Source organism: Winogradskyella sp. (assembly GCF_028289625.1).
Taxonomy (GTDB): domain Bacteria; phylum Bacteroidota; class Bacteroidia; order Flavobacteriales; family Flavobacteriaceae; genus Winogradskyella.
This window is the reverse complement of record NZ_JANQOM010000009.1, coordinates 1-48359: the sequence shown is the minus strand read 5'-3', so window position 1 is coordinate 48359 and position 48359 is coordinate 1. Positions and strand designations below refer to the sequence as shown.

At 35.5% G+C, this 48359-nt stretch carries 48 protein-coding genes and 3 tRNA genes; 20 read left to right on the top strand and 31 right to left on the bottom strand.

Annotated features, from left to right (window positions below; translation table 11 throughout):
- From Q0992_RS01410 to Q0992_RS01390, 5 genes are all read left to right on the top strand, one after another.
- On the top strand, positions 1-628 hold a 628-nt coding region (locus tag Q0992_RS01410), incomplete at its 5' end, for a metal-dependent transcriptional regulator (RefSeq protein WP_299519600.1).
- Between the two features lie 4 nt (positions 629-632).
- Entirely contained in the window at positions 633-1454 is an 822-nt protein-coding gene (locus tag Q0992_RS01405) for a ZIP family metal transporter (RefSeq protein ID WP_299519597.1), read from the top strand.
- Between the two features lie 75 nt (positions 1455-1529).
- Entirely contained in the window at positions 1530-3383 is a 1854-nt protein-coding gene (locus Q0992_RS01400) for a tetratricopeptide repeat protein (RefSeq protein WP_299519594.1), read from the top strand.
- Positions 3384-3389: 6 nt separating this feature from the next.
- Positions 3390-4124, top strand: coding sequence for a LytTR family DNA-binding domain-containing protein (locus Q0992_RS01395; protein WP_299519592.1), 735 nt, complete (start codon positions 3390-3392; stop codon positions 4122-4124).
- A 116-nt stretch (positions 4125-4240) separates the two neighbouring features.
- Entirely contained in the window at positions 4241-5398 is a 1158-nt protein-coding gene (locus Q0992_RS01390; RefSeq protein WP_299519589.1) for a T9SS type A sorting domain-containing protein, read from the top strand.
- Positions 5399-5495: 97 nt separating this feature from the next.
- Here the strand turns inward: Q0992_RS01390 and Q0992_RS01385 are convergent, their stop codons facing one another.
- The 6 genes from Q0992_RS01385 to Q0992_RS01355 form a co-directional block, all read right to left on the bottom strand.
- Positions 5496-6614, bottom strand: a complete 1119-nt coding sequence (locus tag Q0992_RS01385; protein WP_299519587.1) for an efflux RND transporter periplasmic adaptor subunit — start codon at positions 6612-6614, stop codon at positions 5496-5498.
- Positions 6615-6632: 18 nt separating this feature from the next.
- The gene (locus tag Q0992_RS01380; protein ID WP_299519584.1) at positions 6633-10961 is read right to left on the bottom strand and encodes a CusA/CzcA family heavy metal efflux RND transporter; all 4329 of its coding nucleotides are present in this window, start codon (positions 10959-10961) and stop codon (positions 6633-6635) included.
- A gap of 69 nt (positions 10962-11030) precedes the next feature.
- The gene (locus Q0992_RS01375; protein WP_299519582.1) at positions 11031-11429 is read right to left on the bottom strand and encodes a hypothetical protein; all 399 of its coding nucleotides are present in this window, start codon (positions 11427-11429) and stop codon (positions 11031-11033) included.
- A 211-nt stretch (positions 11430-11640) separates the two neighbouring features.
- Positions 11641-13755: a ferrous iron transport protein B gene (feoB, locus tag Q0992_RS01365; RefSeq protein WP_299519580.1), complete on the bottom strand. Its 2115-nt coding sequence runs from the start codon at positions 13753-13755 to the stop codon at positions 11641-11643.
- Complete coding sequence (locus Q0992_RS01360) at positions 13748-13975, bottom strand: FeoA family protein (RefSeq protein ID WP_299519577.1); 228 nt, start codon at positions 13973-13975, stop codon at positions 13748-13750. Before Q0992_RS01360 ends, feoB begins: the two co-directional genes overlap by 8 nt.
- Before the next feature lie 78 nt (positions 13976-14053).
- Positions 14054-14728, bottom strand: coding sequence for an SCO family protein (locus Q0992_RS01355; RefSeq protein ID WP_299519574.1), 675 nt, complete (start codon positions 14726-14728; stop codon positions 14054-14056).
- Between the two features lie 193 nt (positions 14729-14921).
- Here Q0992_RS01355 and rseP point away from each other — a divergent pair, with 193 nt between their 5' ends.
- The 4 genes from rseP (at position 14922) to Q0992_RS01335 (ending at position 18316) form a co-directional block, all read left to right on the top strand.
- Positions 14922-16262 (top strand): RIP metalloprotease RseP, encoded by a 1341-nt coding sequence (gene rseP / locus Q0992_RS01350; RefSeq protein ID WP_299519572.1) that lies wholly within the window; start codon positions 14922-14924, stop codon positions 16260-16262.
- 72 nt (positions 16263-16334) lie between these two features.
- A tRNA-Asn gene (locus tag Q0992_RS01345) sits at positions 16335-16408 on the top strand.
- Between the two features lie 80 nt (positions 16409-16488).
- Positions 16489-16560 (top strand) — tRNA-Arg (locus Q0992_RS01340).
- A 463-nt stretch (positions 16561-17023) separates the two neighbouring features.
- Positions 17024-18316, top strand: coding sequence for a hypothetical protein (locus tag Q0992_RS01335; protein ID WP_299519570.1), 1293 nt, complete (start codon positions 17024-17026; stop codon positions 18314-18316).
- 64 nt (positions 18317-18380) lie between these two features.
- On the opposite strand, the gene Q0992_RS01330 is transcribed toward Q0992_RS01335, so the two are convergent.
- Positions 18381-19334, bottom strand: a complete 954-nt coding sequence (locus Q0992_RS01330; protein WP_299519567.1) for an NAD-dependent epimerase/dehydratase family protein — start codon at positions 19332-19334, stop codon at positions 18381-18383.
- A gap of 170 nt (positions 19335-19504) precedes the next feature.
- On the opposite strand from Q0992_RS01330, the gene Q0992_RS01325 reads away from it, so the two are divergent.
- The gene (locus Q0992_RS01325) at positions 19505-20032 is read left to right on the top strand and encodes a hypothetical protein (protein WP_299519565.1); all 528 of its coding nucleotides are present in this window, start codon (positions 19505-19507) and stop codon (positions 20030-20032) included.
- Positions 20033-20130: 98 nt separating this feature from the next.
- A complete protein-coding gene (locus Q0992_RS01320) occupies positions 20131-22197 on the top strand; it encodes a M13 family metallopeptidase (RefSeq protein WP_299519562.1) in 2067 nt (688 codons plus the stop codon).
- A 69-nt stretch (positions 22198-22266) separates the two neighbouring features.
- Here the strand turns inward: Q0992_RS01320 and Q0992_RS01315 are convergent, their stop codons facing one another.
- On the bottom strand, positions 22267-22983 hold the full coding sequence (locus tag Q0992_RS01315) for a hypothetical protein (RefSeq protein WP_299519559.1): 717 nt from the start codon (positions 22981-22983) through the stop codon (positions 22267-22269).
- Positions 22984-23052: 69 nt separating this feature from the next.
- Entirely contained in the window at positions 23053-23862 is an 810-nt protein-coding gene (locus tag Q0992_RS01310) for an NAD(P)H-binding protein (RefSeq protein WP_299519557.1), read from the bottom strand.
- Positions 23863-23976: 114 nt separating this feature from the next.
- Between Q0992_RS01310 and Q0992_RS01305 the strand changes: the two genes are divergently transcribed.
- Complete coding sequence (locus tag Q0992_RS01305; protein ID WP_299519555.1) at positions 23977-24459, top strand: CBS domain-containing protein; 483 nt, start codon at positions 23977-23979, stop codon at positions 24457-24459.
- Here Q0992_RS01305 and Q0992_RS01300 read toward each other — a convergent pair.
- From Q0992_RS01300 to Q0992_RS01280, 5 genes are all read right to left on the bottom strand, one after another.
- Positions 24456-24806, bottom strand: a complete 351-nt coding sequence (locus Q0992_RS01300) for a hypothetical protein (RefSeq protein ID WP_299519552.1) — start codon at positions 24804-24806, stop codon at positions 24456-24458. The two genes, Q0992_RS01305 and Q0992_RS01300, sit on opposite strands and share 4 nt — an antisense overlap.
- Before the next feature lie 2 nt (positions 24807-24808).
- Positions 24809-25333: a DinB family protein gene (locus Q0992_RS01295; protein ID WP_299519550.1), complete on the bottom strand. Its 525-nt coding sequence runs from the start codon at positions 25331-25333 to the stop codon at positions 24809-24811.
- Positions 25334-25368: 35 nt separating this feature from the next.
- Positions 25369-26019, bottom strand: coding sequence for a spermidine synthase (locus Q0992_RS01290; RefSeq protein ID WP_299519547.1), 651 nt, complete (start codon positions 26017-26019; stop codon positions 25369-25371).
- A gap of 325 nt (positions 26020-26344) precedes the next feature.
- Entirely contained in the window at positions 26345-26950 is a 606-nt protein-coding gene (locus tag Q0992_RS01285; protein WP_299519545.1) for a sugar transferase, read from the bottom strand.
- A 158-nt stretch (positions 26951-27108) separates the two neighbouring features.
- Complete coding sequence (locus Q0992_RS01280; RefSeq protein WP_299519543.1) at positions 27109-27612, bottom strand: hypothetical protein; 504 nt, start codon at positions 27610-27612, stop codon at positions 27109-27111.
- A 370-nt stretch (positions 27613-27982) separates the two neighbouring features.
- On the opposite strand from Q0992_RS01280, the gene Q0992_RS01275 reads away from it, so the two are divergent.
- Complete coding sequence (locus Q0992_RS01275) at positions 27983-28834, top strand: aldo/keto reductase (RefSeq protein WP_299519540.1); 852 nt, start codon at positions 27983-27985, stop codon at positions 28832-28834.
- A 216-nt stretch (positions 28835-29050) separates the two neighbouring features.
- On the opposite strand, the gene Q0992_RS01270 is transcribed toward Q0992_RS01275, so the two are convergent.
- Entirely contained in the window at positions 29051-29449 is a 399-nt protein-coding gene (locus Q0992_RS01270) for a hypothetical protein (protein WP_299519538.1), read from the bottom strand.
- 144 nt (positions 29450-29593) lie between these two features.
- Here Q0992_RS01270 and Q0992_RS01265 point away from each other — a divergent pair, with 144 nt between their 5' ends.
- A complete protein-coding gene (locus tag Q0992_RS01265; protein WP_299519535.1) occupies positions 29594-29740 on the top strand; it encodes a hypothetical protein in 147 nt (48 codons plus the stop codon).
- A 100-nt stretch (positions 29741-29840) separates the two neighbouring features.
- Here the strand turns inward: Q0992_RS01265 and Q0992_RS01260 are convergent, their stop codons facing one another.
- The 3 genes from Q0992_RS01260 to Q0992_RS01250 all read right to left on the bottom strand — a co-directional run bounded on the left by Q0992_RS01260 (position 29841) and on the right by Q0992_RS01250 (position 31198).
- Complete coding sequence (locus tag Q0992_RS01260) at positions 29841-30071, bottom strand: hypothetical protein (RefSeq protein ID WP_299519534.1); 231 nt, start codon at positions 30069-30071, stop codon at positions 29841-29843.
- Between the two features lie 509 nt (positions 30072-30580).
- A tRNA-Arg gene (locus tag Q0992_RS01255) sits at positions 30581-30653 on the bottom strand.
- 26 nt (positions 30654-30679) lie between these two features.
- The gene (locus Q0992_RS01250) at positions 30680-31198 is read right to left on the bottom strand and encodes a hypothetical protein (RefSeq protein ID WP_299519532.1); all 519 of its coding nucleotides are present in this window, start codon (positions 31196-31198) and stop codon (positions 30680-30682) included.
- A 543-nt stretch (positions 31199-31741) separates the two neighbouring features.
- On the opposite strand from Q0992_RS01250, the gene Q0992_RS01245 reads away from it, so the two are divergent.
- Positions 31742-32674, top strand: a complete 933-nt coding sequence (locus tag Q0992_RS01245) for an IS1595 family transposase (RefSeq protein WP_299519529.1) — start codon at positions 31742-31744, stop codon at positions 32672-32674.
- Here the strand turns inward: Q0992_RS01245 and Q0992_RS01240 are convergent.
- Together Q0992_RS01240 and Q0992_RS01235 are read right to left on the bottom strand one after the other, a co-directional pair.
- On the bottom strand, positions 32671-33105 hold the full coding sequence (locus Q0992_RS01240; protein WP_299519527.1) for a hypothetical protein: 435 nt from the start codon (positions 33103-33105) through the stop codon (positions 32671-32673). The two genes, Q0992_RS01245 and Q0992_RS01240, sit on opposite strands and share 4 nt — an antisense overlap.
- Entirely contained in the window at positions 33102-33293 is a 192-nt protein-coding gene (locus Q0992_RS01235; RefSeq protein ID WP_299519524.1) for a hypothetical protein, read from the bottom strand. The genes Q0992_RS01240 and Q0992_RS01235 overlap by 4 nt, the downstream gene beginning before the upstream one ends.
- A 252-nt stretch (positions 33294-33545) precedes the next feature.
- Here Q0992_RS01235 and Q0992_RS01230 point away from each other — a divergent pair, with 252 nt between their 5' ends.
- From Q0992_RS01230 to Q0992_RS01220, 3 genes are all read left to right on the top strand, one after another.
- A complete protein-coding gene (locus tag Q0992_RS01230; RefSeq protein ID WP_299519521.1) occupies positions 33546-33668 on the top strand; it encodes a hypothetical protein in 123 nt (40 codons plus the stop codon).
- Positions 33661-33846, top strand: coding sequence for a hypothetical protein (locus tag Q0992_RS01225; RefSeq protein WP_299519519.1), 186 nt, complete (start codon positions 33661-33663; stop codon positions 33844-33846). Before Q0992_RS01230 ends, Q0992_RS01225 begins: the two co-directional genes overlap by 8 nt.
- Before the next feature lie 485 nt (positions 33847-34331).
- A complete protein-coding gene (locus tag Q0992_RS01220; RefSeq protein ID WP_299519517.1) occupies positions 34332-34664 on the top strand; it encodes a single-stranded DNA-binding protein in 333 nt (110 codons plus the stop codon).
- 68 nt (positions 34665-34732) lie between these two features.
- Here Q0992_RS01220 and Q0992_RS01215 read toward each other — a convergent pair whose 3' ends face one another.
- The 6 genes from Q0992_RS01215 to Q0992_RS01190 form a co-directional block, all read right to left on the bottom strand.
- Positions 34733-35125 carry a cupredoxin domain-containing protein gene (locus Q0992_RS01215; RefSeq protein ID WP_299519515.1) on the bottom strand — a complete coding sequence of 131 codons (393 nt, stop codon included), beginning with the start codon at positions 35123-35125 and terminating at the stop codon, positions 34733-34735.
- A gap of 175 nt (positions 35126-35300) precedes the next feature.
- Positions 35301-35849: a carboxymuconolactone decarboxylase family protein gene (locus Q0992_RS01210; protein WP_299519513.1), complete on the bottom strand. Its 549-nt coding sequence runs from the start codon at positions 35847-35849 to the stop codon at positions 35301-35303.
- A 378-nt stretch (positions 35850-36227) separates the two neighbouring features.
- Positions 36228-37070 carry an AraC family transcriptional regulator gene (locus Q0992_RS01205; RefSeq protein WP_299519510.1) on the bottom strand — a complete coding sequence of 281 codons (843 nt, stop codon included), beginning with the start codon at positions 37068-37070 and terminating at the stop codon, positions 36228-36230.
- Between the two features lie 98 nt (positions 37071-37168).
- Positions 37169-38500, bottom strand: coding sequence for a T9SS type A sorting domain-containing protein (locus Q0992_RS01200; RefSeq protein WP_299519508.1), 1332 nt, complete (start codon positions 38498-38500; stop codon positions 37169-37171).
- 136 nt (positions 38501-38636) lie between these two features.
- On the bottom strand, positions 38637-38810 hold the full coding sequence (locus Q0992_RS01195; protein WP_299519505.1) for a hypothetical protein: 174 nt from the start codon (positions 38808-38810) through the stop codon (positions 38637-38639).
- Positions 38811-38946: 136 nt separating this feature from the next.
- Positions 38947-39465, bottom strand: a complete 519-nt coding sequence (locus Q0992_RS01190) for a ferritin (protein WP_299519503.1) — start codon at positions 39463-39465, stop codon at positions 38947-38949.
- A gap of 893 nt (positions 39466-40358) precedes the next feature.
- On the opposite strand from Q0992_RS01190, the gene Q0992_RS01185 reads away from it, so the two are divergent.
- The gene (locus tag Q0992_RS01185; protein ID WP_299519501.1) at positions 40359-40979 is read left to right on the top strand and encodes a tetratricopeptide repeat protein; all 621 of its coding nucleotides are present in this window, start codon (positions 40359-40361) and stop codon (positions 40977-40979) included.
- 2085 nt (positions 40980-43064) lie between these two features.
- The gene (locus Q0992_RS01180; RefSeq protein ID WP_299519499.1) at positions 43065-44162 is read left to right on the top strand and encodes a slipin family protein; all 1098 of its coding nucleotides are present in this window, start codon (positions 43065-43067) and stop codon (positions 44160-44162) included.
- Between the two features lie 44 nt (positions 44163-44206).
- On the opposite strand, the gene Q0992_RS01175 is transcribed toward Q0992_RS01180, so the two are convergent.
- From Q0992_RS01175 to Q0992_RS01155, 5 genes are all read right to left on the bottom strand, one after another.
- Positions 44207-45109, bottom strand: a complete 903-nt coding sequence (locus Q0992_RS01175; RefSeq protein WP_299519497.1) for a histone deacetylase — start codon at positions 45107-45109, stop codon at positions 44207-44209.
- A gap of 86 nt (positions 45110-45195) precedes the next feature.
- Positions 45196-45903 (bottom strand): OmpA family protein, encoded by a 708-nt coding sequence (locus tag Q0992_RS01170; protein ID WP_299519494.1) that lies wholly within the window; start codon positions 45901-45903, stop codon positions 45196-45198.
- Positions 45904-45990: 87 nt separating this feature from the next.
- Positions 45991-46467 carry a lipocalin family protein gene (locus Q0992_RS01165; protein ID WP_299519492.1) on the bottom strand — a complete coding sequence of 159 codons (477 nt, stop codon included), beginning with the start codon at positions 46465-46467 and terminating at the stop codon, positions 45991-45993.
- Positions 46468-46754: 287 nt separating this feature from the next.
- Entirely contained in the window at positions 46755-47060 is a 306-nt protein-coding gene (locus Q0992_RS01160; protein WP_299519490.1) for a hypothetical protein, read from the bottom strand.
- A 119-nt stretch (positions 47061-47179) separates the two neighbouring features.
- Positions 47180-48359 (bottom strand): hypothetical protein (locus tag Q0992_RS01155; RefSeq protein WP_299519487.1); only part of this gene is annotated, 1180 nt, incomplete at its 5' end.

The following is a 48359-nucleotide window of genomic DNA, read 5'->3' as shown; positions in this document are numbered from 1 at the left end:
AAAGGCTGTATATCATTTGGAGAGTAAGTTTAAAGATGGCGTACCAACCAATGCGCTAGCTGAAAAAATAAAAACTAAAGCGTCTTCCGTTACTGATATGGTTAAGAAACTATCTGAGAAGGATTTGCTTTTATATAAACCTTACCAAGGGGCTTTTCTTTCTGAAAAAGGACGCACCCACGCTATTAAAGTGATACGAAGGCATCGTTTGTGGGAACAGTTTTTGGTTGAAAAGTTAAACTTTAATTGGGATGAGGTTCATGATTTGGCCGAGCAATTGGAGCACATTAAGTCTGAAAAACTAATCAACGAGTTAGATGCATTTTTAGATTTCCCAACCCATGATCCACACGGTGACCCCATACCAGACAAAAATGGGCAAATACAACGAACCAATAAGATTATGCTTTCTAAAGCAGTTGTAGGTGAGACTTATGCCTGCGTTGGTGTGATTGATTCCTCATCTGATTTTTTAAAATATTTAGACAAGCATAAAATAGGTCTTGGTACAGAAATCCATGTAGAAGACCAAGAAGACTTTGATCAATCGATGAGCTTGAAAATAAATAACAAAACTATGGTAATGTCTAAATCGATAACTAATAACCTGTATGTAAAAAAACTATAGTTCTATGGACAGCATTATACAGTATTTTGAAACTATCGACCCAGTATTGGGTGCGCTATATGCGTCTTTATTTACTTGGGTCTTAACTGCAGTTGGGGCTTCTTTGGTTTTCTTTTTTAGAGGTATGAATCGTGCCGTATTAGATGGAATGCTTGGCTTTACGGGAGGCGTTATGGTCGCTGCAAGTTTTTGGAGCTTGTTGGCTCCAGGTATCGAAATGAGTGAGGGAGAAGGTTTTGTAAAAGTCATACCAGCAGTCGTTGGGTTTTCTCTAGGCGCACTATTTATATTTGGCCTCGATAAAGTGTTACCACATTTACATATTAACTTTAGGGAAGACGAAAAAGAAGGCGTTAAAACGCCGTGGAGACGTACCACGCTTTTGGTATTGGCTATTACTTTGCATAATATACCCGAAGGATTGGCCGTAGGCGTATTGTTTGGAGGTGTCGCAGCCGGTGTGCCAGAAGCCACTATTGGTGGTGCTGTAGCACTGGCTTTGGGAATTGGTATTCAAAACTTTCCCGAAGGGCTGGCTGTATCAATGCCATTGCGACGCCATGGTGTTAGTAAGTTTAAAAGCTTTTGGTATGGACAGATGTCTGCTATTGTAGAACCTATAGCGGCTGTTGTAGGAGCATTAGCAGTCACCTTTTTTCAACCTATTTTGCCTTATGCCTTAGCCTTTGCCGCTGGTGCCATGATTTTTGTAGTCGTGGAAGAAGTAATTCCGGAAACACAGCGCGATAAATACACGGATATAGCCACGCTTGGGTTTATTGGAGGCTTTATAATTATGATGACTTTAGATGTAGGATTAGGATAGATTTTTAGATGCTGCACATGGAGTTCTCAACCCAGCTATTTTTTTTAGTATCTTTAAAAGGCTATTAATTATGTAATGCTAGATCGTATCCTTTTTTTGATGCTCTCACTGTCTTCAGGGATTATGTTTGCTCAAGATGTCGAGCAGGATATCTTGGATTCTGATAAAAGAGATCATATAGAAAGTTTGTTAAAACACGCAGATGAGTTTTATAAAACTAACTTAGATAGTGCGCTTTTTTATATCAACAAGGCAAAGAATAATATTGGGACTTATTCGGATACTGAATTAAAAGCAAAAATATTATTATACCAATCAAAATATCTTCTGTACAAAAGAGAGTACGATGGCATCATTCCTTTATTGCAGCCCAATATTCAAAATCGTAAGTTATTAAATGATGAAACTCTAGGAAGAACTTATAAGGATATAGGTCATGCTTATAAACAAGAGTGGATTCCAGATAGTGCTTTAGTAAATTACATAAAAGCCTTAAAGTGTTTTGAAAAAACACAGAATAAAAGAGATATTTCTCTTACCTATTTGGCATTGGCATTAGTCTACGGAAAAATTGGTAATACAGAACTTGCTGAGTCTTTTGCTAATAAATCTATGAATTATTCAACAAATTCTAAGATTCTAGAAATGCATGAAAAGCAAATAAAGGATCTTAAACGCCACAGTGAGTATGATAAATCTTTGGATTTTTCTCTAGATATTGCAAAAATAGCTAAGGAAAGAAATGACCTACGTTTATTGGTTGTAGCCTATTCGGACATAAGGAATGATTATTTTAGATTACAAAATTATGAGAAAGCATTAGAATATGGAGAGAAGGAATTAGCACTTAGAAAGCAAACAAAGTTTAACTCGCTTATCGCTAATAATCTCTATTTTGTTGGTAATGTTCATTTGTATAAGGGCAATTATAAAAAAGCGTCTGATTATTTTGATGAAGCACTTTTAAAAGCGCCTAGTGATAGCTTAAAGCTGAGTATCTACAAGGGATTAAAAACCGCCTATGTTAATACAGGTAATACATCCAAGGCGCTGAATTTTATGGAGCAATATGATGCACTTAAAGACTCCATAAATATTTCCAGAACAAAGACTTCCATAGCAGAAATTACGTCTAAATTCAATGATGAACAGCAGAAGCAAGAGATAAAAACACTCAGCCTAGAAAATGAGGCAAGAGCAGAAGAAATTGCCAATCAGCGTTTAACCCTTTTTGGTGGTCTAGCGGTGAGTGGTTTATTACTGGTATTGGGCTTACTTATGTATAGAAATTACAGGGCTAAACAACAATTAAGTTATTCCCAACTTAATTTTAAATTATTACAAACCCAACTCAATCCTCATTTTATGTTTAATGCATTAAATGAAATAAATCTTAATTTGAATTCAGAAAATAAGGAGGAAACTTCAAACCATTTAATAGCATACAGTAAATTGATGCGTTTAATATTAGAAGGCTCAGACCAAGATTTTATAGCGGTCGAAGATGATATTACATTAATCTCTAAGTTTTTACACCTTCAAAAATTGGTGCATGATAACAGCTTTGAGTTTGAGACTATAGTTGACAAAGATTTGGATATCGAAATGACCCAAATCCCTCCCATGCTTATACAACCTTTTGTGGAGAATGCTATTTTACATGGTGTTAATGGAGTCGTAGATGGTAAAGTAGAAATCCATTATACTAAAAACGGTGACGACTTACATATTCTTATAAAGGATAACGGAAAAGGCTTTAATCGTATGGATTCAAAGTCTGGAGAACAATTACACCAATCCATGGGAACAAATATTATCGAACAACGTATTAAGAATTATAAGAAATTATACAATTACATTATCAAAATTGAAACGGTTTCTAACGAAGGTGAAGGAACTGAAGTGCGCATTGCACTACCTATTAAGTAAGCTACTATGCCGTATACATGTATCATCATAGAAGATAACGAAAAGCAAAATAATGCTAATAAAGTGATATTAGAGGACTATGTCTCTCATATTGATCAGGCATTTAGTTTACACGAAGCCAAATCGAAATTACAAGAAAGCAATTATGATTTAATTATTGCGGATGTTCAGCTAGGTGATGGGATTGTGTTTGAGGCATTAATAAAACCAAATATTAAAGAAGCCAAAGTTATTTTTACAACATCACATAGTAAATATGCTGTTGAAGCTTTTAAATTTAGTGCATTAAGCTATCTTCTTAAACCCTATACTGATGAGGATTTGAGACAAGAGGTCGTCAAAACTTTAAACCTTATTCAACAGCATAACTACCATAAGCAGCTCGAAGTATTTTTTCATAATCTTAAATCACAACAAGAAACTAAGCGTATTGTATTAAAAAATCACGATTTAATTCATGTGGTCAACTTAAAGGATATTTATTATGCTCAAGCCGATAATAATTACACGCACTTTTTCTGTGAAGGAAGAAAAAAAATTCTGGTTTCTAAATCCTTAAAAACATTTGAAGTGCAATTAAACAAGGATAATTTTTTTCGGTGTCATCATTCTTATCTTATCAACTTAAACAAAATTAAGGCACTCCATAAGTCTGCAGATGCTGTTATACTGAGTGATGATTCCACAATTCCAGTAGCCACTAGAAAGAAAAACCGCTTACAATATCTACTAAAGATGTAGCAATTACCATTAAACTTCATGCACTTACTAGCAGATGTTACGCATCTAGTAACTTTCTCATTTTTAAGCCCCTAATAAGGATATCTTTAAGAGGTAACTTTTTAAAATATAGGGTCATGAAAACAAAAATTACATTTCTGTTTTTTTATTTAGTAATTCAATATAGTGCAAAATCACAAGTTGAAGTCATTGAGCATTGCGTAACTCAAAGTTCATTACTGTCATCTGGTACCGTATCTGTAATAGATGATTCTGTTCTTAATGGTAATTCTAATAGGACTGTTGTACTCCAAAAAATACGATTAGAAGAGAACGGAGATGAGGTAAATAATCCAGGAAATATTTCTTTAGATTATGATAGCGCTTTGGGACGTTGGGTAATTTTGGATGAAGATGGTTCACAACTTGTCTCAGGTGCATGTTATAATTTGGCTATTGTTGGTGAGGGAGAAGACTTTGCGTTCGATGTGAAATGTGATGCTGGCTCAATAGACCCTTCATTTACAAATACCTGCATCATTGACAATCCAGAAATTAATGATGATTTCGGAGCCAGATGTATGTATTCTTCAGTAAGAGATTCAGATAACATTATAAATGATTTGGATTACGATTTGTATTATAATTATGCTTCCCCTGGAAGCTGGATTTTGTGGACTTTGATTGGGCAATTATTTCCGGTAGATGCGAGATTTAATCTCATATGCAATCCAGTAGGAATGACCTATTTTGAGCATCTTAGTGATTTTGGTAATATTGATCGCATCATTGTTTCTGTTCAGCTTTTTTCACTTTGGACCGTATTAACACATCCGCTTTTAGATAACAATCCTGGGGCTAAAATTTTTGTGTCTCATAGAAGGGAACCTTCTACGGATTTCTTCGCAGATTCACATTCTGTTAAGTACAATACGTTAACAGGAAAATGGCAAATTCATTGGGAACTAGAGACGCTGACTTCTGGGGACTTAACGTTTCCTACCAATAGGTTTTGGGATGTTTTTATCTTAGATAATCCCTTAAATATAAATGATCGTAATACGTCAATAGTAAAAGCTCACCCTAACCCTACGAAAGATGTATTCCACATAGAGTGCCAGAAGCAAATCTCGGAAGTGATTCTATATAACAATCTGGGGCAACAACTTGAAACCATTAACGGGAATGACACTCAACAATTAGAGATAAACATTTCAAAATATGCTCAAGGAACTTACTTTGCTAAGGTTATAGCTGAAGATCAGGTAGAAACTATACAGCTTATTAAGAATTAAATTATGGCATAAGTTAAGAACATCCGCAACCATTATTACGCAAGTTTTGATGGTTGTTGTTTTATTATGACTTTTTGGTTTAGGATAAGAATAAATCTTAAATCCCAATGAGACCAAAGGCACCGTCATTAAGAATTTTGTCTTCTCCTTTCAAATTTGAGTTCTCTTTAAGTGAGGTGTACCCACTATTAGCACTTTCTGTAAAGACTTGAGTTTTGATGAAATAATAGTCTGTTTCTGTCTCTTCATTCAAAATCAAAACAAAGTGCTCACCATCTTCTTCAACAACTGCATTATTCGGAAGGGCGTCTGCCGAAGAAACATCCGTAATTATTTCAGCATTAACAAACATGCCTGGTAAAAGTTTAACTGAATTGTCTAAAAGATGTCCGTGGACTTTTATAGTTCTATTGTCCTCGATTATGGTTCCAACAAGATGAACTTCAGCTTCATAGGTTTGCTTGGAAGTTTCAGGAATAGAGAAGGTAATTTTTTGTCCTTTTTTAATCTTCAATATATCTTTTTCAAACACAGATAATTCGAGGTGGATATGGCTATTATCAACTATTTCTAATATGGGTGTCGCTGGCGAAACATAACTCCCTTTGTTCACATTTACTTTTGTTATACTCCCTCTTAAAGGTGAATACATATTTACTGTTGAGGTAATTTTTCCGCTTTCTACAGAATTGATCGATATATTAAGTAGTCGCAATTGTGTTTTAAGTCCGTTGTATTTTGCCTTAATGGAATTATAATCGCTTTCTGCTTTGATATAGCTTTTTTCAGAAATCACATTCTCATCTTTCATAATCTTATGCCTTTCAAATTCCGCCTTTAGGTAACTCAGCTGCGCTTTGGTTTCCATATAGTTTTGCTGAAGCGTTACATACTCAGGGTTTTCAAGGGTAACTAAAAATGTACCTTTTTTAACGATGTCACCTTCAATTAACGGTGCCTTTCTAACATATCCTCCCATAGGAGAACTTATATCAGCTTTATTTTCAGGCGGTACATGAATCATGCCGTTGACCTTAACTTTTATTGGGAAATCTTTCATTTCCATTTGTGTTAAGGACATTTTGTTTTCTTCAAATTGAATTTTTGAAATCTTTATACGGTTATCGGTTTCCATGATTTCGGCAGCTTTATCTTCTTTTTTTCCACATCCTATGGATAAAAGAGCAATTAAGCCTAAGATTATTTTATGTTGCATACATTTCATAACGTTAGTTTATAAGGTTAAAAAATTGAGATTGATTACAGTTTGGTTGTAATTATTGAGGTGTTCTAGATGCTTTAATTGAATGTCATAAGCATTTTCTACACTAATGATATATTGATAAAAATCAATTTCTCCGTTTTTGAAACCCACATTGGCAGTTTTTAGAATTTCATCCGCGAGATGGTTGCCCTCCTTTTCGTAGTACTCGAGGGCTTTTTCATTCTGAATTAATTGCGACTGCAAGGTTTCAAATTTGGTGTTGAGTTGTATTTTATAATCTTGAGCTTCTTCATTAGATATATCCAAAGCCATTTTTGAAGCTTTAATTTTAGAGTTTTGAGCACCAAATAATAACGGAATTTTCAAACCAAATTGGTAACCATGAAGGGTTTGGTTCAACGTTGAATTTGATCCTTGAAAATAATTAAGACTAAGATCGGGCAATAGTTTTTGTTTTTCCAACTTTAACCTTGCCTTAAGCAAGTCCTGTTGTTTGCTGAAGTAAATAACTTCGGGACTCGTATTAAGGTCGAGCATATGAATGGCGACCTTCTTGATTTTAGCCTCTTGAATAATTAAACTGTCCTTATACTGAACAACTTTCCTTAAATTTTCAAATGCAATCTTCAGCTCTTGTTGGGCTTGCTCTAAATTTACATGCACTTGTCTTTGTTTAGATTGTGCTGTAATTTTTTCTAAATAATTGGTTTCTCCTAACTCAAAACGTCTTTTGGCAATTCTCGCAAAATTAAAATACAGACTATCCAGTTGCCTATAGATAGTCACTTTTTCTTTGACATATAAGTACTTGTAATAACTCGAAACAACGTTTTGCTTAATCGACTTTTCATCAATAGTCAGATGAGTGCTTTGTAAGTTTACAAGTGCTTTATTTACCTTTTTCTTGGCGGCATAAATGGTCGGGAATTCAAAATCTTGTTGTATACCAAAAACACCAATTGGGCGATCGTTAATAGCTAGATTATTCTCATCATATTGATAATAGATTTCCGTTTTATCAAAATCAAAGGCACTTTTCACCAATAATTCTGATTGGCTTACCTTTAAACGACTAGCATTAAGCCCTGAATTATTTTCTAGGGCTATAGTAATTAATTCATCTAAGGATTTAGGGTTATTTTGTCCATATGAATTGAAAGAAAATAAGCCTAGCAAGATGATCGAAACCAATACTTTCGAGGTATTCGATATTTTTAATTGACCGGGTTTATTAAAAAATGCATACAGTACAGGAAGTACCACCAGCGTTAATAATGTAGCAGTTATTAGACCTCCAATAACCACAGTAGCTAGAGGTCTTTGAACCTCGGCTCCAGCACTTGTAGATACAGCCATGGGCAAAAATCCTAAAGCCGCAGCCGCAGCCGTTAATAATACGGCACGAAGACGATCTTTAGTGCCTTGTTTTATAAGCGTTTCCATATCGTTAAATCCTTGTTTTTTTAGTTCTTTGAAGTGTTCTATGAGTACAATTCCGTTGAGGACAGCGATTCCAAAAAGTGCAATAAACCCGACGCCAGCAGAAATACTAAAAGGCATATCCCTTAACCAAAGGAATAGTACACCGCCTACCGCAGCTAACGGAATGGCAGAGTAAATTAGCAGTGCTTCTTTAATGGATTTAAAGGCAAAGTAAAGCAGTATAAAGATGAGTAATAGTGCTATGGGTACTGCGACTAAAAGTCTTGATTTTGCACTTTGTAAATTTTCAAATTGACCACCATAAGAAATGCTATATCCGACAGGGAGGCTGAGGTTTCGGTCTAGAATTTCCTTTACGTCGTCAACAACAGACTGTAGGTCTCTATTTCTAACGTTGATGCCAACAACCATTCGCCGTTTGGTATCATCTCTAGAAATTTTGGCTGCCCCTTTTCTATAGGATATCTCCGCTAGTTCGCTTAGTGGAATTTTGCTGCCATTAGGTGTGTCGATGTATAAGTTCTTTATGTTTTCAATGTCTTCTCGATTTGTTTTTTCTAGTCTTACGACCAGATCAAATCGCTTTTCGCCTTCAAAGACACTTCCAACGGATTTTCCTGCAAAACCCATAGAAAGCATGGTGTTTAAATCGTCAGTATTAAGTCCATATCTAGCGATTTTAGCTCTATCGTAGTTCACACTCATTTGTGGCAGACCGTCAATTTTTTCAACGGTTATGTCTGCAGCACCATCCACATTTTCAATGAGTTGTTTTATTTCATCACCCTTTTTGGAAAGCACATCCAAATCTTCACCAAATACTTTAATAGCTATGTCTGCTCTAACACCAGTGATAAGCTCATTAAAACGCATTTCGATAGGTTGTGTAAATTCAACTTCCATTTCTGGTATTATTGAGAGTGCTTCTTTAAACTTATCAGCCAATTCGTCTTTGGATTTTGCAGACGTCCATTGGTTCTTCGGATTTAATACTATAATAATATCGGTTTCTTCCATAGACATTGGGTCAGTGGGCACTTCGGCTGCGCCAATACGCGTAACCACCTGTTTTACTTCTGGGAAATTGTCTAATAGAATGTTTTCAATCTGCGTTGTAATTTCAATGGTTTTACCCAATGAAGTACCAGTTTTTAATACAGGTTGAATGACGAAATCACCTTCGTCTAACGTTGGGACAAATTCTCCACCAATCGTTGAGAATAGGTAGGACGCAGCAATTAATAATGCTATAGCAATACTTAATACGATGCGTTTACGCTTTAAGGACCAACTAATGATTGGGTCATAGATGGAATTAAGCCATCGGATGAATCGAACCGAAATGTTTTTGTCTGATGGTTTTATGGGTTTAAGAAACAACGACCCAATAACTGGTACGTAGGTGAAGCAAAAAAGCATAGCTCCAACAAGCGCAAAACTAAAGGTCAGTGCCATAGGTCTAAACATTTTGCCTTCGATACCACTTAGTGATAGAATTGGGATAAATACAATAAGAATAATAAGCTGTCCAAATACAGCCGAGTTCATCATCTTTGAAGTACTATTAAATGTAATTTGATCTTTAAACTGTTGGGTTTCATGTTTATCCAGATGAGCAAATTGAAGATGTTCCTTAGTAATTTTGAAGGCTATAAACTCAACAATAATTACGGCACCATCAATAATAATCCCGAAATCAATGGCCCCAAGGCTCATTAAATTGGCATCAACACCAAAGATGTACATCATGGATAAGGCGAACAATAGACAAAGGGGTATGATTGAAGCTACAACTAATCCAGACCTGAAGTTTCCTAACAGAAGTACGACCACAAAAACCACAATGAGACAGCCTAGAACGAGGTTTTCAGTAATGGTGTAACTCGTTCTACCAATTAGTTCACTGCGATCTAAGAATGCATTGATATAAACGCCATCTGGAAGCGACTTTGAAATAGAAGCTACACGTTCCTTTACGGCTTCAATAACTTCCTTAGAATTGGCACCTTTCAGCATCATAACCTGACCTAAAACCTTTTCACCCTGGCCATTGCCCGTAATGGCTCCAAAGCGTGTCGCATTTCCAAATCCGACTTTTGCTACATCTTTTATGTAAATTGGGACACCATCATCGTTTTTTATTACAATATTCCTAATGTCCTCTAAGGATGATACAAGTCCGTCACCACGAATAAAAAACGCTTGGTTAACCTTTTCGATATAACCGCCACCAGCAACACTATTGTTGCTTTCTAAAGCCACAAACACTTCATTGGCAGTAATATGCATTGCGTTTAATTTATTGGTGTTTAAGGCAACCTCATACTGTTTTAAAAAGCCGCCCCAAGTATTTACCTCCACGACTCCTGGTATGCCAGAGAGTTGTCTCTTAACAATCCAGTCTTGAATAGTACGTAAATCTTGTGGCGTATATTTATCCTTATGTGATTCTTCCACATCTAGGATGTATTGATAAATTTCTCCCAAACCTGTTGTAATAGGTCCCATTTCGGGTTTTCCAAGTCCTGCCGGGATTTTTTCAGATGCTGATTCTATTTTCTCGGCGATAAGCTGACGCGGTAAGTAGGTACCCATGTCGTCATTAAAAACAATGGTTACAACAGACAAGCCAAATTTAGATATCGATCTTATCTCCTTAACACCTGGAAGATTTGCCATTTCCAGCTCTACAGGATAGGTGATAAACTGTTCCATATCTTGCGTAGAAAGGTTTCTGGATGTTGTGATGACCTGCACTTGATTGTTAGTAACATCAGGTACAGCGCCTATTGAGATTTGTGTCAATGAGTATAAACCAAACCCCACGATAAAACTTGTGAAAATGAGAACAATTATCTTATTCTGTAAACTAAACTTAATGATATACGATAACATAATCCATATTTAAAAAGATGACCTACTCAATTACCTTGAGTAGAAAAAATAATACTTCGTAAAATTGAATTATGCTTGCCGCGGTGGCTGAAGAAGTTCCTTATCGTGTTGTGAAACGTATAGGTTTAAATAATGAAAATTAGATTCCGCAATTTTTTTGATTTTAAACCTAGAAAAATCAGTATGGTAATTGGATGATAAGAACGCTAATAAAACGGTACTCTGACCTTGAAATTGAAACGGTAATTGCTCATGGTCACTTTGTTCTTCCTGATTAGTTTTACTATGCTCAGCTTTTAATTCACCATAATGTTTTGATAGAAAAACAAAAAAATTATCTCCATATTCCTGCTTATGAAATTTAGCATGCTCTATCAATTCATCTATTTGCATGATGTCTTCCAGAGTTATCTGAAAGCTCTGAATAAGTATAAAACCCGATAATAATATGGAAATCAATTTACTCACTTTCACAAAGTTAGTAAATTCTTTAGAAAGAAAGTTGACAAATGTCAGTATTCAAATATTGTGATTAGCGACTAATGACAGCCACACCCATCATTGCCACAGGATTTGGAAGATGTTGCTTTTTTAGGTTTCCAAAAGAATTTTCTATATAGAAAAACCAGTGCTGAACCTAGTGCTGCGAAGACTAATATGTTTTGAATAAGAGCATTCATCATTTTAAGATTTGAAAAGCCGTAAGTGCTATAAAATACGCAATTCCGGTCATAATAACAAGTTGATAAATAGGCCATTTCCATGAATTGGTCTCGCGCTTAACTATCGCTAAAGTACTCATACACTGCATGGCAAAAGCATAAAACAGCAGAAGCGAGATACCTGATGACAGGGTAAACACTTTGCTCCCATCACTATAAACTTCTTCCGCCATTCTGTTTTTTATGGTTGACATAGCTTCATCTTCATCGTCAATTTCCGTAGCGCTTCCTATGCTATAAATTGTAGCTAAAGTCCCTACAAAAACTTCTCTTGCAGCAAATGAGGTCACCAATCCGATGCCAATTTTCCAATCGTAACCTAAGGGTTGTATCACAGGCTCGATGGATTTGCCAATTATTCCGATATAAGAATGCTCTAGTTTGTGTTCAGCAACTCTATCATTTAGAACCTCTTCCGTAAGATTTGGATTTGCTTGTTGAACAATAGTTTCCGCATTGTTGAATTGTTCTCCAGGTCCATAAGATGCCAAAAACCAAAGTACAATTGAAATAGCTAAAATGATTTTTCCGGCTTCAAAAACAAAAGTCTTTGTTTTCTCAATGACGGTAATAGCCACATTTTTGAAAAGCGGTAACTTATAATTTGGCATTTCTATGACCAAGAACGATCTACTTTTAATCTTTAGAACCTTGCTAAGTACATAGGCCGAACCAACAGCCGCGCCAAAACCTATTAAATACAGTAGCATTAAGGTTAAGGCTTGGTAGCTTAGACCTAAAAAGCGACCTTCAGGAATCACGAGCGCAATGATGATTAAATAAACAGGCAACCTAGCGGAACAGGTTGTAAAAGGTGTCACAAGTATTGTGATTAAACGCTCTTTCCAGCTTTCAATATTTCGGGTGGCCATTACGGCAGGAATCGCACAAGCTGTTCCGGAAATTAATGGAACAACACTTTTACCACTTAAACCAAATCGGCGCATGATGCGGTCCATTAAAAATACCACACGACTCATATAACCACTTTCTTCGAGGATGGCTATGAATAGAAAAAGAAAGGCTATCTGTGGAATGAAAATGACTATACCTCCAAGTCCTGGGATAACGCCTTCAGCAATAAGATCTGTAAAAGCACCATCAGGCAAGACATTTTTAGTCCAATTGCTCAATGAAGCAAAAGCACCATCAATAAACTCCATAGGAACTTGTGCCCAATCGTAAATCGCCTGAAAAATCAAGAGTAAAATCAAACCAAAAATCAAGTAACCCCAAACTTTATGCGTCAGTATTCGATCTAACCGTATTCTTAGGTCTTTAGCAGATGCTAAATCTATGGTCCGCCCTTTTTTTAGAACGTTATTTATAAACTGATAGCGTTTTATGGTTTCTTTTTGCTGCAGTCGCTTTAAATCAGCTTTTGATTTGGTTTTAAAATCTGAAACGGCTTCAATCGTTTGTCTATTGGTTTTTCCAAAGTTGACATCTTGGGTAATCACCAACCATAATTTGTATAATAACTGGTTGGGAAATGCTTTTTGAAGCGCAGTAAAATAATCTTTATCTATTGAAGCCGCATTCATACAAGGTTCTGTAGAAAGCGCTTTGTAATTGGTAATGAGTTCCTTTAATTCACTGATCCCAGTATTTTTTCTCGTACTGATTAAAGCAATCTTCGTTTTAAGTTGCTCTTCTAAATGAGCAATATCCAACGAAATGCCTTTGTACGCCATTCGGTCTGACATATTGATGACCAAAATCGTCGGAATCTCTAAATCCTTAATTTGTGTGAATAGCAGAAGATTTCGTTTTAGGTTTTCAACATCAGTAACTACAACGGCAACATCAGGAAAATCCTTGTCATTCTTGTTGAGAAGCAATTCAATAACCACATTTTCATCCAATGATGAGGCATTTAAGCTATAAGTGCCTGGTAAATCAATAATATGTGCTTTAACACCTCGAGGGAGTTTACAGATGCCTTGTTTTTTATCGACCGTAATCCCAGGATAGTTGCCCACTTTTTGGTTAAGACCGGTTAAGGCATTAAAAACGGATGTCTTTCCGGTATTTGGATTTCCGATTAAGGCAACATTAATCTGCTTACTCATCTTCAAACTCAATTAAAATATGAACAGCCGTTTCTTTTCTAATGGCCAGATGCGAGCCATTAATGTTGAGGTACATAGGGTCAGCAAAAGGCGCTACCTGTACCAACTCAACCGTATTGCCGGGTAAGCAACCCATTTCCAATAGTTTTAATGGAATGTGACTAGAAGATACATCGGTAATGATACCTTGTTGCCCTCGTTTGAGATCCGCTAACGTCAACCTATATTTATTTAGAATAAATTTAAAGAAGCAAAAATACGCTAAAATATTAATTGCTTAAAGTGCTTTGTAAAGAATTTAAGATTCGTCCTTCAAGGTTTCAATATCCTTAAGAAGTTGATCAATATCTTCGGGATTTGTACCATCATAAAACCCTCTTATTTGACGTTTTTTATCAATCAACATAAAGTTTTCGGTATGGATCATGTCGTACTCATCTCCATTGCCATCTGTTTTTACCGCTAAATAGCTTTTTCTAGCAAGTTCATAGATTTGCTTTTTATCGCCAGTGACTAAGTTCCATTTACGGTCAATAACCCCTTTTTCTTTAGCGTATTTTTTTAGTTGGGCAACACTATCGATTTTTGGTGTTACAGAATGCGATAATAACATAATGTCATCATCACTTATGATTTCTTTTTGTATTTGATACATGTGATCGGTCATAATCGGACAGATGGTAGGACACGTCGTGAAAAAAAAATCCGCTACGTATATTTTATCCTTGTAGGTGTCTTGGGTAACCGTTTCCCCATTTTGATTAATTAAGCTAAAATCAGCTATCTTATGATATTTCATTTGATGCTGAATGGTACTATCCACTAATTCTTCACTAACCATAGCCGGCTGATAAATAGGCAAAGGCTTTTTAACATTAAGAATGTTGTATATAATCGCTATGATGGTAATACACAATACCGAAAAAAAAATTCCAAATTTTTTATAACGCTCAAAAAACGAAAGAAAGGACATACAAAACCAAGTTCAAAATTTGAATGCAAAGTTACGATACAGGTGAATCTCCAAGAATTTTTTTAACACAAATATGAAGATGAAATCCTTTGATATATAAATGATTGTTAAAAATAAATCGATAAAAAATACATTTGTTTTCTAAATGCCTCGAAAACCTTACTTTTGTCAATCGAAATTTGAAAATGACGACATGGAATTTGTAATTAAGATATCCCAATTCTTATTGAGTTTGTCACTGCTCATTGTATTACATGAGTTGGGTCACTTTATACCGGCCAAAGCGTTTAAGACCAAAGTAGAGAAGTTTTATCTCTTTTTTGATGTAAAGTATTCGCTCTTCAAAAAGAAAATTGGTGAAACCGTTTATGGTATTGGTTGGTTGCCATTAGGAGGCTATGTAAAAATAGCAGGAATGATTGACGAAAGTATGGATAAGGAACAAATGGCACAACCTCCACAACCATGGGAGTTCCGTTCTAAGCCGGCTTGGCAACGTCTCATTATTATGCTTGGTGGTGTAACGGTGAATTTTGTTTTGGCCTACGTAATCTTTGTATTCGTATCCTTTTTCTATGGAGATACCGATATTAAGATTGATAGCCTTAAAGGAGGCTATTTAATAGAAAATCCGGTATTGTTAGACGCTGGATTCGAAACAGGTGATAAGGTACTCGCCATTAATGACCAAAAGATAGAAAAGGATTCGGAAATTGGGCAGTATATTATTGGTGCAGAGCAAATGACCATCGAAAGAGATGGACAGGAAAAGGTTATCAATTTGCCAGAAAACTTCTTAGGGCAGTTGTCTGATGAAGGAAGTAAAAACTTGTTCCGCTATAGATATCCATTCATCGTAGAATCGGTACCTGACACATCGGCTAATGCATCAGCAGATATACAACCAGATGATATTATTTTGGGTATAGGAGGGAAGAAAATGGAATATTTTGATCTCTTTGAAACTGAGCTACAAAATTATAAAGGTCAGACCGTTACTGCCGAGGTTTTAAGGGGTGATGAAACGATAACCAGAGACCTGAAAGTTACCCAAGAAGGAAAGTTGGGTGTTTTTAGGTTGATTGATGCCAAACGTTTCACAGAGCTTGGTTATTATGAGGTAACTAGAAGGGATTATTCGTTCGGTGAAAGTTGGGTTGCCGGAGGCACTAAGTTTACATCTACTTTAGTGAACTACTGGTCGCAGTTAAAGGCTATATTTAACCCGAGCACAGGAGCCTACAAAGGTCTTGGTGGTTTTAAGGCGATTTATGATATTTTCCCAGATTTTTGGAGCTGGGAGGCCTTTTGGAAGTTAACGGCATTTTTATCCATTATGTTGGCGGTTTTAAACCTCTTGCCTATACCAGCTTTAGATGGAGGTCACGTGATGTTTTTATTGTACGAAATGGTTTCTGGGAGTAAGCCGAGCGAAAAATTCTTGGAACGTGCACAAATCGTAGGGTTCTTTATTCTAATAGCCTTGGTATTATTTGCCAACGGAAACGATATTTTTAAAGCGGTAACACGCTAAAAAATTAGGTTTTCATATTGTAGAGATTAAAAAATAATTTATATTTGCGCTCGCTAATGCGAAAATATATTTTCCTCAGTAGCTCAGTTGGTTAGAGCATCTGACTGTTAATCAGAGGGTCACTGGTTCGAGCCCAGTCTGAGGAGCACAAAAACCCAACGGAAACGTTGGGTTTTTTTGTTGATAGTTTAGAATTGTGATATTTGTCTATAATTCTGTATTAACTGGCTCTATAGTTCAAGGGATAGAATAGGAGTTTCCTAAACTCTAGATCCAGGTTCGAGTCCTGGTAGAGCCACTAAGTTAATGAATATCAAGTTTAACCTGAACCCATCGAAAAGCTCACAATCTAAGGTTGTATGAAACCCATTCTTGAAAAAGGGCGGTTTTTCTTTTTAAGAAAAATGGGGTGAGAAGTGCCGTATTGAGGCTGCCTTTGTCGGCAGACAGACGATGTAGAAATGTATAGCCAGAGTGAGTTCCGGGCTAAAGATTTTTTTAACAACTAATTTAGTATGCAAAGATTGGTTAAACCTAGCAATGAACTGATTTAGAAAATCTTTACATGATAAACAATAAGGCATCATTTTTTTGAGAGCCGCATCTTAACTAACATATTAATTTTAGATTATAAAAACCATTCATTTTGTATAGCTTCAATTATGAATCATTACCCGCTCTTGTAGTAAATCTATGACTTTTATCATCTAGTGAATTTAAGGTTGTCCGTACTTTTGTAACCAACTCAAAATTAAATTAGTATGAGAAAAATAATGTATTTAATTCTGGCTATTTTTTGCTTGGTTTTTACTACTTCATGTAGCGAAGATTTAGGAGAAATCAATGAAGGAACGAGTCTTGAATTTGAAGAAGGTATAAGTTTTAAATCAATCAATGAAATTGATGATTGGGCTTTTTTAAATCAGTTTTCGAAGTCTGAGAAATACGTAGAAAGTATCATTTCAGATAATTTTAATCATTTATTGGCAGGTTACAATTTAGAGGATTTATCAATTGATACAGATAATATTTATGTAGTCAAAGAATCTGAATCAATCATTATCTATACTCTATCTATAATAATACCTACAAAAATAGGTGAAGAAGTGTTAAATGCTTTCCTAACATTAAACTTTGATTCTGGGACAAACACAAGTAATCAACTACAGATGGGTTATGATGCTAAGTATATTATTGATTTTAATAGTAACGGAGAAATTACTGAAAACGTCAACTTTGCTAAGTATGGAGGGTCTAGTCCAAAACCTTCCAATATTCCGAGTAAGGCACCTAAAAGTGTACTTTGTAGATGGGCTAGTAGTTCAGGTAATCTTGGCCTTACCAATGGGGCTTGTGGGTATACAGTAGGAATAGGAGGCCAACCACCTATAGAGATGTTGGTAAACATGTTTCCTAGATGGTATGATTATATACAAGGGGAATGGGTGCGAAGAGAGACTATTAGACCTCTACCTCCTCCACCTTACAATGGTACTCATAGCTATATGGATTTAACCATTTTGACAGATCCTGATGACCTTGAGCAGACAGTGTCATTTGGTTCTGTTTTTGGCTACAGCCCTTATAGCACAAATAAGTTGAGAGTTGAGATTGTTGAGTTTTATCCTAGAGTTTTGGTAACTCAAGGTAATTTTGTCACTACGGTTACAGGTGAAAGGTTGAGATTAGAACACCATATTCACAAACAATCGTTCGTTGATTCGTTTTACCAATGGTTATTTGAGATGGAAGATGTAGTACCAAATACCTTTAATATTGTGAACAATAATGTGCATATACAAGGGCAATTATTTGAATTATTTGCTAATTTTAATATTCCAAATGCATTTTCTGAAGGTGTATATCTAAACGATCCAGAAGGATTAGCATCAGAAAATCAAAACCTCAAGAATCTTACGTGTATGAGTAATTATTTGCTGACACCAGCTGGCTTTGATTTCATAAATAATCCAAGTAATTTAACGCTAAGTCCAGAAGGTTACAAATCGGCTTTACAATACAAGATGTATCTAGAACAAGCTTATTGTCCATGAGAGAATACGTATTATTTAATACAAAGCACTTCAATTGAAGTGCTTTTTTTGTTTATACATTATGCTAATTCAGATACTTTATTTTAAGCTCTTTCAACATTACCTTAGTCATTGCATCCAAATCAAAATGATGTTGCCAGTTCCAATCCTTACGCGCAACCGAATCATCTATGGATGATGGCCAGCTATCCGCAATAGCCTGTCTAAAATCGGGCTTGTAAGTCATCTCAAAATGAGGTAAGTGTACTTTTATACTTTCATAAATCTGTTTTGGTGTGAATGATATGGCCGCCAAATTATAAGAAGACCTAATCGTTAAGTCTTCATTTGATGCATCCATTAAATCTATAGTGGCTTTAATGGCATCGTCCATAAACATCATGGGTAAATTGGTGTCTTCAGAAAGAAAGCATTCATAGGAGCCATGTTTAATGGCTTCATGGTAGATTTCAACCGCATAATCCGTGGTGCCTCCCCCTGGCATCGCTTTATGGCTTATAATGCCAGGATAGCGAATGCTTCTCACATCAACACCATATTTTTTATGATAGTATTCGCACCAACGTTCTCCGACTTGTTTGGTGATACCGTAGACTGTTGTAGGTTCGCAAATGGTATGTTGAGGAGTATCTTTTCTTGGAGTGGTTGGTCCAAAAACAGCAATACTGCTTGGCCAATAGACTTTCTTAATGGTACTTCCTTTCGCTAAATTAAGTACATGAAACAAGGAGTTCATATTCAAATCCCAAGCTTCCATGGGATACTTTTCTCCTGTGGCACTTAATAACGCTGCCATTAAATAAATAGTGTCAATGTTATAATGCTTACAGCAATCTTTTATGGCATTAAAGTTCTTAGCGTCAATAATCTCAAACGGACCAGAATTTACCAAATCCAATTTTCTGGTATTAATATCACTTGCAATGACATTCTCTACACCATGAATCTCCCTAAGTTTGGTAGTGAGCTCAGAGCCAATCTGACCACAGGCACCAATAATCAATATTTTAGAAGGCATATCGTTTAATTATAGCATCATCAAAAATAGTAAGAATTTAGCCGTGTAAAAATTAAAATTTTCAAAAAAACAGCTTTATTTATAATAATATGGCAATCTTTATTTTTAAAATATACTAAGAGTCCAAAATAATAGTTTAAGTATATTTACATTCAAAATTTTATGCGTTGATGAAAATAGGATTAATCCTTCTCAATATTTTGTTTGCACTTCTGTTTAGTTGCAATGGTGATAAAAAGACATTAGATACAGCTGATAATGAACTAATAGGCCAAAAGGAAGCAATTACTGCCAGAACGATTGAGAATTTTAAATTTACGGATTATGCGCTAAGCGCTAATGGTGAACAAGTGGTAGCCAATTGGGATAGATACCAAGAACTAGCCATTCAGGTGAGTTATTTAAGAAAAGCGGATTTGTCATTTTTTAATGGTGATAAAGCTTTTTTAAAAGGGTTTATAGATACTTTAAAACTAAAAATGCCAGACACACTACAAACCAATCCTATTCTATCTAGAACAACAATTATCGAAACGACATTGCTAAGGTTAAACGAAAACTTGACTTTAGATAATATCGATGATAGCCTTAAGCTACGAAGTGTAAAGGAAGTGTTGGTAGCTTTCTCTAATCTCAACTATCAAATCAATAAGAAACTAGAGAAAGATGTTTATAGCCAGATCAAGTCAGAATATTAGACCAACGAAATCTTAAAGTTATGTTAAGTTGTAACAATTACTTTAATTAATCGGTCTTATTAATAACTAGAATAATTCTAATTAACTAAAATCACATTATGAAAACCAATCTTAGTCGCGTCCTAGCGATATCAGGTTTGGTGTGCTTTGCTATTGTAGGATGTAAAGACGACGCCAAAAAAGACACAGCCTTTGCAGAAGAGAAGATTCCAGGCATTATCTTGGAAAATATGGACACAGATGTAAGTCCAAAAGAAGATTTTTATAAATATGTCAATGGGAAATGGTTAGAAACCAATACCATACCAGATGATGAAACCCGATGGGGAGGATTTGGGGTATTAAGGAAGTCTACCAGGCAAGACGTATTAGATATCCTAAATACCTCTAAAGAATTAGGAACTTATAAAGAAGGTTCGGATCAGCAGAAAGCCTTATTAATTTTTGAATCTGAGTTAGATACTGTTGCTCGTAATGAGGCAGGTATAAAGCCTTTACAGCCGCTATTGGATAAGATTGAAAGTATCCAAAATCTCAACAACATGCAAACCATTTTAGCTTCAACGCTTGGTGTCTCAGCACCTTTTGCAGGTATCGGTGCTAACCCAGATCTTAATGATAGTAGTATGAATATAGCTTGGCTGTTTCCGGCAGGTTTAGGCTTACAGCGCGATTACTACTTAGATCAGGATGATAAGACCAAAGAAATCAGAGGGCAATATGTAGACCATGTTGCAAGAATGCTTCAGTATATCAATTATTCGGAAGCTGATGCTCATAATGCCGCAGAAAAGATTTTAGCCATGGAGACACAATTGGCCGAGCCACGCTTAGATAAGGTAGCGAGTAGAGATATAAGAAATTTTAATAACCCAACATCTGTGACCGATTTACAGACTATGGCTCCATCTATCAATTGGCAAAAGTTTATGGACAATATGGGTATCGAAAAGAAAATAGATACGTTGTTAGTAATGCAACCAAAGTATATGAAAGCTATGGATGCCTTTTTGACGTCCACACCAATTGAAGACATAAAAACCCTTATGGATTGGAGTACATTAAACAATGCTGCGGGATTCTTAACTACAGAAATAGAAAAAGCGAATTGGGACTTCTATGGTAAAACACTTAATGGCGCTAAAAAAATGCGCCCAGCAGATGAGCGTGCGCTTGGGACTGTAGATGGTAGTGTAGGGGAAGCCGTAGGACAGCTTTATGTACAGGCAAAATTCCCGCCAGAAGCTAAAGAAAAAGCTGAAAAAATGATTGCAAACGTCATCAAGGCTTTTCAAGTACGTATAACTAACTTAGACTGGATGAGCGAAACGACCAAGCAAAAAGCCATAGAGAAACTTGATAAGTTTACTGTAAAGATTGCCTATCCTGATGAGTGGGAAGACTATTCGGAATTGCAGGTAAAAGAAGGTAATTCTTATGCCGAGAACATGCTTGTGGTTGGCACATGGTCGCAAAAGAAAAACTTGAGCGAAATTAACGAACCTGTTGATAAAGGCGAATGGGGAATGCCGCCACAAATGGTTAATGCCTATTTTAATCCATTAAATAATGAGATTGTTTTTCCAGCGGCTATTTTGCAACCTCCTTTTTATAATTACACAGCTGATGAAGCCGTAAACTATGGAGGTATCGGAGCTGTAATTGGACATGAAATTTCTCATGCTTTTGATGATTCTGGAGCTCGATTTGATGCTGATGGAAATGTGAATAACTGGTGGTTACCTGAGGATTTAGCCGAGTTTGAAAAAAGAGGTAAAGCCCTTGCTGATCAATACTCAGCGATTGAAGTATTAGATAGCGTTTATGTAAACGGACCGTTTACTTTAGGTGAAAACATTGGTGATTTAGGTGGTGTATTAGGAGCTTATGACGGTCTGCAGCTTTATTTTAAGGAAAATGGGAGACCAGATGACATTGACGGTTTTACAGCAGAACAACGTTTCTTTATGTCTTGGGCAACAGTTTGGAGAACCTTAATTAGAGATGAAGCCTTAAGAACACAAATTAATACAGATCCACACTCGCCAGGCCATATAAGAGCAACGCAACCTTTAAAGAATATAGATGCCTTTTATGAAGCATTTGATATTAAGGAAGGGGATGCCATGTATATAGCACCGGAAGATCGCGTTAGAATTTGGTAAAGACTGAAATTATATAAATAAAAAATGCTGCCCAACAGGCAGCATTTTTTATTTATCAATGTTATAAGATTAATTTTTATTAGCAGCAGCTTGTTGCGCTTTCTGGCTTTCTAAACCTTGTCTGCTGATTTTAGCCAAATTGAAATTAGGGTCAATGGCTAAAGCATCATTCATCAATTGAATGGCCGCATCAATATTTGCGGTTTTGTTTTCGCTAAATGTCAATAAACCTTTTAGGCATAATAAGGCCGCTTTCATAGACGTTTCGTAAGGCTGTTGTGTTTCATAAAAAGCACGCTTCATATCATCTTTTACGTTAGCTAAGCCATATTCTATATTGGATTTAGCACCAGCTAAATCATTAGTCTGTATTTTCATATCGGCCATTTCATAAGCTAAATACACATTAGGATTTCGCTTAAATAAGATTTCGTAATGTTCTAAAGCGAGTTTAGGTTGATTAAGATTCTTTAGTGATAGTGCCTTAACTTCAACATTCATATCAGAATCTGTAGCATTTTTATCTACGCCTATTGTATTGAGAGCTTGCATATAACGTCCTTCGGACAGATATAAATAAGCCAGTGTATCTTTACGCTCTACTGAGGGCTCTAAAATATTGAGGTGTGTCATGGCATTAATTATGCCTTGTACATCACCTTGCTTTTTCATCTCCTTATAATAGTCTTTGTAGTGTTTTTTTAAGTCTTCATTAGACTGGGCAAAAACACCGACTGACAATAGCATAATCCCGATAACCATCGAGACAACTTTAATCTGTTTCATCTTTGTTTAAATTTTAAGGGCTAAAACTATAAAAATTAATAAGAATAGCTCTTAAAAAACTATTAATTTCTATAGGCCATGTTTAAAAGTGTAGTTCAAAAGTTGTACCAGTTTAGAGCTATCTATGATTTTTCCTTTGCTCTTTTTAGATGAATCGAACTTAGGTTGTGCCAAATTATGGCGTTTACAATAAGCTGAATAATACTCCTTTTTTATTGGATGCTCAGGGTATACGGCATTAAGCGTAAGATTCCAAAAGTTATTGCTTATAACACGTAAGATAATCGCTATGCAATCGTCTTTATGGATAAGATTTACAGGTGCTTCAGGATTTTTGATGTTCTGTTTGCCCGAAAGGTACTTTGCAGGATGTCGTTGTTCATCAAACAAACCGCCAAATCGGATAATAGTAGTGGCGAAGCTTGTATTTTCCTGAAGTATTTTTTCTATTTGGATGAGTTGTTTTACGCTATTAGAAACTCCATCGGGAGAAGTACTATTGCTGATTGTAGGAAGATGCACATCATCCTTATACACTGAAGTTGAACTTATATAAAGCACATTTTGAACCTCTTGTTCTTCAATGGCTTTAATTAAATGCCATAGTTCTTCCACATGATTTTTTTCCGGGTTTTTTCTTAGTCCTGGTGGAATATTAATAATCACGGTAGTACTTCCTGATAGAAATTCAGAATAGTTTCCAAAAACACCCTCACTATGTAAGCGAATCAAAAAAGCATCAATATCTGCCGCTTTAATTGTTTTGAGCTTATCTTCTGAAGTTGTTGAGCCTTTCACTTTAAGACCATTAGTAATTAAAGTTTTTGCAAGGGGAAAACCCAGCCAACCACAACCTATGATACTGATTTGTTCCTTCAATTTTTTGTTGGAATTTAAGGTTTAAAAATACACAACAATAGCTTAAAATAGGGTGATTTTGCTAAACGATTAATTTTCAGTAACTTTAAAATTCACTCTAAAAATATAAACGTCATGGGAATAAAAAGTTTTCAAGGGTCGCGTAAGCAACAGCAAAGTAGCACGCAGACCGTAGCATTAAAAGTAAAAGACTATATGACGACGCATCTTATAACGTTTAAACCGGATCAATCCATTCAGGAAGTTGTTGAGGCCTTAATTAAATATAAAATTTCTGGTGGGCCAGTGGTTGATGATAAACAAAAATTGATAGGTGTTATTTCTGAAGGAGATTGTTTAAAACAATTGAGTGAAAGTCGCTATTATAATATGCCTTTAGAACATGACAATGTAGAAAAACGTATGGCAAGAAATGTTGAAACCATTGATGGCAACATGGATGTTTTTGATGCAGCCAATAAGTTTTTAAACTCTAAACGAAGACGTTTCCCCATTGTAGAGAATGGCAAATTGGTAGGCCAAATAAGCCAAAAGGATATTTTAAAAGCAGCCTTACAATTAAAAGGGGTCAACTGGAATAGCACCACCAAGGGTTAGTCGTCTCGCTTCACCAAAGCATAATAATCTCCTTCTAAAGGCAAGTACCCTTGGTCATAGACAAAGTAATAAGTGGTGCCAGCCTTAGTAGTGTAGATACTCGTAAAATAGTTGAAGTCAAATCCTTTTTCAATAAGTCTGGCTCTAGAACATTTGGTTTTTTTGTTTGGGTTTAAGGCTTCTAAAATCCTATAGTTTTTTCGCAGGCGATTATTGGTGTTTCTAATTAGGTTTTTAGAGTCTTTGTTAATACGATTATTGTGTGCATTTCTGCATCCATCACTACAGAATTTTTTATCGATTCTACCTATAATTCTATCTCCACATTCAGGACATTTTCGTTGCATATTCATTGATTTAGAATTGGAATATAAGCTGACCAAGGGCCGACCTCGTCTTTATATTGTTTAGCCATCACACGACTTATTTGTGCAATGTGAGCCAGATCGTGAGTGACCCAAGTAGATAATAATTGCGATAAGGTGACTTCACCCAATTCCGGATGTTTACCCTTAAGCTCTAATTGGGCATTTGATAGATTTAGATTTCTGAGAATATCGAGGTTGCCTTCTCTTAAAACTTCAAACTCATCAAGTAATTGAGACATAGATTTTCCTTTAGAAGTTTCAAATTGGGCAAACCTATCAAATGGCACAAAGGTTTTATTTTCAGAATCACTGAGAATAATTTTTAGTCGAAGTATCCAATCTGTTTTTTCGCCATGAATGAGATGACCCACAATATCATATGGACTCCATGTGTTCTCACCTTCATTGCTATAGAGCCACGGATTCGATAAATGCCCTAAAAAGGATTTTAGGGTTTTTGGAGTCTGTCCTAAAACCTCAAGAGCGTCTGTAAGATTATACGTCATAAATTACAAGGTACAAAATATTCGCTTACAAATGTTTACAGTGATTTTAAGATGATAAGTGTATTGGTGTTGTTGACGTTTTCAAAGACGTTTACTTTATAAATCTTTGTCTTTAAGTAGCCAATAAGTTGTTGAATGGTTTTGCTCTTAGAATCGTTTACTGCAGCATTAAATATGATATCGCCTTTTGAGGATTTTAGGCGTAGTACATGGTTCCAGAAAGATTCGGATAAAAATTGATTAGGGACTGATAAATCGATAAAAAGATCGATAATGATTACATCATAGTGTTCGTTATCAGTCTTTACAAAGTCTAAAGCGTCCAAACAATGGATTTTTAGGTGTTCATTTTTTGAAATCCCGAATTCCGTAGCAGCAATTTCAATAATTACAGGATCGATTTCTACTGCAGTGATAGACTTGGTATAATTAAAATCGTTGCGAAGGGTTTCAATAACACTCCCTCCACCCATACCCAAAACCAAAATAGAGTTGACTTTTTGTAAAGCGATTTGTTCAATTCCAAATTTTAAGATGTTTTGTAATGATCCGTAACTATAGTTCGCATTTTTTGAATTGAGGTGTTTTTTCCCATTGTGCCATGTGATCTCTAAAGTACCACTGTATTGAGATGTAATGGTCTTTGTTATTGGAAGTATGTAACTAAGAAATTGTTTTGACTTCACTTCGTTTTGAATTTAGTAACGACAACGCTAACGCATACTTTTCTTACTATATCTAAATTTAGAACTTTCAAAGAATTTATCAAACACACAAAAAAACCTTAATAATTTTCTTACATTTATCGTGCAAAATATATTTAAGGGATATATATTTTGTTTTAAATTCTTGCTTGACGCATACCCTTATTAATAGCTAAGATTATAAGCGCCCAATTTTGGGTGCTTTTTTATTCTAATACAGCTTTTAATTTTTAGCAGTTTTAATTATTAAAGCCGCAAAATTTATGACTAGTATAACACTCCTAACCATTACTATGTGTTTATGGTTTTAAGCGTTTCCTTCCCAACCTTTAAATGAAGCGTTCTCAATAGAAGACATGGCCTTTCTATTAAATATTTTTTCAATGGTCATAAGTAAAATCTTAAAATCGTTCTTGAAGCTTAAATTATCTACATACCAGACATCATGGGCAAATCTTTCTTCCCATGATAAAGCTGTGCGTCCGTTAACTTGGGCCCAGCCAGTAATTCCAGGTCTAACATCATGCCTCCTTGCTTGTTCTTTGTTGTACATTGGAAGGTATTCACTTAATAATGGTCTAGGGCCTATGATTGCCATTTCACCTTTTAAAACGTTAACCAATTGCATCAATTCATCTAATGACGTCTTTCGGATAAATGCACCAACTTTTGTTATGCGTTCGTCCTGATTAAGTAATTCACTTTCGTTTTTTCTTGGGTCTCTCATCGTTTTAAACTTGATAATCGTAAAGACTTCTGTATGCTTACCTGGTCTTTTTTGAAAGAAGAATGGCTTGCCATTATTTACAAACCACAATACAATGATTAGTGTAATAATTAATGGTGACAATAAAATCAAAGCCACTAATGCTATTGAAAAGTCTAAAATTCGTTTAAAAAAATTCTTGTACATAACAAAGTGATTATGTTAATAATCTCGCTCTATATAAAACTTTCAACTTTCGATATTAATGTCTTAAAAATTGATTTCAAAAGAATCCATGGCTTAGTAAACTAGGCTACAGGCCCTTTTCAAATTATCTTTACTATGCTTTTTAGCTAATGCCAGCATTATTTTCTAGGGAAACTAAACTGCTGAAATTGCTTATATCTGTCCGGTACAGGGAACTCTGGAGTAACACCATGCCAAAACATGTTCACAATCCACCATCTGTCCTGGTAGTAGGCCAACTGAATACTTTTCACATCTTGCTTATAAGGCTTATTGTTAGCCATATCTTCTTTGCTATGAAAAGCCTCACAATGACTAAAAGCGTGGCCAATGTTTGCATAGGTCTCCACCACTCTCCCTAATTCTCTTTCGTAAAAAGCGGTTTCTCGAGTATTGTTAAACCAAAACCCAATGCGTTCTATATAATCATTTGGGTGTATCCATTGCGGTCTAAAGTTTTTGTTTATGTCGTACTCATAACCAATTTTCATTCCTTGAGGATGAAACAAGAACTTCATAAACTCCCAGTCTCTTTTTTCACCTGGCTCACCACCAAGGCAGGCATAAAAAGCGGTTATTAAATCGTCAATGGTTTGTACCTTTTCTAAATACTCTTTTTTCATTATTAATATAATTTTATTAAAATCTATTTTATTTTCAAGAACTTAAACAAATAAAAAACAATTATTTCAAACTCTAAATTATTTTTCGGTTATATAACTATTTGTACGACTAAAAGGCATTAACATCAATTAACTATAATTTTACTTCGATGAACTGAGTATATTAGAAAGCGTTTAAACTTCTATTTATCAATATTATGAGTAGAAGAAGTGCTAACTAGTACGTAACGTTTCGTCTTATAAAAACGTAATCATGTAGAATAATTGGGTATAGTTTGTTCGACTTTTATAGTTTTGCCACTATTAATCATGAGCTCTCAATTTTAATAAGGGATTACTGATTGTCATCAAAAATAAAAGACATCTCATAATGGATAAAAAAATTACCGATTTAACAGGAACATGGACATTACATAACGGAGTAGAAATGCCTTACTTAGGTCTTGGGACTTACATGCCAAAAGATAGATACGAAGTTACTAACTCTGTAAAATTAGCACTAGACAATGGTTATCGCCACATAGATACAGCGGCTATATACAGAAACGAAAACGATGTTAGATTGGGTGTTGAGGCAAGTAGCATTAATAGAGAAGATATTTTTTTAACGACCAAAGTATGGAATAGTGATCATGGCTATGATAAAACGATGTTCGCTTTTGAAAGAAGCTTAGGAAATCTACAGATGGATTATGTTGATCTCTACTTAGTGCACTGGCCAGTTGTTGGATTATATAAAGACACATGGAAGGCGGTCGAAGCACTATACAAAGAAGGACGTGTGCGTGCCATAGGAGTGTGTAATTTTTTGCAACACCAATTAGAGGATTTAATGGCAGATGTGGACATAGTTCCAATGGTGAACCAAATGGAGTTTCACCCTTATTTAGTGCAACAAGAATTACTGGATTTTTGCGAACAACACAACATACAATATCAAGCTTGGTCACCTTTAATGCAAGGAAAGGTGTTTGAAATACCAGAAATAAAGAAATTAGCTGAAAAGTATGGCAAAAGTATCGCCCAAGTTGTTTTACGATACGATTTGCAAAAGGGTGTAATTACAATACCAAAATCTTGCAGAGAGGAACGCATTATAGCCAACTCCAATATATTTGATTTTAAAATTTCTGAAACTGATATGAACTTTTTAGATTCGCTAGACAGAAATTTCCGTACCGGACCAGATCCTGACAATTTTGAGTGGGGAGTGATTTTGTAGATTGTAAACGGTTGTTTTAAGGCTACAAATTTAATGAAGAACTATAGCCGTCCTAAGTTTGTAAAGAGATTAAATTAGTTATTTAAAGAATGAAAGAACAAAATAGCAGAGAAAGATTATTATAGCCGTATGAATCATCGATTCCGTCAACAATGCGAATCAATGCTCTTTTACTATCCTAATTACGATTAGTTAATTGTTGTAGAGCGTTCTATTTTATCTATGTTCACCAGTTTCCAAGAAATAGGCACAATACTGTACATATTCCTTCGTTAGCTCACCATTAATTTCAGGATTTCCCCAATTTGTTAAGACACCATCAATTAAAACCCCATCTTTTTCCGAATTGTCCCATGAAAAATAATCTGAGACTCTTAGCACCAATGCAAGATTAGTTAGGTCTTGTGTTTTAAGTTGATTATTCAAACAAGAGTCTGCAAGCATTATAATATGTTTCTTTTCTATTTTAAACTCCAAACCTGATGTCATATCAGTAATGTCATAAGAAACTTCATTTCCATTTCTTTCGACAAAATTATTTAATTCGCGACATAATTTTGACATAACCGTTCGACCTTCGAAATACTTTTTTAATGTCTCTTCCCTAAGACTCATTTTATTTTAAAGACTCTATAATTAGTGTATACGTGTACTTTTACTATTTCCATTAAAATTACAATAAAGCTCTATAATAAGGCATCTATATACAATTTACCACAAGATAGGAAAATCCTTAAATTTATCGCTCTATTTTAGGGCATGAAACCACTCGTTAAAAAATTGGTAGATATCTTCTTTTGGCTTCTCAAATGGGCTATCATAATCTTGATAGCCATTGCCATTATCTATGTCGCTTGGATGTCTTGGGAATATGGGCGATATACCAGGATATTGCGTGGTGATTAAAACTATCTATTCATATCCCAAACAATAAATACAAAGTTTACTATTATGATAGCCAAGAGCAAAGCAAGTACAAATCGTTCTCTTTTGTTGAATGGGCGTTTCATAGATTCAGATTAGCGTATTTATCGAGGTTGTGGCCGTATTTAAATGCCGTAACGTCCGTTATTACATTATGTTCACCGTCATAGTGTACCTCCACAAAGAACCTATCTATGGCGTAGCAGTTTATCCTTTCATCTTTTGTGACGTAGCTGTCCAAGAACACGCCCTTATCCCAAACCGCCGTTTGTTTTTCTTCCAGTGATAGCAAATTGAACTCGTAGAGGGTCATAATTAGGTGTAAGGTAGTAATTATCCTAATTATTTTACATTTTCTTGTTCCGGTAAGTGTTTACAATCTTTTGCACTGTCACTTCTTGACCAGTAATAGGATTCTTGTAATATAAAATAGAGTTGTTTTTGAAATGATTTTGATAGTATTTTTTTGACCGATGGTTTTCTATAAAATTTGGTATTTTTTCCATGAACTCTACCATTGAAGATGAAACGCTAACCACCTTATTGTCACTCATAAGAACAAAAAGGTTTTTTATGTTAGTGTTTTTTATTTCCATATATACTATATATGAGCAAATATAGGCATATATACGATATATGGGCATTTATTTTGTTTTTTGTATTTAATTACATACTTTCGTAAATGAAAAAACGCCGATGGTACGAACATCGACGTTTTCCGACTGTAAGTCAAAAGCCCTATCCTTATGAGAGACGGCACACTTTTGAACGGTGTATTTGCACTTTTCCAGTCTTTCTTCCCAAAAACGGAAGACTATTTAGAGCCCTTGAGAGGATTCGAACCTCTAACCTATGCCTTCGACCAGCATTGCTCTATCCAATTGAGCTACAAGGGAAATTAGGACTGTTGCAGCAGTCCTTTTATTTTCTAACTACTTTGGTGTCAAATATATCCAAGGGCAGTAAATTTTCATTTGGCTTGTGTTGCAGCCTAAAGTCTTTATTTTCTTTTATCCATAAAGGCAAACCCCAAAAACTCATTTTATTAGACCTATTGTATTTGACGACAACAAGCCTCCCTTCTTTTTTCAACCTCCTTGCTACATTATCAATACGACCCTTTTTCGACGAAAGGTTGTCATAGTGTTTTTGAACTTCTGAAAGTTTGATTCCCTTATTAAAGAAATTTTCAAAAAGCCACATTAATTGTGCTTCTTTAGTGGCTACTTGAGGAAAGTTTTTCCATGCTTCAGATTGGTCAAGAACATCTTTAACGGTTAGATTTGTTGCTGAGCGAATATTGTTTCCTTTTTCGTCATACCCATAAGATTCTATAACGTCAACTAGATAACTGATTTTTTCATTAATTGAATTTCTAAAATTAACAAGGTCATCCTTAGCTTTAATAAGCTCATCAATTAACTCCCTAGAGACACTCATATTTGGTAATACAACTAACAATATTTTCGCTATTAATCATATTCAAATATAGGTATTAAATATTAAATAGAATTAAACAAAAAATATACAAAACGGGAATCGCAGTGAGTTAAAATCAATAAAGTCGTATTTATGTGCGTTTTTAGTGCGTTTTTATTTAATATTATGTGTATTTCAACGATTATTTAGAACGAATCTCAATAATATTGTTAATAACTCGGTTAATAAAAACGATGAAATGGGTTTTAATAGTGTCTAACTTTGTAGATTTTGAATGAATCGAATGATATGGGAAAATCTTTTCTTACTAAAGTCCAATAACTTGGGAAGTCAGTGTTTTCCATATGTTCAACTAATTTCCTCAAATTTCCATACGTACCGATTACCTCGCAATTTTTAAGAAGGACGTAGGACATTTTCTTCTCTTGCTGTTCTTTATAAGTAGTCATAACACAAAACTACAAAAAAACTCGAAAATAATTGTATAATTGTTTGTGTATATCAATATATTCGAATATATTTGTATATATCAAACTAAAAACTATGAATTTCAAATCACTTCCACAACTTTTAGATTACTTCAGAGAAGAAAGTACCTGTAAAGACTACTACGAAAAAATTAGATGGGGAAATGATGTTTGTTGTCCTCATTGCGGAAGCGTTAAGACATATAGAACCAACAGGGGTTTTAGATGTGGTGACAAGGATTGTAGAAAGGATTTTACGGTCACTACTGGCACTATCTTTCACAATTCTAATATTCCTCTTAGAATATGGTTTGCGGCGATATTTTTGGCTACAACGCACAAAAAAGGTATTAGTTCGGTACAACTTGCTTTGGATTTGGGTATTACCCAAAAGAGTGCATGGCATGTGCTTCACCGTATTAGAGAAATGCTAAAGGACAAAGCACCACAAATGTTAGGTGATAAAAAAATGGTAGAAACCGATGCCACGTATATCGGTGGCAAGGAAAGAAACAAGCACTTGAAGAAAAGACGTTCTTTAGAGGATAGGGAAATTACAAACGAGGGCAAGCCTTATAAACCCAAAAAAGTAGTTATCGGTATAATCGAGCGTGATGGTAAGGTGGCTTTAAAGTATGTAAGTGGCGAGACTACCCAAAATATGGTAGATTTTGTTAGAACCCATGTTCCTAACGATTCGACTATCTATTCTGATGAAGCTCCTGCATACAATCAGTTAAAGAAATATTACACGCACAAAAACGTGAAGCACGCACTTAACATTTATGTTGAGGGTCAAGTTCACACCAATACGATTGAGAACTTTTGGAGTGTTTTAAAGCGTGGTTTGTACGGTATTTATCACCAAGTTAGTGATAAGCATTTAGAGCGTTATTTGGATGAATATAGCGCACGTTTTAATACTAGAACTTTAGATAGCCAACAGCGTTTTGAGAAGTTTTTGGTGGATAGCGAGAGTACTTTGAGTTATAAGAGGTTAACGAATTAACTTTCCCACTCTAACGTAAATGTTTTTTTAGGATAATCTAAAGTAACCTTAATATCATGCAAGAACGTCTTAGTTCCTAATAAAGGTGGGGTTTGATTAATCATTACACAGTCCACCTTTATTGGCTTTGTAGTCTTTACAACAACTTTTCTATCCTTATCAAGAAGTTGTATAATCATAGTCTTTTTCCAAGCATCTATTTTTTTTCCTGCAATACCCGAAACTTGCCCATCGGGTTTTTTGGTTTTGTCTACTTTAAAACCCGCTCTTTGATGAACCATTAAAGGCATCATACAATCATCAGCTCCAGTGTCTAAAATTGCTCTAGTGATACAGTTTTGACCCGTTTTAGGATTCAATATGATTATTGGAAGATAAGGTCTATGATGGCCGTTTCCTATATCGGTAAAAGGATATTCTACCTTTGTCAAAATATAAAATTATATTTTGGATTTGTGATATAGTTTAGAACAAACTCCTTGCCTGTTTTATCTGCTTCTTCAACAACTTTTTCAATATCAGTTCCTGAAGATAATATTTCATCAGTAGTTAATTCAGTGGCAGTGTAGAACATAGGCTGATCTACTTTATTAAAATCTATGTTAAGAATTGCACTCATTTTGATATTGCTTTAAGATTAAATATTTAACGGATTAATCAATTTGCTTATAATCAATTTATTATTGTGCTTTTAATCAATACTAAAGGAATTATTTACTCAAATATATATATTATATATTATATAAAGGGGTGCAAAGATATAAATTTTTATAATTGAATCAATGTAATCCGTTTATAATAAGACGATTTAATTTCATAATTATTACAAGCACAATGTTAAAGTGTTATAATAAATAGTTAATTTTACACTATGAAAAAAGAAGATAAAAAGCCAGTCGATAAAGACGACAGCTTAGAAATAGAGGGTACTTTAGACGATGTTCTAAAGGTTTCCGTTCCCCAACCTGAAGAGGACAAAAAGGACGATGAGTAAACAGTTTTCAGTGCTTAAAAAATATGCGAAGTATGTAATAGTCTTGGTCTTTTGCTGTTTTGCAATATCCTGTAATATGTGTTCTCCTGAATATATCGATGAAGAAGTAGAAACTGAAGAAAGTTCACCAGAACCAGCACCATACCCTGACAGAGAAGAAAGAGAACCTAATGATTGATTTTATTTTTCTTTATGTGTTAATAGTCTTTGGCTCATAGGCAAATCAGCCGACGAGATACAGAGATAAAAACGTTCATTGACTGCAATAGTTTAGTTAGGCCTTGGATGGTCGGCAGGATGCTCAGATGGGAAGCGTCGAATCGGTGACGTTCGAAATAGGGTTAGATGAATTGCGTACTTAATATCAAAAAAAACGGATTTCACCGTTTTGTAATACTTTCTTTAAACTTTGTGGTAAATTGTATATAGATGCCTATAATAACAAAGCTTTAGTTAATTACAAACGACTACAAATATTTACAAACGAATTTAAATAGGTAACTACCGACTATGATTTGTAAGCAGTTGCATCTTTGCCTTGTCGAATTATTAGCCACATTGAGTACAGTCGAAATGTTATAAAAATTTGACATTAATTAAAAAGTTCCTGAAACGAGTTCAGGATAAAAGTATTAACTGTTTAACATTAAAAATTTAGAACACATGAACGCATTAAGAAACAAAGTACAGTTGATTGGTAACCTAGGTAATGATCCAGAAATCATTAACCTAGAATCTGGTAAGACCTTAGCCAAATTTTCTATAGCCACAAACGAGAGCTATAAGAATGCACAAGGTGAACGTGTCACCGATACCCAATGGCATAACATCGTTGCCTGGGGAAAAACAGCACAAATTGTAGAGAAGTTTGTAACCAAAGGTAAAGAAGTAGCTATAGAAGGTAAATTAACTACACGAACCTGGGAGGATAAAGATGGTATAAAACGTTATACCACTGAAGTGGTTTGTAATGAGCTATTGATGCTTGGGAAGTAATATTAATAAATACAAAAGCAAAAGCGCGGCTTTTTAAAGTCGCGCTTTTCTTATTAAATTTAAATAGCCTACTCAACAATTAAAGTATATTGAGGTGTTGGGTTCAAAGGGCAAAAGTATACATACTCGCCTTTTTCTAAAGTAGTAACATTAGAGGTTTCCTTTGAATTATTGTCTACAGCTTTTGTAACGTACGCGGTTTTAATGTGTGCGTCTGGATTGGATTTTGGCGCCAATACAAAACCAACTTGGTGACCAACGTTGTTGTTAGAGATTTCGAAGATGTAAGATCCCTCTGCAAGCGTTAAGGTTTTTTGTGTAAACTCACCTTTAGTTTGTTCTAAAGAGATAACGGTTGCTTTAGAGTCTTTCATCATAGTCTCTTTTTTCATGCTGTCTTGTGCATTACTAGCAATTGAAAAACTTAATGCAATAACTAGTATGGAAATGATTTTTTTCATGATTAAATATTTAAAAATTGTTTAATAAATTGATTTTTTAGTATATTAGGTTAACTAATTAATAGATTTAAGTCACATAGTTTTGTAAGCGAGATTGTTTGTTTGGGATTAAATAACTTTTCTCATTTCAGAAAACTATCTTGAGCACGGTACCCTAAGACCGTGCTCTATGTTTTTATACCGACTGTGTTTCTAACGGTTGTGCTACAGGAAAGTCCACAGGAACTTGTGTTGTACTATGGATATAGTTAGAGATAGTTTTGTCACCAACTAATGAAATAGTATCAATTAAATTGGCTTTTGTGTAACCAGCGTTAAAGAAATTTTCTAAAACGGTTTCATCTGTTCGACCTCTATTCACCGTTACATTTTTAGCTAATCGTGCCAAAGCATCTAGCTTGTTGTTTACAGAAGAGTAACCAGCTCTTAATTCTAGGATTTGTTCATCGGTAAAACCGTTCATTTTTCCAATGGCAGTGTGTGCAGATAGACAATAGATACATTCGTTAACTTCACTAACAGCAAGGTTAACTACCTCTTTCTCTTTAGCAGATAATGATGTTTTTGCATTGGCAAAGTTTAGATAGTTTTCTAAGGCCGTATCACTATGTGCATAAGTGGCATATAAATTTGGCACAAAACCAAGGGCTTTGTTGAGGTTATCAAAAATCGCCTGATTGTTAGTGCTTACGTCTTCTCTTGTTGGTACATTAAATGTGTTCATAATTTCTAGTTTTTAAAATATTTGTTTGATGTCGAATTTTGAAATTCGGTTTGATTTTTTTGTTGGTACAAAGTTGCGACCGATATGGTTCTCCTGAAATGATTATTATTCCCTTTGGCTTGTCATTTTTTCCCTATTGGCTCACATGAGGTTTCTCAGCATCACAATAGTAGTCGTGAATGTACTTACGTTCGCAATGTGTTTTGGGAATTATAGTGCTCATTATCCGCTTTGGACTTTTTCTAAATATTTCTATAAGATTGAATATAGATTTGTTTTTTATTTCCATCTTTTCATTTTTTAATATTACAGTGCAAAGATGGGTGAGAAGTGTGTATTGTAAAATGAAAGATTTGCCCTTTGGCTTGTCAATTTTTCCTAAACCACAGGGTTTAGTTGTTTTTTAAAGTCGGAAGGTGATTGAGAAGTATGTTTTTTAAAAAGCCGACTGAGGTGTGATGCATCGTCAAAACCGACTTCGTAAGCAATCTCTTTAGCAGTTTTATCGGTATATGTAAGAAGACGTTTTGCTTCTAAGACGATACGCTCATGAATAATTTGAAGCGGACTTCTATTCAATTTGGCAAAATTATTAGACAGTGTTTTTGGCGATTTAAATAATTGTTCGGCATAAAAAGCAACGCTATGCTCAGTTTTAAAATGCTGCTCTACCAAAAAGTTAAATGAACGCAGTAAATCTACTTTACTGCTTTTGGCTGTTTCCGTGAGACCGTCTTTGGCTTTTAACAAACGTGTACTCTTAATAATGAAACGCGCCATAAGCATGCGTAACATTTCTGCTTGGATGGTATCTTTAGTTTGTAGTTCGTCAATAAAAACCTCATGCAGTAGCTCAAATTTCTGCTGTTCCGTTTCATCTAAATGAATAATGGGAATGTTAGAATTTCCAAAGAAAAGTATGCCTACACAACTGACCTCATGATCGTGGTCTTTAATACAGTAAAACTCACGGTTAAATTGATAAATCACAACCTCGCTAGGTTGAGTAACCTGTAAATACTGAATAGGAGTAAGTGCCAAGATACTATTAGGTTCTACAATAACAGGAATGCTATCTATGATTACTTCAGCAGATTGGTTTTTTGTCCAAATAAAGGTGTATAATTCCGTTTGTTTGGGTTGGGTAAATTGCTCTAAAAGGGTTTCATTTTCTATTTTGAAAATGGCATCGGTTGTAAATTCTTCAAACTTGTAAGTCATGTCAACTAAGTCGAAAAAGAACTCAGTTCCTTAATAAAAAAGAACTCAGTTTAATTTATTTCTGAGTTCTTTCAGAAATTATAAGGAAAGACGAATACTTAAATTTTTATAAGCTTTTTGGTAATACTGTCGCTTGTATTTTCATTAGTAATGGTCATAAAATATATGGCATTGCCCAATTGGTCTAAATCAGTAATACGAACTACACCATTGTTAGCCGCTTTAGAATGCGTGAAAACTTTGCGACCTTCTACATCGAATAATTCTATTTTGAATGTGTCAGTTAAGCCATCTGCCAAACGGATTTCTAAATCTGATGTAAAAGGGTTTGGACTAATTCTAACGTTACTCAGTGCAAACTCTTCTGTAGAAAGTGGTTGGCAAAGCGTCCATCCCATATCTTCCATAAAGCCAAGTGTCATTAAACCAGGGTCATGTATTCCTTCACCAAACGATACAAAAGGCGACATTAATGAATTCGGATTACCTGCTGGATACGTAGCTTCATCCCAATGGCTATAACTAGAGCCAACTTGAAATGGACTAGGAGCATACATAGTAGGTTTAATACCACCATTTTGTGAAATGGACATTGGCCCATTACTAAATAAATCATTGCTAGTAAACTCTGAAAGCAATGCTGAAGAAGGGTCAGCAAAGGTTGTTATGGCAGTCTGTGCTCCATTTTCAATAAACGTATCCCAAGGACTAAGAAAACCATTATTTCGCAAAAGACCATTCACTGGAGGATTTGGGTCGGGATTGCCAGTGGCGTCGGTCGGAATTCTTCCGAATCCCAAAAAACCAAGACCATGACATAGTTCGTGCAATACAACCGACACGAAATCTATTTGGTTGATAGGAGGATTTGCGTCTAAGCCAAAATAGAAGTTCGCATTAGTATTGAATGTTGCCGTAATGTCGGTTGAAGGATTTGGGCCATTCATTATTTCTGTTCCTGTAATACTTTCTGCCAAGGCGAAAGGAAAGGCGGTGTTCGATGGAAAACCAGTACCTGTAACTGCAGTAAATCCCGCCGGACCAGCACTACCTAATACACCTGTGCCCAGAGGAGCAAAGGTTGCTGACACTCGGATAGGAACCGATGAAGCAATTAAGTTTGCCCATATATCTACAGCGAATTGAAAAGCGGCTTCAGCTTGAGGTGTAAAATTGTTATAATCAACAATAAAGGAAGCGCAGGCGTTTCCTGATGAGATGCGCTGTTGGAGATTGTAAGGAGCTGTAACCGATGAGCGTTCAGCATAAGGATTTGGGTAGTATATTTCATTATCCCAATCTATATCAATTATATTATTATGTGGATGCTGGTGCCCTTGACCAATCCCTGAAAACGAGCCAAAAAGAAATAAAGCTGAGAATATTAATGTTTTATAAAGATTAGGATTAAATGTGTAATTCTTTTCCATTTTAGATAGTTTTTAAGAGAATTAATAATATGTATTTTCTGGAATTAGTCATGTGAAGTTACAAATTATCTAGAAAACGAACAATTGTCTTAATTACTCTAGGAAAGTGTACGTTTAGCAACATGATGTATATGAATTATGCTACTTTCTTTAGCAAATCAAAACATGGACATTTACTGCAACGCTTATGTTCTGCTTTTTTATATTTCTTACAGCATTTAGACTTAACCTTGCCCAAGCTATCAATACCTGATGCTTGAAGAACTTTAATGCGTTCTTTCTTAAGCTTTTTGTCTTTTTTTTTACCCATTGATTACAAACAAGGGCTCAAAAATAACTATTCTTATTTATTCTAAATAAAATTTAACATTTAAGGAACAAAAAAACTGGTATTAGTTTTAATCCCAACACCAGTTAAATCAATACATTTACTTAATTCTCTAATACTATTCAGTAGGTGTATCAGCTGCTGAAACTACGGCTAACTGCTGAATGTCACGATCAAATAAATAAAGTCCACCTTTATCGTCACCTATCATATTTACTTTATCTAAAATGGTTCTAGCAGTGGCTTCTTCTTCTATTTGCTCGGCAACATACCACTGTAAGAAATTGTGTGTGGCATAGTCTTTTTCTTGTAACGAAATGTGGACCAATTCATTAATACTTTCAGAAACAAAAATTTCGTGCTTCAATAGTTTTTCGAACATTTCTTGAAATGAATTGAAAGTGACATTTGGTGCATTTAATTCTGAGATGTGCGCATGGCCTCCACGTTCATTAACAAATTTCACCAGTTTAAGCATATGTTCCCTTTCTTCATCAGATTGATCGTACATAAAGTTAGAAATACCTTCTAGACCTTTTACTTCTGCCCAAACAGCCATCGCCAAGTAAACTTGTGACGATTCGGCTTCTATTCTTATTTGCTTATTTAGTGCGGCTTCTATTGTTTGTGATAACATAATTTTTAATTTTTTTACAAAAGTAAGGACTAAAACCTTAAAATACAGTTAATGGTAGCAACAGTAGCCTATTCAGATTTAATCTAATTTGAAGTAGTTTTGCATTTCAACCCATGTAAAATTTGGAATTTATATAAACATTATAGCATATTTGCATTGCAAATGAGAACAATAATAGTACATAGAGCAACAAAATCACTGATGCGTCAGTGGGATTATCGAGGAAATAGTATTGAATTATTTCAACGAAGAAGGACGCTATGTATCTATTTGTAAAAGGTTTCGAAGATAAAGTAATTACAAACCATAAATAGATTCAAAAGCGTCCACTAATTTGGACGCTTTTTTTATTTCATAATCAGTTTTTAGACTGCGAATTTGAAAGTTTTATCCAAAAAATAAAATATGAAGTAAAAAAAATCACAAATAATTTGAAACAAGATTTTAAAATATAAAACAATAGCCTTTGAAGATTAAGCATTTGAAAAACAGACGCTTGTGTAAACCTTCAAAAATCTGCCAAAAGCGGACAGGAATTCCCTTGTCTAAAAAAATCGTAAACACTTAATAATCAAATAAATAAATCAAAAAAATATTTGTTTATTTAAAAATAGTTGTCATCTTTGCATCGCAGAATTAACAATACGATTCGCAATTAAATATTAATAAAAACAAAGAAGCTATGCTAACGTATAAAGTAGCATTTCAGAATTTAAATGATGGCCTCGGGTCATTGATGAGGCTTCGGTATTATTTGTAGAATTACTTTCCAAATAAGAATCCGAAGCAAACCAACTGTTTCGGATTTTAAATTTCTAAACATCAGTGTTTAATAAATCTGAGCAGTTTTAAGAGCATTCATAAGAATATGGTGCCTTTAAAACAGTACTAACTTGTCGTGCATTTATGTTAACGGCACAATAAAGGATATGATGGAAAATAATTTGTATAACACCCATTTGTTTAGAGCTATTGAAGCTTATCCGTGGGAATTGGAAAAAGCGGTTGAAGCCCTAAATTATGCATTGGCTTACGACCCAGAGAATGTAAAGGCTTTGCATTTAATGGCAAAAGTGCACTATGAACAATTAGGAGATTACGAAGCTGCTAAAGTTTATTTTGAGCGTGCTTTAGCCAGCAATATAGAGTCACCAGACCTCTACCCAGAATATATTAGACTGTTGATCAATAATGAAGATTATGAAGAAGCTCAGAAATTAATCGATTTTGCTAAAACATTGAAGGGTGTTGGAAAGGCAGGTATCGCCTTGACGCAAGGACAATTGTACGAAAGTTTGGCTAAGTACGAAGAAGCAGAAAAGACCCTTAAAGAAGCAAAGCAATTAGCTTTAAATGATGACTTTATCAGTTTTGTTGACGCCATGCTTTCTAGACTTAAAAAAAAGCGACAAGCTAAAGCAAATGAAACCAAAGTTGCCGAAAATGAAGCTAAGAAAGTAACTGAAAAGCAACAAAAAAGTTGGTTGCAGAATAGGTTGAATAATTTATTGTAATAAAAAGAAAGGAGAACCATAACAGAGACAGACCTAGTTTGCCTCTGTTTACTGAGATGTTTATAGTGTAATGGCTCGCACGAGAGGTAAATCCACTTAGATCAAGTTCGAATCTTGATAAACATTGAAGTAAAAACATTTAAACATTCAGGACCTAGGTTGATTGTTTCAAATGACGATCATTGAAATATTATGAAATCCAATTTCTGGATTTCATAACGAAAAAAAACATTACCCTTTAATTTCGGTTAAGGTGTGATGGGGCGGCTTATCGTCCTTAGATAAACTTGGTAACAAGGATAAATCTACTAGCAGGCACTGCAAGTGGAGACTGTTTTCTCGCGAGAGCAGTACAAGTAAGCAAGCGACTGACGTAAGTTATTATTAGCATGGGGCAACCGCTAAAGCAGATAAGAACTTATAGCCGATAGTAATTAGGCTTGAGGTGGAGACACCAACAGGAAAAGTTGTAGTAATAGGTTACGTATAGGTCATCCAACCTTGCGGAGCGTATTGCAGTATTAAAGTTACCCGATTGGAAATGATTCGGTAGCTTAACATACCGCGTGTTGGGAAACACACAAGGAGAAGGTTGGTATTTTGTAGGCAAAAATCTACGAAGCCCTTTCCGAAGCCCTTCTCCTAGGTCGACGTTATAAGTCTAGGTTCGAGTCCTAGTATCTGAACCATTTTTGGATATAGCTCAATTGGTAGGGCACTGTTATTAAAAAACAGCGACAAGCAAAAGACTTCGGACATTGTAGCAGCTAGTAGTTGCCTAAACCCATTGCAATATATGGGGCAGTAGAGGTCGCAAGCCTTTACTGTGCGGTGAACATTCTAATAGGCCGCCTCAATAAGAGGACGTCTACTAATGGTGAGGGAGCCAACCCTCGTAATTGCAAAGCGTGGCCTAAGAGCCACTATGCAAGCTAAGTCTAAGTTGCCGAACAGCTACAATGTATGAGGCATCGGATAAGTACGCGATTCTCTAGCAAAGGGATGAGCGTGGAAAACTAAGGAAGGGCTACGGCTATAATCTTAGGAAAGCTTATCCTAAAGCGGAGGTATTCTCAGAACGCTTTTTTTAAATATACACCTCTTTAGCTCAAAGGGAAGAGCTGTGTCAAAAGATTTTGATTCGTAGGCACGGAGTGATGGGATGATTGGGTTGGTGGCGCGCCTGCCAATCACTAGATTTTGCGAAGCACCGAAATTAACAGGATTAAAAGTAGGGAAGCGCATTTAGAGCCTATCTGTCCACTTAAGTGGAAGTACCAGTTCGAATCTGGTAAGAGGTACATCAAGCTGGTCTTGTTGGGTGTTTCGGTATAGCACTATTGTATAAATCGTTGCAGAGATGTATCATGAATTTATGTGCAACTAGACTTGAAGGTTTGTCTGTTAACCAAAAAACAGTCTCCGAGTCTATAGGTCGTGGGTTCGATTCCCACCTTCCCCCCAAAAAAGATATGCCGAAAAATGGGGGAAGTAGTTCAGAAGGTTAGAACAATAGGTTAATTGCACAGGTTCGAATCCTGTCAAAGTCACCATTTTTGGACTTTGTAGCTCAGTTGGCTAGAGCACTGCACTCATAATGCAGGATGGTTATTATAAACCACCAAAGCTTATCATCTTGTAAAACTGATAACTGCAGTCCGTCACACTGCTCCATAAAAATGACAAAATAGTAGATTGTAGATTGGCTTTAATAGTAACGATTAGTGTTCAATAACAAGCAATTTGAGAAGTACTTTGAATGTCTGATTTGTAATCCCAAAAAATGATTACTACGTTGACCAAAAGTTAAAAAGTAAAACCCAAAAGGGCTTCCTTTTTACCTAGAAATTAATGTACTAATTATGGCAGGGATTACTATCAGTTATTCCGTACGGATAAGATGATTTGCAATCTGCTATTTTTTAAAAGGTAATTTAAAAAATGAAAATAGACTTCAAATGGTATTGATTTCGTCAGTATGATTTTGAGGTTGGTAATCCGTCCGTTACTAGTCTTAGTTTAACACTTGAATTACCAATTCGCCTTAGTTGGCAAAAATGATGTTTAATTAAAAAATGAAAAACAATGTTACGAGTAAGAATTAATGCAGGAAAAGTAGGTTTGGTATTCAAAAGAGGGGATTATGTAAAGGTAATTACCCAAGGTGTACACTGGCTTGGGTTTAAGCAGCGTGTCATAATGTACGATTTGGCTGCTATGTTTACAGCACCAATAACATTAGAGATCTTATTAAAAGATGAGGTTTTAACAGCTATGCTTGATGTTGTTGAAGTAAAGGACGGTGAATTGGTATTGCTCTATGAAAAAGGTATCTTTAAAACTGTTTTAACAGCTGGGCGTTACGTCTACTGGAAGGGTTTAATTGAACGTGAATACATCCGTGTAGATTTAAGTAAGATCTATATTACAGAGAACCTCGACAAGTCAATCTTTAGCAATTATGAAGTAAGCAAGTACATCAGAACCTTTGAGGTAGCGGCTTACGAAAAAGCAGTACTTTTAGTTGATGACGTTTATATAAAAACTTTAGAAGGCGGTACATATCGCTTCTGGAGAAATGATACAACAATTAAAATTGCTAAAGCCGATTTGCGTCAACTACAGTTAGAAATTGCTGGGCAAGAATTGTTAACTAAAGACAAAGCTGCAATTAGAATCAACTTCTACACACAGTACAAAGTTACCGATGTAGAGAAAGCGCTTTTAGATAACAAAGATTACGAAAAGCAATTGTATATTACCATGCAATTGGTATTGCGTGCTTATGTCGGAGCTTACACTTTAGACGAATTGTTAGAACGTAAAGATAATATTGCGGAAGCTGTATTTGAAGACGTTAAAGCAAGTGCATCTAAGTTAGGTGTCACCATTTTAAACTGCGGTATAAGAGATGTGATTTTAACTGGTGAGATGAAGGATATTATGAACCAAGTTTTAGTGGCTCAAAAGAAGGCACAAGCTAACGTTATTATGAGACGTGAAGAAACAGCATCTACACGTAGTTTGTTGAACACAGCAAAGCTGATGGAGGAGAATAATATGCTGTACAAACTCAAAGAGATGGAGTATGTTGAAAAAATCGCTGAGAAAATTGGCGAGATCACCGTCTCAGGTAATGGTAATATGGTAACCCAATTAAAGGAGATTTTCTCCGGAAAATAAGAGGTCTAGTTTAGAAGCACAGGTGAATCACCTGTGCTTTCTTTTTAGAAAAAAATCTCTTGTGCTAGGCGAAAGGTATTGGCATGCGCATCAACAATAACTTTGATATCTGGCGAATAACCTCCACCCATACTGCACATCACAGGAATATTATAATCTTTACAGCTCTGAAGTACAAATCGATCACGTTCTTTACAGCCTTCAACAGTTATGCCTAGCTTTCCTAATTTGTCCGAAGCAATAATATCAACACCAGATAAATAATAGATAAAGTTTGGCTTTTCATTTTGTATGAGTCTAGGTAATGTGTCTTTTAATATGTTCAGATAAGTGTCATCATTAGTGTCATTATCTAAGGCAATATCCAAATCACTTTTTTCTTTTTTAAAAGGATAATTACTTTTACCATGCATAGAAAAGGTAAATACAGAATTATCGTTCTGAAAGATTTCTGCCGTTCCGTTTCCCTGATGCACATCTAAATCCACAATGAGTATCTTTTTGGCCAAACCTTTATTTTGTAGATACCTTGCTCCAATGGCTTGATCGTTGAGTAAGCAAAAGGCTTCACCTCGATTGGTATAAGCATGGTGAGTACCTCCGGCAATATTCATGGCAATACCATATTTTAAAGCAAATTCTGAGGCTTTTATAGTACCATCGGCAATAATTACTTCACGTTCTACCAAAACTTCACTAAGGGGGAATCCAATTTTTCGAGCTGCACGTTGATTTAAGGTGATATTAACCAGGTCATAGTAATATTCTGGTTGATGAACGGCTACTATGTATTTGTCATTGGGTTTTTCAGGCTCAAAAAAATTAAGATCGGTACAAGTACCTTCATGCATTAACTGCAGAGGCAAAAGCTCATACTTTTCCATCGGAAACCGATGCCCTTGGGGAAGTGGATGCCGGTAAATAGGGTGAAAAGCTACTTTTAGCAAAAGAGAATATTTAAATACTCATAAAATTAAGAAAACTTGTACAATAAGAACTAAGGTTTTAATTTTTGATATAATGTTTGTTTGAGTTAATTTTGCCCAGCTTCTTTTTTGGCATCTTCAATCATTTTTTCATTTGGGAGAATCACTACATTGACACGTCTATTTTTTGCACGACCAATGGCTGTGTTATTATCGTGTTTAGGTTGTGTTTCGCCAAACCAGTTTGTAGTTAATCTGCTGCTACTTATGCCATTGGAACTTAAATAATTGGTTACGGCGTAGGCTCTATTTTTGGAAAGTGTCATATTATATTCCTCGGATCCTGAACTATCGGTATGACCGACAACTAAGATATTTGTATCTGGATATTCTTTAAAAACACCTATAAGTTTATTGAGAGTAACTTGTGAATCTGCATTGATGTTGTACTTGGATGTGTCAAAATATACACCACTATTTTCATCAAATGTCACTACAATTCCTTCATCTACACGTTCTACAACAGCACCAGGTATTTCTTCCTCAATGCGTTGGGCTTCCTTGTCCATTTTAGAGCCTATTAAAACTCCTGCAGCACCACCAACAACGCCTCCGATAACAGCACCAAGTTCTCCGTTACCTCCTTTACCAACATTGTTACCTATGATAGCCCCTAGTACTGCACCTCCTGCTGCACCTATAACCCCACCCTTTTGTTTATTATTGGCATTTTGTACGGTTTTGCAACTGCAAACGCTAACAAGTATGATTAAACTAAAGAGAATAGTAGTAGATTTTTTGTGTATCGTTTTCATTTGTTTATAGTTTTTTATTAATGTAAGACATAATGCTTTGAAAATAGCTAAATTAGATTAAGCGTTTCAATGTAGGGCATATCATAATTATTGTTGTTTTATAAAATTCATGTTAATTACAAAAGGATTGCCATCAACAGAGACCGTCTGTTTCCATTGCATATTGGTATCGGAAAGTTGGCTGAGGTTCATTCTAAAGCCCGCGTTGGTTTGGCTCTTACCTTTTTCGTTCGTCGGTTTTAAGAGGAAATCGTACAGTCCAGTTGTCTCATCGATTTCATCAATGGTAAAAATGAAATAACGAGACCCAGCCGTACAATTTGCATTGTCAATAATGTAGTTTCCGGTATTGTTATTGGGTATGAACTGCCATTGGCTACCTTCAAAGCATTCTTTGCTAGCATCATTGAGTAAAGAGATATTGTAAGTTCCACTCTCACTATAGGTAATTGTTTTAAGCGTCCAATTACCTTTTATAACTTTTTTGGACGTCCTAACGGTTTTTGAGATGCCGCAAGAGGTAAGTATTAATAGTAGTATCCAAGTAGTAACTAGTTTTTTCATAACTATAGTTTAAAAGTTATAGGTTATATACGAAAGACCTTACATTTTAGATGTTTCAAATTATATTTTTAAAGATAAAAAATTAATCAACTAATCTTTAATCCATTTGAAACACATTTAATGTCAGGGTTTATAAACACTAAATTTCCTTTTTCGTCTTAGGTCATTGAAATCATACCTTGACTTTAGACTCCCCGTAATGCTCTTGGTGCTAAATTCACCAAAACCGTCATACGTTTTCCAATAAATAATTTCTTCAGGCTTAAAGCTTTCTGCAATACAAAAAACTACAGTTCTTGTATCAATGCCAATATGCATTTTAAGATCAATTGCTTTTTGGTACTAGGTATTTTTTGGTTTCTAAAATGTTGGTAAGCCTTAAATCGAGTTTTGTAAAAATCGTCAAAAGTAATTTCAGCTTTTTGAGGTTCAACACTTTTCTTAATGGCTTTGTTTGCTTTTTTACTGGCTTTAAGTTTCTCTGATTGATTTTGAATTTCTGAGTTTTCAATTTTAAGGGGTAGCAACTCAAGTTTGCCAGTTTGTATTGAGTGACCAGCTGATAATAAAAATACCATTAGCAGATACATCATACCAATTATGCTCTGAAGAGTTTAAAATGCCTCTAAGCTTTACTGATGTAACAACTCATACTTTTCTGCCCTAGGGGAAGTGGATGCCGGTAAATAGGATTTTATGCTATCTTAGGCATTTAATCGTTGAGCACTATGGTCTTTCTTTCGGAGATAAACCTGCCATTGTCCAGGGTTCCCTCGATATTCAGTGTTAGGGCATCCAAATTGGGATTGAATACCTTAAAGTTCACCGTTCCATTTTCATCTACCTTAAGGTCCGGCAACCAGGTGATGGTACCGTACTCACTAAAAAAGGCCGAATCGTAATTTTCGTAAAACGGGGTGTAGAACTTTTTGGGGCCACTGAAGGTCAACGGGAACTCATGCTCAACAAAATTGGGCAGGCCCTTTGCCGTTCTTGACAATTTTGGGTCGGTGACTATTTTCACGTAAGGGCCGCCGCCACCTAAAAGTCCATTCCCCACACCACTTCTATTTACCTCTATATAGTCTACATTCTCCAAAGTGAACCTGCCCAAAAACCTATAATCACTTAAAATTACCCCATCTAGAATAATATATTGAATAGGAAGAGCAGCACTATTATCATCACGCTCTGCGCGCCTAATGGGGCTTGGATCTTCGATCCTCAAATACCCGTCCCAATCAGAAGCTAAAAGGGGCGTGTAAGTGTTTAGATAAACGGCAAGGGTCATACCGCCACGACGCATACGATCGTCGAGGAACTTGACCCGCCCAAAGGATTTGTTCTTTATTCTCTCCACCCTGGTGGCCTCTTTGGCCTCCCCGTAGACGGTCACCTCGTCCAGTTGTTCTATGTCCCCGTTTTCCCAAGCGGGCCTAAAATCGGGCATGGCGAGTTGGTCTTCGAGATAGCCGGTCGCCTCTGGCGGCGCCGTTTGTGTTTCAAGGCCCAGTTCCGGGATCCTGGAGGGCGAGAAGTTGACGTAGACGCTCGGCCTGATCCTCCTCCCCTGTTCCGTGGACTTCGATATGGCATAGGATTCGCCCTCTTCGGGGAACAGGCCCTTTTGGCTGAACCCCTCCCCGTCCTGGTCTACCGGGAATATCTGTGAGATGTTGTTCCTTAGGGGAAAGGTAAAGTAGTCCCCTTTTTTGTCGTCCCCGTTTATGCGCACCACGGTGTTTATCCCGATTTCGAAATCGTGCCTGTACAGCGGCGGGCTGTTGAAGATGTCGTCCCAGCCATAGCTGCTCCAGCCCTGTGTCAGGAGGAGCTTGTCCAGGTCGTACAGCTTTTTGTCGGATACGTCCCTGAAATAGTAGTGGGCGTTT

Bases quoted from the DNA above. Each gene is read 5' to 3' on its own strand.
- Q0992_RS01265 (WP_299519535.1), top strand. From the start codon at position 29,594: ATGAAACCACTCGTTAAAAAATTGGTAGATATCTTCTTTTGGCTTCTC.
- Q0992_RS01210 (WP_299519513.1), bottom strand. From the start codon at position 35,849: ATGAACACATTTAATGTACCAACAAGAGAAGACGTAAGCACTAACAAT.
- Q0992_RS01335 (WP_299519570.1), top strand. From the start codon at position 17,024: ATGAGAAAAATAATGTATTTAATTCTGGCTATTTTTTGCTTGGTTTTT.
- feoB (WP_299519580.1), bottom strand. From the start codon at position 13,755: ATGAGTAAGCAGATTAATGTTGCCTTAATCGGAAATCCAAATACCGGA.
- Q0992_RS01270 (WP_299519538.1), bottom strand. From the start codon at position 29,449: ATGAGTCTTAGGGAAGAGACATTAAAAAAGTATTTCGAAGGTCGAACG.
- Q0992_RS01225 (WP_299519519.1), top strand. From the start codon at position 33,661: ATGAGTAAACAGTTTTCAGTGCTTAAAAAATATGCGAAGTATGTAATA.
- Q0992_RS01230 (WP_299519521.1), top strand. From the start codon at position 33,546: ATGAAAAAAGAAGATAAAAAGCCAGTCGATAAAGACGACAGCTTAGAA.
- Q0992_RS01400 (WP_299519594.1), top strand. From the start codon at position 1,530: ATGCTAGATCGTATCCTTTTTTTGATGCTCTCACTGTCTTCAGGGATT.
- Q0992_RS01275 (WP_299519540.1), top strand. From the start codon at position 27,983: ATGGATAAAAAAATTACCGATTTAACAGGAACATGGACATTACATAAC.
- Q0992_RS01190 (WP_299519503.1), bottom strand. From the start codon at position 39,465: ATGTTATCACAAACAATAGAAGCCGCACTAAATAAGCAAATAAGAATA.
- Q0992_RS01315 (WP_299519559.1), bottom strand. From the start codon at position 22,983: ATGAAACAGATTAAAGTTGTCTCGATGGTTATCGGGATTATGCTATTG.
- Q0992_RS01245 (WP_299519529.1), top strand. From the start codon at position 31,742: ATGAATTTCAAATCACTTCCACAACTTTTAGATTACTTCAGAGAAGAA.
- Q0992_RS01320 (WP_299519562.1), top strand. From the start codon at position 20,131: ATGAAAACCAATCTTAGTCGCGTCCTAGCGATATCAGGTTTGGTGTGC.
- Q0992_RS01195 (WP_299519505.1), bottom strand. From the start codon at position 38,810: ATGGGTAAAAAAAAAGACAAAAAGCTTAAGAAAGAACGCATTAAAGTT.
- rseP (WP_299519572.1), top strand. From the start codon at position 14,922: ATGGAATTTGTAATTAAGATATCCCAATTCTTATTGAGTTTGTCACTG.
- Q0992_RS01390 (WP_299519589.1), top strand. From the start codon at position 4,241: ATGAAAACAAAAATTACATTTCTGTTTTTTTATTTAGTAATTCAATAT.
- Q0992_RS01160 (WP_299519490.1), bottom strand. From the start codon at position 47,060: ATGATGTATCTGCTAATGGTATTTTTATTATCAGCTGGTCACTCAATA.
- Q0992_RS01355 (WP_299519574.1), bottom strand. From the start codon at position 14,728: ATGTCCTTTCTTTCGTTTTTTGAGCGTTATAAAAAATTTGGAATTTTT.
- Q0992_RS01180 (WP_299519499.1), top strand. From the start codon at position 43,065: ATGTTACGAGTAAGAATTAATGCAGGAAAAGTAGGTTTGGTATTCAAA.
- Q0992_RS01220 (WP_299519517.1), top strand. From the start codon at position 34,332: ATGAACGCATTAAGAAACAAAGTACAGTTGATTGGTAACCTAGGTAAT.
- Q0992_RS01385 (WP_299519587.1), bottom strand. From the start codon at position 6,614: ATGCAACATAAAATAATCTTAGGCTTAATTGCTCTTTTATCCATAGGA.
- Q0992_RS01235 (WP_299519524.1), bottom strand. From the start codon at position 33,293: ATGAGTGCAATTCTTAACATAGATTTTAATAAAGTAGATCAGCCTATG.
- Q0992_RS01295 (WP_299519550.1), bottom strand. From the start codon at position 25,333: ATGACGTATAATCTTACAGACGCTCTTGAGGTTTTAGGACAGACTCCA.
- Q0992_RS01380 (WP_299519584.1), bottom strand. From the start codon at position 10,961: ATGTTATCGTATATCATTAAGTTTAGTTTACAGAATAAGATAATTGTT.
- Q0992_RS01405 (WP_299519597.1), top strand. From the start codon at position 633: ATGGACAGCATTATACAGTATTTTGAAACTATCGACCCAGTATTGGGT.
- Q0992_RS01260 (WP_299519534.1), bottom strand. From the start codon at position 30,071: ATGACCCTCTACGAGTTCAATTTGCTATCACTGGAAGAAAAACAAACG.
- Q0992_RS01170 (WP_299519494.1), bottom strand. From the start codon at position 45,903: ATGAAAACGATACACAAAAAATCTACTACTATTCTCTTTAGTTTAATC.
- Q0992_RS01395 (WP_299519592.1), top strand. From the start codon at position 3,390: ATGCCGTATACATGTATCATCATAGAAGATAACGAAAAGCAAAATAAT.
- Q0992_RS01250 (WP_299519532.1), bottom strand. From the start codon at position 31,198: ATGAGTGTCTCTAGGGAGTTAATTGATGAGCTTATTAAAGCTAAGGAT.
- Q0992_RS01305 (WP_299519555.1), top strand. From the start codon at position 23,977: ATGGGAATAAAAAGTTTTCAAGGGTCGCGTAAGCAACAGCAAAGTAGC.
- Q0992_RS01325 (WP_299519565.1), top strand. From the start codon at position 19,505: ATGAAAATAGGATTAATCCTTCTCAATATTTTGTTTGCACTTCTGTTT.
- Q0992_RS01205 (WP_299519510.1), bottom strand. From the start codon at position 37,070: ATGACTTACAAGTTTGAAGAATTTACAACCGATGCCATTTTCAAAATA.
- Q0992_RS01300 (WP_299519552.1), bottom strand. From the start codon at position 24,806: ATGCAACGAAAATGTCCTGAATGTGGAGATAGAATTATAGGTAGAATC.
- Q0992_RS01165 (WP_299519492.1), bottom strand. From the start codon at position 46,467: ATGAAAAAACTAGTTACTACTTGGATACTACTATTAATACTTACCTCT.
- Q0992_RS01200 (WP_299519508.1), bottom strand. From the start codon at position 38,500: ATGGAAAAGAATTACACATTTAATCCTAATCTTTATAAAACATTAATA.
- Q0992_RS01330 (WP_299519567.1), bottom strand. From the start codon at position 19,334: ATGCCTTCTAAAATATTGATTATTGGTGCCTGTGGTCAGATTGGCTCT.
- Q0992_RS01215 (WP_299519515.1), bottom strand. From the start codon at position 35,125: ATGAAAAAAATCATTTCCATACTAGTTATTGCATTAAGTTTTTCAATT.
- Q0992_RS01280 (WP_299519543.1), bottom strand. From the start codon at position 27,612: ATGAAAAAAGAGTATTTAGAAAAGGTACAAACCATTGACGATTTAATA.
- Q0992_RS01285 (WP_299519545.1), bottom strand. From the start codon at position 26,950: ATGTACAAGAATTTTTTTAAACGAATTTTAGACTTTTCAATAGCATTA.